This is a genomic window from Streptomyces sp. DvalAA-14, from assembly GCF_900091855.1.
Taxonomy (GTDB): Bacteria; Actinomycetota; Actinomycetes; order Streptomycetales; family Streptomycetaceae; genus Actinacidiphila.
Genome location: NZ_FMCH01000273.1, coordinates 1 through 43,123 on the forward strand (window position 1 = coordinate 1; position 43,123 = coordinate 43,123).

General features: G+C 69.3%; 40 protein-coding genes, 1 tRNA gene and 1 pseudogene. 19 read left to right on the top strand and 23 right to left on the bottom strand.

What is annotated here, in order from left to right:
* The 6 genes and pseudogenes from GA0115240_RS13940 to galU form a co-directional block, all read right to left on the bottom strand.
* A pseudogene (locus GA0115240_RS13940) lies at window positions 1–625 on the bottom strand (hypothetical protein); the annotation flags it as partial.
* Window positions 626–742: 117 nt separating this feature from the next.
* Entirely contained in the window at window positions 743–1,369 is a 627-nt protein-coding gene (locus GA0115240_RS13945) for a GNAT family N-acetyltransferase (protein WP_093736995.1), read from the bottom strand.
* A complete protein-coding gene (locus GA0115240_RS13950; RefSeq protein WP_176725072.1) occupies window positions 1,366–1,968 on the bottom strand; it encodes a MogA/MoaB family molybdenum cofactor biosynthesis protein in 603 nt (200 codons plus the stop codon). Before GA0115240_RS13950 ends, GA0115240_RS13945 begins: the two co-directional genes overlap by 4 nt.
* A gap of 11 nt (window positions 1,969–1,979) precedes the next feature.
* Window positions 1,980–2,462, bottom strand: coding sequence for a cyclic pyranopterin monophosphate synthase MoaC (gene moaC, locus GA0115240_RS13955; protein ID WP_093736997.1), 483 nt, complete (start codon window positions 2,460–2,462; stop codon window positions 1,980–1,982).
* Between the two features lie 88 nt (window positions 2,463–2,550).
* Window positions 2,551–3,870, bottom strand: a complete 1,320-nt coding sequence (gene glp, locus GA0115240_RS13960) for a molybdotransferase-like divisome protein Glp (RefSeq protein WP_256069802.1) — start codon at window positions 3,868–3,870, stop codon at window positions 2,551–2,553.
* On the bottom strand, window positions 3,867–4,775 hold the full coding sequence (galU, locus tag GA0115240_RS13965) for a UTP--glucose-1-phosphate uridylyltransferase GalU (protein ID WP_093737027.1): 909 nt from the start codon (window positions 4,773–4,775) through the stop codon (window positions 3,867–3,869). Before galU ends, glp begins: the two co-directional genes overlap by 4 nt.
* An 81-nt stretch (window positions 4,776–4,856) precedes the next feature.
* Between galU and GA0115240_RS13970 the strand changes: the two genes are divergently transcribed.
* Window positions 4,857–5,450, top strand: a complete 594-nt coding sequence (locus GA0115240_RS13970) for a 5-formyltetrahydrofolate cyclo-ligase (protein ID WP_093736998.1) — start codon at window positions 4,857–4,859, stop codon at window positions 5,448–5,450.
* A 51-nt stretch (window positions 5,451–5,501) separates the two neighbouring features.
* Here the strand turns inward: GA0115240_RS13970 and GA0115240_RS13975 are convergent, their stop codons facing one another.
* A complete protein-coding gene (locus tag GA0115240_RS13975; RefSeq protein WP_176725071.1) occupies window positions 5,502–8,222 on the bottom strand; it encodes a penicillin acylase family protein in 2,721 nt (906 codons plus the stop codon).
* A 179-nt stretch (window positions 8,223–8,401) separates the two neighbouring features.
* On the opposite strand from GA0115240_RS13975, the gene GA0115240_RS13980 reads away from it, so the two are divergent.
* The 4 genes from GA0115240_RS13980 (at window position 8,402) to GA0115240_RS13995 (ending at window position 12,770) form a co-directional block, all read left to right on the top strand.
* A complete protein-coding gene (locus tag GA0115240_RS13980) occupies window positions 8,402–9,895 on the top strand; it encodes a potassium/proton antiporter (RefSeq protein ID WP_093736999.1) in 1,494 nt (497 codons plus the stop codon).
* A gap of 185 nt (window positions 9,896–10,080) precedes the next feature.
* Window positions 10,081–11,388 (top strand): MFS transporter, encoded by a 1,308-nt coding sequence (locus GA0115240_RS13985; protein ID WP_370673336.1) that lies wholly within the window; start codon window positions 10,081–10,083, stop codon window positions 11,386–11,388.
* Window positions 11,389–11,454: 66 nt separating this feature from the next.
* On the top strand, window positions 11,455–11,808 hold the full coding sequence (locus tag GA0115240_RS13990) for an FmdB family zinc ribbon protein (RefSeq protein WP_093737001.1): 354 nt from the start codon (window positions 11,455–11,457) through the stop codon (window positions 11,806–11,808).
* Window positions 11,809–11,912: 104 nt separating this feature from the next.
* Window positions 11,913–12,770 carry an S-methyl-5'-thioadenosine phosphorylase gene (locus GA0115240_RS13995; RefSeq protein ID WP_237554859.1) on the top strand — a complete coding sequence of 286 codons (858 nt, stop codon included), beginning with the start codon at window positions 11,913–11,915 and terminating at the stop codon, window positions 12,768–12,770.
* 620 nt (window positions 12,771–13,390) lie between these two features.
* On the opposite strand, the gene GA0115240_RS36875 is transcribed toward GA0115240_RS13995, so the two are convergent.
* Together GA0115240_RS36875 and GA0115240_RS35580 are read right to left on the bottom strand one after the other, a co-directional pair.
* Window positions 13,391–13,609 (bottom strand): hypothetical protein, encoded by a 219-nt coding sequence (locus GA0115240_RS36875; protein ID WP_161302205.1) that lies wholly within the window; start codon window positions 13,607–13,609, stop codon window positions 13,391–13,393.
* A gap of 323 nt (window positions 13,610–13,932) precedes the next feature.
* Entirely contained in the window at window positions 13,933–14,208 is a 276-nt protein-coding gene (locus tag GA0115240_RS35580; protein ID WP_107407143.1) for a hypothetical protein, read from the bottom strand.
* A 113-nt stretch (window positions 14,209–14,321) separates the two neighbouring features.
* Between GA0115240_RS35580 and GA0115240_RS14010 the strand changes: the two genes are divergently transcribed.
* A complete protein-coding gene (locus GA0115240_RS14010; RefSeq protein WP_093737002.1) occupies window positions 14,322–15,494 on the top strand; it encodes a PLP-dependent cysteine synthase family protein in 1,173 nt (390 codons plus the stop codon).
* Window positions 15,495–15,595: 101 nt separating this feature from the next.
* On the opposite strand, the gene GA0115240_RS14015 is transcribed toward GA0115240_RS14010, so the two are convergent.
* Together GA0115240_RS14015 and GA0115240_RS14020 are read right to left on the bottom strand one after the other, a co-directional pair.
* Window positions 15,596–16,339 carry a VIT1/CCC1 transporter family protein gene (locus tag GA0115240_RS14015; protein ID WP_093737003.1) on the bottom strand — a complete coding sequence of 248 codons (744 nt, stop codon included), beginning with the start codon at window positions 16,337–16,339 and terminating at the stop codon, window positions 15,596–15,598.
* A gap of 141 nt (window positions 16,340–16,480) precedes the next feature.
* The gene (locus tag GA0115240_RS14020; RefSeq protein ID WP_093737004.1) at window positions 16,481–17,476 is read right to left on the bottom strand and encodes a sigma-70 family RNA polymerase sigma factor; all 996 of its coding nucleotides are present in this window, start codon (window positions 17,474–17,476) and stop codon (window positions 16,481–16,483) included.
* Window positions 17,477–17,671: 195 nt separating this feature from the next.
* Between GA0115240_RS14020 and GA0115240_RS14025 the strand changes: the two genes are divergently transcribed.
* From GA0115240_RS14025 to GA0115240_RS14035, 3 genes are all read left to right on the top strand, one after another.
* Window positions 17,672–18,193 (top strand): GNAT family N-acetyltransferase, encoded by a 522-nt coding sequence (locus GA0115240_RS14025; RefSeq protein ID WP_093737030.1) that lies wholly within the window; start codon window positions 17,672–17,674, stop codon window positions 18,191–18,193.
* Window positions 18,194–18,320: 127 nt separating this feature from the next.
* Complete coding sequence (locus GA0115240_RS14030) at window positions 18,321–19,106, top strand: dioxygenase family protein (protein ID WP_093737005.1); 786 nt, start codon at window positions 18,321–18,323, stop codon at window positions 19,104–19,106.
* Window positions 19,107–19,124: 18 nt separating this feature from the next.
* Complete coding sequence (locus GA0115240_RS14035; protein WP_093737006.1) at window positions 19,125–19,769, top strand: hypothetical protein; 645 nt, start codon at window positions 19,125–19,127, stop codon at window positions 19,767–19,769.
* 193 nt (window positions 19,770–19,962) lie between these two features.
* Here GA0115240_RS14035 and GA0115240_RS14040 read toward each other — a convergent pair whose 3' ends face one another.
* Both GA0115240_RS14040 and GA0115240_RS14045 read right to left on the bottom strand, forming a co-directional pair.
* The gene (locus GA0115240_RS14040) at window positions 19,963–21,471 is read right to left on the bottom strand and encodes an MFS transporter (protein WP_093737007.1); all 1,509 of its coding nucleotides are present in this window, start codon (window positions 21,469–21,471) and stop codon (window positions 19,963–19,965) included.
* 320 nt (window positions 21,472–21,791) lie between these two features.
* A complete protein-coding gene (locus tag GA0115240_RS14045) occupies window positions 21,792–22,448 on the bottom strand; it encodes a TetR/AcrR family transcriptional regulator (RefSeq protein WP_093737008.1) in 657 nt (218 codons plus the stop codon).
* Between the two features lie 184 nt (window positions 22,449–22,632).
* Between GA0115240_RS14045 and GA0115240_RS14050 the strand changes: the two genes are divergently transcribed.
* Window positions 22,633–23,118 (top strand): MarR family winged helix-turn-helix transcriptional regulator, encoded by a 486-nt coding sequence (locus GA0115240_RS14050; protein ID WP_093737009.1) that lies wholly within the window; start codon window positions 22,633–22,635, stop codon window positions 23,116–23,118.
* Window positions 23,119–23,171: 53 nt separating this feature from the next.
* Here GA0115240_RS14050 and GA0115240_RS14055 read toward each other — a convergent pair whose 3' ends face one another.
* The 5 genes from GA0115240_RS14055 to GA0115240_RS14075 form a co-directional block, all read right to left on the bottom strand.
* Entirely contained in the window at window positions 23,172–24,002 is an 831-nt protein-coding gene (locus GA0115240_RS14055; RefSeq protein ID WP_093737010.1) for an ABC transporter ATP-binding protein, read from the bottom strand.
* A 141-nt stretch (window positions 24,003–24,143) separates the two neighbouring features.
* Window positions 24,144–25,673 (bottom strand): MFS transporter, encoded by a 1,530-nt coding sequence (locus GA0115240_RS14060; RefSeq protein WP_093737011.1) that lies wholly within the window; start codon window positions 25,671–25,673, stop codon window positions 24,144–24,146.
* A gap of 150 nt (window positions 25,674–25,823) precedes the next feature.
* Complete coding sequence (locus GA0115240_RS14065; RefSeq protein ID WP_141708833.1) at window positions 25,824–26,228, bottom strand: hypothetical protein; 405 nt, start codon at window positions 26,226–26,228, stop codon at window positions 25,824–25,826.
* 278 nt (window positions 26,229–26,506) lie between these two features.
* Window positions 26,507–27,121, bottom strand: a complete 615-nt coding sequence (locus GA0115240_RS14070; protein WP_093737013.1) for an FMN reductase — start codon at window positions 27,119–27,121, stop codon at window positions 26,507–26,509.
* Entirely contained in the window at window positions 27,118–28,224 is a 1,107-nt protein-coding gene (locus tag GA0115240_RS14075; protein ID WP_093737014.1) for an LLM class flavin-dependent oxidoreductase, read from the bottom strand. The genes GA0115240_RS14070 and GA0115240_RS14075 overlap by 4 nt, the downstream gene beginning before the upstream one ends.
* Window positions 28,225–28,608: 384 nt before the next feature.
* On the opposite strand from GA0115240_RS14075, the gene GA0115240_RS14080 reads away from it, so the two are divergent.
* A tRNA-Arg gene (locus GA0115240_RS14080) sits at window positions 28,609–28,681 on the top strand.
* Between the two features lie 254 nt (window positions 28,682–28,935).
* Here the strand turns inward: GA0115240_RS14080 and GA0115240_RS14085 are convergent.
* Entirely contained in the window at window positions 28,936–29,115 is a 180-nt protein-coding gene (locus tag GA0115240_RS14085; RefSeq protein ID WP_093737015.1) for a helix-turn-helix domain-containing protein, read from the bottom strand.
* Between the two features lie 235 nt (window positions 29,116–29,350).
* Between GA0115240_RS14085 and GA0115240_RS14090 the strand changes: the two genes are divergently transcribed.
* From GA0115240_RS14090 to GA0115240_RS14100, 3 genes are all read left to right on the top strand, one after another.
* Complete coding sequence (locus GA0115240_RS14090; RefSeq protein WP_093737016.1) at window positions 29,351–29,884, top strand: helix-turn-helix domain-containing protein; 534 nt, start codon at window positions 29,351–29,353, stop codon at window positions 29,882–29,884.
* Between the two features lie 370 nt (window positions 29,885–30,254).
* Entirely contained in the window at window positions 30,255–31,478 is a 1,224-nt protein-coding gene (locus GA0115240_RS14095) for a permease (protein ID WP_093737017.1), read from the top strand.
* A gap of 40 nt (window positions 31,479–31,518) precedes the next feature.
* Window positions 31,519–32,535 (top strand): RluA family pseudouridine synthase, encoded by a 1,017-nt coding sequence (locus tag GA0115240_RS14100; RefSeq protein ID WP_093737018.1) that lies wholly within the window; start codon window positions 31,519–31,521, stop codon window positions 32,533–32,535.
* Window positions 32,536–32,600: 65 nt separating this feature from the next.
* On the opposite strand, the gene GA0115240_RS14105 is transcribed toward GA0115240_RS14100, so the two are convergent.
* The gene (locus GA0115240_RS14105) at window positions 32,601–33,392 is read right to left on the bottom strand and encodes a VOC family protein (RefSeq protein ID WP_093737019.1); all 792 of its coding nucleotides are present in this window, start codon (window positions 33,390–33,392) and stop codon (window positions 32,601–32,603) included.
* A gap of 200 nt (window positions 33,393–33,592) precedes the next feature.
* On the opposite strand from GA0115240_RS14105, the gene GA0115240_RS36160 reads away from it, so the two are divergent.
* On the top strand, window positions 33,593–33,796 hold the full coding sequence (locus GA0115240_RS36160; protein ID WP_141708834.1) for a hypothetical protein: 204 nt from the start codon (window positions 33,593–33,595) through the stop codon (window positions 33,794–33,796).
* A gap of 113 nt (window positions 33,797–33,909) precedes the next feature.
* On the opposite strand, the gene panD is transcribed toward GA0115240_RS36160, so the two are convergent.
* Together panD and GA0115240_RS14115 are read right to left on the bottom strand one after the other, a co-directional pair.
* Window positions 33,910–34,332 (bottom strand): aspartate 1-decarboxylase, encoded by a 423-nt coding sequence (gene panD / locus GA0115240_RS14110; RefSeq protein WP_093737020.1) that lies wholly within the window; start codon window positions 34,330–34,332, stop codon window positions 33,910–33,912.
* 117 nt (window positions 34,333–34,449) lie between these two features.
* On the bottom strand, window positions 34,450–36,432 hold the full coding sequence (locus GA0115240_RS14115) for an FUSC family protein (protein ID WP_093737021.1): 1,983 nt from the start codon (window positions 36,430–36,432) through the stop codon (window positions 34,450–34,452).
* Window positions 36,433–36,725: 293 nt separating this feature from the next.
* On the opposite strand from GA0115240_RS14115, the gene GA0115240_RS14120 reads away from it, so the two are divergent.
* The 4 genes from GA0115240_RS14120 (at window position 36,726) to GA0115240_RS14135 (ending at window position 41,513) form a co-directional block, all read left to right on the top strand.
* Window positions 36,726–37,160: a MarR family winged helix-turn-helix transcriptional regulator gene (locus GA0115240_RS14120; RefSeq protein WP_093737022.1), complete on the top strand. Its 435-nt coding sequence runs from the start codon at window positions 36,726–36,728 to the stop codon at window positions 37,158–37,160.
* Window positions 37,161–37,313: 153 nt separating this feature from the next.
* Entirely contained in the window at window positions 37,314–37,526 is a 213-nt protein-coding gene (locus GA0115240_RS14125) for a heavy-metal-associated domain-containing protein (protein WP_093737023.1), read from the top strand.
* Window positions 37,527–37,656: 130 nt separating this feature from the next.
* Window positions 37,657–40,086, top strand: coding sequence for a heavy metal translocating P-type ATPase (locus GA0115240_RS14130; RefSeq protein ID WP_093737024.1), 2,430 nt, complete (start codon window positions 37,657–37,659; stop codon window positions 40,084–40,086).
* 239 nt (window positions 40,087–40,325) lie between these two features.
* Window positions 40,326–41,513 (top strand): DNA glycosylase AlkZ-like family protein, encoded by a 1,188-nt coding sequence (locus GA0115240_RS14135; protein WP_093737025.1) that lies wholly within the window; start codon window positions 40,326–40,328, stop codon window positions 41,511–41,513.
* A 33-nt stretch (window positions 41,514–41,546) separates the two neighbouring features.
* On the opposite strand, the gene GA0115240_RS14140 is transcribed toward GA0115240_RS14135, so the two are convergent.
* Window positions 41,547–43,123, bottom strand: a 1,577-nt coding sequence (locus tag GA0115240_RS14140; RefSeq protein WP_107407144.1) for a D-alanyl-D-alanine carboxypeptidase, incomplete at its 5' end; no start/stop codon positions are given.

The following is a 43,123-nucleotide window of genomic DNA, read 5'->3' on the forward strand; positions in this document are numbered from 1 at the left end:
GGTCGGTCGCGGCGGCGGACGCCTCGGAGCGGGCCCGCAGCCGGCGCGCGGCCTCGACGGCGCCCCGCTGGTCGAGCCGCACCTCGTACCGGCGGCGCTCCTGGCGGCGCATCTGCCCGATGTAGAAGGTCAGCAGCACGGCGGGGACGGCCGGCACCCACAGCAGCGCCACCCCGCCGACGGCTGCCACGATCGCGCCGATGGTGAAGACGAAGAACAGCATCGTGGTGGTGCGGCGGCGGCGCGCCAGTACCTTTGCGCGCGGACTGCCGGGCGCGGGAGCGGCAGGCGAGCCGGATGCCGGCGCCGAAGCGCCGACCGGCCGGGCGGCGGGGCGGCGCACCTCGGTCGCGGGCACGGCGAGGCCCCGGACGTCCACCGGGCCCACCAGGCCGGTGTCGTCCTCGAGTTCACTTACGTCGGCCGTGGGATCGACGCCCTCACCTCGCGCCTTCGCGACCCGCCGCTCCATTGCCGCGCGCCCGGACAGGAGCCGGATGGCGGTGCTGAAGCGTTCGGTCGGACGCGCTTCGTTGAGCTCGTCCTGCCTACGGAGCCACATCGGCACCAAGTAGGCAGCCCAGGCCCCGACGATGACTGCGTAGATGAGGCCGCTACTGCTCACGTCCTACACGGTAGGGGTGATCGCGACACGCCATACGCAATTCAGCCCGGTGTGTCGCACGATCCGGCTCATATGCCGAGATTTTCTTAGGATTGGCATCATTTTCGAACAATAGTTTTATTTCTGTGACGTGCCGGGTGCGGGCCTCGCCTGTCGCCAGCGGTGCAGCAAGCCGTCGGGTACTTCCTCGGCGGTCAGGGCGTAGACAAGATGATCACGCCATCCTCCGTCGATATGGAGATAGCGAGGGCGAAGCCCTTCTTCCCGGAAGCCGAGCTTTTCGGCCACGCGCCGACTCGGTGCGTTCTCGGGGCGAATGCACACTTCGATCCGGTGCAGGCCGACCCGGTGGAAGCAGTGGTCGACCGCCAGTGCCACCGAAGTGGGCATCACGCCCCGGCCGGCCACCGCCTCGTCGACCCAGTAACCGATGTGCGCCGAGCACATCGAGCCCCAGGTGATTCCCGCGACGGTGAGTTGACCGGCCAGGCGACCCTGGTACTCGATGACGAACGGCAGCATGCGCCCCGCGTGCGCCTCACTGCGCAGATGGCGAACCATCTGACGATATGTCGGACGTTGCGCGATATGACCGGGCGGGGCGGGGGGCACCGTGGCCTCCCACGGCCGCAGCCAGTCGCGGTTCCGGCGATTCACCTCGCGCCAGGCGCGCTGGTCACGCACCCGGATCGGGCGGAGGGTGACGTCACCTTCCACCAACTCAACCGGCCAGGACCCGTTCAGCTCGGTCTCCCAGGGACGGAACTCTGATGATCATTCTTCCGGTCATGCGATCGGTCGGGTGATGCGCCGGGCGATCGGTCGCCCGCTTGCCCAGCGTCGGGCTCGCCCGCGTGGTCATACGGCCGACTATTCGGATGATCGCCGCCCCGAATCTGATCAACCGCATGTACGACCAGTGACGCGAGCACCGCCAAACCGTCCTTCACCCCGCCGGTCGAACCAGGGAGGTTCACCACGAGCGTGCGGCCGCCGACCCCCGCCACGCCACGTGACAAGGCGGCGGTGGGCACCTTCTCGCGGCCCGCGGCGCGGATCGCTTCCGCGATGCCGGGGACCTCGTAGTCCAGGACCGCGCGGGTGACCTCCGGCGTGCGATCGGTCGGCGAGATCCCCGTCCCACCGGTGGTGACCACCAGGTCGTACCCCTCGGCCACCGCATCCCGCAGCACCTGGCCCAGCGGCTCACCGTCCTCCACCACCCGGGGGCCGTCCACCGCGAAACCCAGTTCCTCCAGCGCGGCGACGATCAACGGGCCGCCGCGATCCTCATACACGCCGGCGGCGGCCCGGTTGGAAGCGGTCACGGCGAGCGCCCGCAGCGCGGCGGCCGTCACGACCGGTGCCAGTCGCCGGACGCGCCGCCGGTCTTCTCCTCGACACGGACATCGGTGATGACCGCACCCTTGTCGACGGCCTTGACCATGTCCACCAGGGCCAGCGCGGCGACACTGACCGCGGTCAGCGCCTCCATCTCCACACCGGTTCGGTCGGTGGTCCGCACCGTCGCGGTGATAGCGACCGCGTCGTCGGTGACCTCCAGGTCCACGGTCACCCCCGAGACGGCCAGGGGATGGCACAGCGGAATCAGGTCCGGGGTGCGCTTGGCACCCATGATTCCGGCGATCCGCGCGGTGGCGAGGGCGTCGCCCTTGGGGACGCCCCCGCCCCGCAGCAGTTCGATGACACGCGGCGCGACCAGGACCCGCCCGGTGGCGCGCGCCGTGCGCGCGGTGACGTCCTTGGCGGACACGTCGACCATGCGGGCCGCGCCTGCCTCGTCGAGGTGGGTGAGGTGCTGCTGGGCGCTGCTCATCATTCTCCCGGTGCGGTCTCTGAGGCAGACACCGTACCGGCACGGGCCCAGGTAGGGACGGCTGGCCCGCAGGCCGGCGAGCGCGCGGCTAGTCCAGCAGAACCACGTCGACTTCCTCGCCCGCCTCGATCGAGGTGACCGCCTCCGGTACGACAATCAGCGCGTCGGCGTAAGCGAGTGCCTTGACCAGGTGCGAACCGGCGCCACCCACAGGAGTGACCGTTCCGGTCAGACGATCGTAGTGCCCGCGCAGAAACTGGCGTCTTCCTTCGGGTGAGCTGTCGATCGCCGTGACGCAGGCGGCCCGTACGACTTCCCGATGAACGTCACTCAAGCCCATCAGCGTCCGGATCACCGGTCGTACGAACAGCTCGAAGGACACATACGCGCTCACCGGATTACCGGGCAGTGCCAGCAACGGGGTACGCGCGGGGCCGATCCGGCCGAAGCCCTGCGGCTTACCGGGCTGCATGGCCAGCTTGCGAAACTCCACGTGTCCGGCGGCACTCCGCGCGTCGTCCCCGAAGGAGTCGCCGAGCGACGACAGCGCCTCCTTGACCACGTCGTAGGCGCCGACGCTGACACCCCCACTGGTCACGACCACATCCGCGCGGATCAATTGGTCCTCAATGGCGGCCCGGAGCGTCTCGACCTCGTCGGTGACCGCCCCGACCCGGTACGCGATGGCTCCCGCCGCCCGCGCGGCGGCGGTGAGGGCGAAGCTGTTGGAGTCGTGGATACGGCCCGGGCCGAGTGCCTCGTCGGGCTGGACGAGTTCGCTGCCGGTGGACAGCACCACCACCCGGGGCCGCGGCCTGACAGTGACCGTGCCGCGGCCGATAGCGGCCAGCAGCCCGATCTGCGGCGGCCCGAGCACCGTACCCGCGGCCAGGGCCAGTTCACCGGCTGTCGCGTCGCTGCCCCGGGCCCGGACGAACAGCCCTGCCTCCGCCGGCCGGTGGACCCGCACTTCACCGGCCGCGCCCGAGGGGTCCACGCTGTGCGGAGCCATGGTGCTCGCCGGTCCGCCGCCGGCGCCGCCGTCCGTCCATTCGACCGGGACGACGGCCTCGGCGCCGGGCGGGATCGGCGCGCCGGTCATGATCCTTGCGGCCTGGCCGGGACCAACGGTCGGCAGGTCGCCGCGGCCGGCCGCGACATCGCCGACCACGCCGAGCACCGCGGGGTGCTCCGCCGTCGCGGCCTTGGTGTCGGCGATCCGCACCGCGTAGCCGTCCATGGAGCTGTTCTCGAACGGCGGCAGCGCGACCGGCACCGTGACGTCGTCGACCAGTACGCACCCCTGGGCGTCGAGCAGCGGCAGCTCGATCGGGTCGAGCGGGGCGAGTTGCCCCAGGATGCTTTCCAGATGTTCGGTGACGGTCCATAGGCGGTCGCCGTGACTCACTCGTGCATCTCCTCGGTGACGTAGCCGCGCAGCCAGGTACGGAATTCCGGGCCGAGGTCCTCGCGCTCGCACGCCAGCCGCACGATCGCCCGCAGGTAGTCCCCGCGGTCGCCCGTGTCGTAGCGGCGGCCGGTGAAGACCACGCCGTGCACCGGACCCCCTTCATCATCCCGCTCCGCCAGTACCCGCAGTGCGTCGGTCAGCTGGATCTCCCCGCCCCGGCCCGGCGCGGTCTTGCGCAGCACCTCGAACACGCCCGGATCCAGTACATACCGGCCGATCACGGCGAACGACGACGGCGCCTGGTCCCTGTCCGGTTTCTCCACCAGACCCGTGACCTGCACCACGTCGTCCTCATCGGTGGGGATTATCGCCGCCGAGCCGTACAGGTGGATCTGTGCCGGGTCCACCGCCATCAGTGCGACCACGCTGCCTCCGTACTGCCCCTGTACTTCCGTCATCCGGGCCAGCAGCGGGTCACGCGGGTCGATCAGGTCGTCACCCAGGAGTACCGCGAACGGCTCGTCCCCCACGTGCGGCTCGGCACACAACACCGCGTGGCCCAGCCCTTTGGGAGCCCCCTGTCGCACGTAGTGCATCGTGGCCAGATCACTCGACTCCCGCACCCGTGCGAGCCGCGACGCGTCACCCTTGCGGGTGAGCGCTTCCTCCAGCTCGTAGTTGCGGTCGAAGTGGTCCTCCAGCGGACGCTTGTTCCGACCCGTGATCATCAGAACATCGGACAAGCCTGCCGCGACCGCCTCCTCCACTACATACTGAATAGCTGGCTTGTCCACCACCGGCAGCATCTCCTTCGGCGTCGCCTTGGTGGCCGGCAGGAACCGGGTCCCCAGACCCGCCGCGGGGATGACAGCCTTGGTGATCCCGGTACGCGTATGTGTCATGCCGTGCACCATAGCGGGCGCTTATGTGCGGAAGGTGAAGAATCGATTGATTGCGGCTGATAGGTGACGTTTGTGCATGATATGAGCGAAGTCCGTGCGCATAAGAAGGAACTGCGGGCGCGTCACCTGAGGGCAAGGCGCGGGTTGACCACCGAGGAACTCCGAGCCGGGCAAGCGGCGCTGGCCGAGAGGGCAGACGACCTGCCGTCCGCCGCCGCGCGGGGAACCGTGGCCGCCTATGTGTCCACGGGCACCGAGCCCGGCACCCGCGATCTGATCGACAGGCTGCGGGAATCCGGCACCCGGGTACTGCTGCCCGTCCTGCTGCCGGACAACGATCTGGACTGGGCCGAATACGGCGGCCGAGCGGACCTCGAGCGGACCTCGCGGGGCCTGCTGGAACCCACCGGCCCCCGTCTCGGCCCGCTCGCCGTGACCCAGGCCCGCACCGTCCTGCTGCCCGGCCTCGCCGTCGACAGCCGAGGCGTCCGGCTGGGGCGCGGTGGTGGCTCGTACGACCGCGTCCTGGCGCGCCTGGAGGCGGCGGAAACGCGGCCGGCGCTCGTCGTGGTGCTCTACGGGCACGAGGTGGTCGAAGCGGTCCCCCGCGAACCGCACGACCACCTCGTGGATGCCGCGATGACCCCCGACGGCGTACGGAGATTCCTCCGATAACCGCCGCTCGGACCCTGGGGCGACAGCCGCAGGCGCTCACAGGCCCCCGGCTTATGGAGTCAGCACCATCTTCGCCTTCGCGGCCTTGTCCACCGCGCTGTCGGAGAAGTACCAGGGCAGGAGTTCTCCGGCCGCCCATTTGGCGGTCTGGTCCGTGTAGTGGGCGTCGTAGGCGTGCCCCGACGCGCCGGTGAGGTTGATCCAGCGGGACTTGTCGAAGTCGTCGAGGTTGACGATCATCCGCATCGACGGGACCCAGTCGACGTCGTACCCGCCCGCGGCGTTCCAGCCGCTGGCGTCGACGGCCGCCTCACCGCCGCTGAGCTGCCACGGGCCCCGGTTGAGCATCCACTTGACGACGCTGGGGCCGTCGGTGCCGAGCGTCTGGTTCTTCAGCTCCAGCTTGTGCAGCCGTCCCCAGCTCCAGGTGTCTATGTCCTTGCCGAGCTTGGCGGTCAGCTCGTAGCGGGCGTCCTTCATGGCCTGCGCGAGGAGCTGGTCGCGGGTGCTGTGGTGGGACTTGTCCGGGTCGGAGCTGAAGAAGGCCGTCGTGGACATCGTCCACCAGGGGCTGTTGGGGTTCTTCAGTATGTCGTCGACGACCTCGAACCACCGGTCGCCGCCGTCCGGCTGCGCTTCGGCGAGATCGCGCTCGCCGCACTCCTCGACGGTCGGGTTCTTGCCGTCCAGGTTGTCGACGGGGCCGGTCTGGCCGACGGGCAGCACGCGCAGGCACTGACCCTTGGGGCGCAACTCCTTGGGCAGCTTGTTGCCGAAGGCGAGTTTCAGCACATTGCGCCACACGGCGTTGAAGTACGCCGCCGCTGCCGAGTCGGAATCCTGTTTGTAGTCCCATCCGTCGAGCAGCTGTTGCGCCTGTCGTACGTAGCCGCCCTTGTCGCCCTTGATGTCGATCTTCTGCAGGTACGGCACCAGGAGTCTGGCGATCTCGCTGTCGTCGTCGTTCTGCATGGACTGCATGTCGTCCATGGAGATCTTGCCGTTGTCCTTGGTCTTGTCCGCGATCAGGGAGTTTATCCGCTGACTGCGGGTGCCGTAACCCCAGTCCTCCGTCAGAAGATAGGGATATTTGTCCTGATCGATCACGGCCTGGTTGGCGGTGACGATGTAGCCGATCTTCGGATCGTATTCGTACGGCATCGACTTGAACGGGATGGGGTTCTTGGCCCACTCGTACTGGGAGTTCCAGCCGGGCACCGGGTAGGTGCCGTCGTCGCCCTTGGGACGGATCGGGATCTGGCCCGACGCCTGGTAGCCGATGTGCCCCTTGGTGTCCGCGTAGATCAGATTCTGCGACGGCGCGGCGAAGTTCTTCGCGGCGGCCTGGAACTCCTTGAAGTTGGTCGCCCGGTCCAGTTCGAAGACCGCGTCCATCGTCTTCGAAGGAGTGAGCGCCGTCCACTTCAGGGCGACCGCGTAACCGCTGTTGACGCCACCCGGTGGGTCGGTGACGGGTGCGGTCTTCCCGACGTCGCTGATCTCGTCGCTGCGGTCGGAGATGATCGGACCGTCGTCCTGGGTCTCTCGAACGGTAATCGTACGAGCCTTCCCGCCGGCGACCTTGATGGTCTCCTTGCGGGTGATGAACGGCACCTGCCTGCCGTTGTGGAGATAGGTGTTGGCGGTGACCTTCTCCAGGAAGAGGTCGGTGGTGTCCGCACCGAGGTTGGTCATACCCCAGGCGATGCTCTGGTTGTGGCCGATGACGACGCCCGGCATTCCGGAGAAGGTGTAGCCGACGACGTCGAACGGGCAGGCCTTGCTCACGGTCCGGCAGTGCAGACCCATCTGGTACCAGAGCGAGGGCAACTGGGGCGCCAGGTGCGGATCGTTGGCGAGCAGCGGCTTCCCGGTGGTCGTGTACTTGCCGCCGATCACCCATGAATTGGAGCCGATGCCGCTGCCCGAGGGCCCGAGCAGAGCCGGCATCTGGTCGACGATCTGACTGATGCCGGAGAGCTGCGCGTCCACCGTGGTGTTCAGGTCCTGTGGCTGGCTCGAGTCCGCGGGCTCGTATTGTCCGGTGGTCTTGTCAACGGTCCCGGCCTGGACAATCGGAAGATTGCGATCATACGGATACGCCGGGTACAGCTGCTTGATCTGCGCCTGGCTGAGGCGACTGGTCATCAGGGCGCGGTCGATCTCGTCCTGCATGTTGCCGCGCAGGTCCCAGGCCATCGCCTTGAGCCAGGCGACCGAGTCGATGGGCGACCACGGCTGCGGCTTGTAGTTGTTGCTGAACGACAGCGCCGCGTACTCCAGTGAGATCGCCGCGCCGCTGTGGTCCTTCAGGTACTCGTTCACGCCGTCGGTGTATGCCTGCAGGTATGCCTTGGTGGTGGCGTCGAGCTCGGTGTCCCATTCCTTCTGCGCGACGCCCTGCCAGTCGAGGGTGCGCAGGAAGGCGTCGGTCTCCACCTGGCTCTTGCCGAACATCTCCGACAGCCGGCCGGAGGTGAGATGGCGGCGGACGTCCATCTCGTAGAAGCGGTCCTGCGCCTGCACGTACCCCTGGGCGCGGAAGAGGTCCGCGGAGGTGTCGGCGTAGATCTGCGGGATGCCGTTGGCGTCGCGTTTGACGTCGACTGGCCCCGACAGGCCCTTGAGCTGCAACGAACCCGTCGTCTGCGGGAAGGAGGCGCGTACGGTGCTGACGCCCCAGTACGACCCGTATCCGATACCCGCCACCAGCATCAACACGATCGCGATCACGACCAGGCGTACGCGGCGAGATTTCTTCCGTGCGGGCATCGCTGTCCTTCGAGGGGGCAGGGCGGACCGGGTGATCAATGCTCGTTGTGCAAGGGCAACCATAGGCGCACAGCCTGGGGACCCCGGACGCGGCATCTGGGTGATGGGGCCGCGAGCCGGGAATAGTCAAGGGCAGGTAAAATGTTAGCTAAGGCAATGAAGTTGAAAGGATCAGGCCCCTGACTGTTCACCACCTCAACGAGATCCTCCTGATCGGCGCCGCGGTCCTCCTGGTCGCGGTCGTGGCCGTGCGACTCGCCTCGCGCAGCGGCCTGCCGACCCTGCTCATCTACCTCGGCATCGGTGTCGCGATCGGCCAGGACGGCCTGTTCGGCTTCACCTTCGACGACGTTCAGCTCACCCAAGTGCTCGGATACGCCGCCCTCGTGGTGATCCTCGCCGAGGGCGGACTCGGCACGAAGTGGCACGAGATCAAACCGGTGCTGCCGGCCGCTTCGGTGCTGTCCACCTTCGGCCTACTGCTGAGCGTCTTCATCACCGCCGGCGCCGGACACTACCTCGTGGGGCTGGACTGGCGGCAGGCGCTGATCATCGGAGCGGTGGTGTCGTCCACGGACGCGGCCGCGGTCTTCTCCGTACTGCGGAACGTTTCGCTGCCCAAGCGGGTGACAGGCGTGCTGGAGGCCGAATCGGGGTTCAACGACGCTCCGGTGGTGATCCTGGTGGCGGCCTTCTCGACCGCGGGACCGGTCGAGCACTGGTACAGGCTGCTCGGCGAGATCGCCCTGGAGCTCACGATCGGGGCCGGCATCGGCATCGCGGTCGGCTGGATAGGTGCCTACGGGCTCAAACGACTGGCCTTGCCCGCCTCGGGTCTCTATCCGATCGCCGTGATGGCGATCGCGGTGACCGCCTACGCGGCAGGGGCCATGGTGCACGGCTCCGGCTTCCTCGCCGTCTATATCGCCTCGCTCGTCCTCGGGAACGCCAAACTCCCGCACCGTCCCGCCACTCGGGGCTTCGCCGAGGGCCTCGGCTGGATCGCACAAATCGGATTGTTCGTACTATTGGGTCTTCTGGTCACGCCGCATGAACTGGGTGACGACATCCTTCCCGCCATTGTCATCGGACTTTTCCTCACCCTGGTCGCCCGCCCGGCGTCCGTGGTCGCCAGCCTGTTGCCGTTCCGCATCCCCTGGCGGGAGCAGGCGCTGCTGTCCTGGGCGGGGCTGCGTGGTGCGGTACCGATCGTGCTGGCGACAATCCCGGTGGTCGCCGGGGTCGCGGACAGTAAGCGCATCTTCAATATCGTCTTCGTACTGGTGATCATCTACACCTTGGTGCAGGGACCGACGCTGCCATGGGTGGCGAGGTCACTCAAACTCGCCGACGGCGACGAGACGGACGCCGCCGACCTCGGCATCGAATCCGCGCCGCTGGAGCGCCTCCAGGGGCATCTGCTTTCGGTCGCCATCCCGCAGGGCTCACGGATGCACGGTGTGGAGGTCACCGAATTGCGGCTGCCCGCAGGGGCGGGCGTCACGCTGGTGGTACGCAGCGGCGCCAGCTTCGTACCGCTGCCGTCGACAGTCCTGCGACAAGGCGACGAACTGCTCGTCGTAACCACCGACCCCGTGCGGGACGCCGCCGAGGAACGACTGCGGGCGGTTGGACGTGGCGGCAAGCTCGCGGGGTGGCTCGGAGGCGCGTGACGCGGGGCCGGAGCCCGTAGTGACGTGGGAGAGCCACGTCACTACGTATGATGATCAGGTCATTGTCGACTGCAACATCTGTCTGACGCAGGGCCGGCGCGGTGAACCGCGCTGAGCGGACGGCCCTCGGTGCGACCGCGCCCCTCGACGCGCACGCACTACCAGACGGCGGAAAGCTTCATCCTGTGGCAGCCACGTTGCCCACTCCACCCTCCCGTGCGCCGAGGCATCCCGCGCGCGCGAAATCCGGCTACCGGGAGCTGCTGGGTACGCAGGGCGCCTGGACGTTCCTGCTTCCTGGCTTCGCCGCTCGCCAACCCTTCGCGATGCTCACCATCAGTCTGGTGCTGCTCGTCGAGCACACCACCGGCTCCTACGGCGCGGCCGGCGCCGTCGCGGCCGTCACCGGGGCGTCCATGGCCCTGTGCGCGCCTCGCGGCGGCCGGCTCGCCGACCGCTTCGGGCAGCGGGCCGTCCTGCTCCCCGGTGTGCTGCTGCACGCCGGTTCCGTCATCGGACTTGTCGTACTGGCCCTCGCGCACGCCCCGACCTGGACGCTGTTCGCTGCCGCCGTACCCGCAGGCGCGACTGTCCCGCAGGTCGGCCCCATGGTGCGTTCGCGCTGGGCCGTCGCGCTCCGCGGATCCTCGTCGGCCTTGCTGACGACCGCCGCGGCCTTCGAGTCGGTGACCGACGAGTTCACTTTCGTGATCGGTCCGGTGCTGGCGACCGCGCTGTGCACCGGGGTCCATCCGGCCGCCGGACTCATCACCGAAGCCGCGCTGACCCTGGTCGGCGGAATGCTCTTCGCGACCCGTCGCAGCTCTGTCCCCGTCCCCCACCGGGCGGTGTCCGCCGCTGATGCCCGGGCCGCCTCCGCGCTGTCCGTGCCCGGAGTCCGCGCCCTCGCTGTCGCTTTCCTCGGCATCGGCGCGGTCTTCGGCGGGATGCAGGTGTCACTGACTGCGTTCACCGACGAGATCGGCCAGCCCGGAATGAACGGTGTGCTTTACGGAACATTCGCCGCCGGCAACATGCTCGCCGGCATCGTCTACGGTGCGGTCTCCTGGCGCCGAAGCCCGCGCACGCGGCTGCTCGCGGCCTATTCAGCCCTCACGCTGGCCTGCGTGCCGCTGTGGACGGTGCGCGCCGCGGCGCCGCTGGGTCTGCTGGGCCTGGCGGTAGGACTGTGCATCGCGCCGGCCCTCATCACCGGCTACACGCTGGTGAACACCCTCGCCCCGGCATCGACCCGGACCGAGGCGTTCACCTGGCTGACCGGAGCGGTCGCGTTCGGTCAGGCGGTGGCGGTGACCGCGGCCGGTCTGCTGGCGGATCGATGGGGATCGGATGCGGGTTTCACCGTGCCGCTGGCCGGTACCGCGACGGCGCTCGCGGTCCTCGCCTGGATGCACGGGCGGCTGGTTGCCCACCCGCGCCAAACGGTCGCACAGGGTGTGATCAGTCACCGTCCGCCGGTCGTGGTGGACTGACGGCGGGAAATACTGCACTATTGAGCGTCGTTAGCACTCAATGAGTGAGAGTGCCAGGAGGAACAAGTGCCGACGTACCAGTACCAGTGCACCGAGTGCGGCGAGGCCCTTGAGGCGGTGCAGAAGTTCAGCGACGACGCGCTGACGGTGTGCCCCAACTGCGCGGGACGCCTGCGCAAGGTCTTCTCGGCGGTGGGCGTGGTCTTCAAGGGGTCCGGCTTCTACCGGACCGACAGCCGCGGCTCATCGACGAGCACCGCGCCCGCAGCAAAGAGCAGCGCCGGTTCGGACAACAAGTCCTCCGACAGCGGCAGCTCGTCATCGAGCAGTTCGTCGTCTGGTTCGTCGTCGAGCGGATCATCGACCGGTGGCTCGTCGTCCGCCGCCACCCCGTCGTCGAGCAGCACCTCGGCGGCCTGACCACAGCTTCGGCACTCGTCCAGGCGGCCGAAGTTCCCACCGACCCCCACCGTTTCCGCGGCGGGGGTTCGTGGTCTTTCCCGGCCCCGAATAGGGTGATCGCCATGATGCGGAGCGATGGTGGGACGCAAGCGCGGGCGGAGATCGGCGTCATCGGCGGATCGGGGTTCTACTCCTTTCTCGACGACGTGACGGAAGTCATGGTCGACACCCCCTATGGTCCGCCCAGTGACTCGCTGTTCCTGGGTGAGGTCACCGGGCGGCGGGTCGCCTTCCTGCCCCGGCACGGCCGCAAGCACCATCTGCCGCCACACAAGATCAACTACCGCGCCAATCTCTGGGCCCTCGCTTCCGTCGGCGCCCGCCAGGTGCTCGGACCTTGTGCTGTCGGTGGCCTGCGCGCGGAATACGGCCCCGGGACGCTGCTCGTACCGGATCAGCTCGTGGACCGTACGAAGTCGCGCGCCCAGTCGTACTTCGACGGCGAGACCCGCGCCGACGGCCAGACGCCCAACGTGGTCCATGCGACATTCGCCGACCCGTACTGCCCCGTCGGACGGCGGACGGCCGTGGCCTCGGCAGACGCCGACGGCTGGGAGGCAGTGGACGGCGGGACGCTCGTCGTGGTCGAAGGACCGCGCTTCTCCACCCGGGCCGAGTCGCTGTGGCACGCGGCACAAGGATGGTCGGTGGTCGGTATGACCGGTCATCCCGAGGCGGTCCTCGCCCGTGAGCTGGCTCTCTGCTACACATCGCTGAATCTGGTGACCGACCTGGATGCCGGTGCGGACACCGGCGAGGGCGTGTCGCACGAAGAGGTACTCGAGGTCTTCGCCGCCAACATCAGCAGGATGCGCGACGTGCTGTTCGAGATCATCCGCACACTGCCGGACAACAGCGAGCGGGACTGCCTGTGCACGAACCCGCTCGGTGGCCAGGAGCCGGGCATCGTCCTGCCGTAGTGGCACAAAAGGCTCGTGCCCAGCCAGTGCCGACAGCCGCCGCGCATTCCCTTGCGAGCAACCGCACAACCCCCCACTCATTCGTACGGGTGGCCGGGTTTTCCACAACCGCTCGGTTATCCACAGGGCTTCGGGGCGATGTCGGGCACATGCGCGATGGTGGGTGGGTCGACCGGTTCGCGGCCGGCCCCATCCACGTCAGGCGGGTGCTTCACCATGCTTTCTCTTCCCGGGCAGTTCTCGTCCTCCCCGAGGCCGCTCCTCCCGTCCGAGGACGTCTCCCGTGACGCCGATTCCGGCCCGCCCGGTGTACCGGAGCCCTTCACCCCGCCCAGATGCGCGGTACCTTCCTTTCCGCCCATCCATGCGGGCGGCCGTGGCGGCAGGCGATTGCTGCGCCGGGCCGTCCGACGCAGGCGCAAGGCGCTGGCTGTCGGCCTGCTGGTCGCCGCGGCGGCGCTGGCCGCTTCCGCTGCCCACGGCGCGGCTCCTCGCCATCCCCGGGCCGTTTCCCGCGGTTCTGCGACAACCGTGGCGCGCTCCGTGCCGCCCGAAACTCTCGTACGGGCTCCCGTCCGGATCGCTGACGCGGCCGTCGCCGGCCTCCTGCACCCGGGTGATCACGTGGACGTCCTGGCCGGCACCCGGGTAGTCGCGTCGGGCGTCAGGGTGGTCGCCCTACCCGAATCGTCCTTGCCGCGGCCGGCCACCAGCGCCGTACCGGACGGAGCAGGTCCAGGGGGCGCACTGATCGTCCTTGCCGTGCCGCGTCGTACGGCCGCCTCGCTCTCGGGCGCCGCCATGTCCACACCCCTGGCGGTGACATTGTGCTGAATCATGCCCTCAAAGAGCCCGACCGGACACCGGGGCCACTTACCGCAGCGGACGAGGTGACGCGCCATCTCGACGCCCAGGCATCAGGCGATCGCCATGAAGCGGATCACCGTCACGAGCGAAGCCGGCCTGGTGCGGGGCTTGCGAGAGCGCGTCATCCTGGAGAGGGCAAGCACTGCAGTCACCGCCACAAGGAACTGCGTATCCGACGTTGCGGCCAACCGGCTCGCCGGATTCGGTACGAAGGACCACGCTGGTCCGTCGACCTGTCGCTGAGCGACCGAGCGGACGCCGCGGTCCCTCGGGCCCGGCGGGAAGCAGAGCGGCTTCAGAGGTGGTGGGGCGGCTTCTCGTTGAGGAACCGCGTGAAGTCGTCCTCTGCGGTGCCGGAGAACGAACCACCCCAGCCTCCGTCGGAGTCGTCAGAAGACGGGCGGTCGAACGGATCGTCGAAGACGAGCTGGCCGGATGCACCGCTCGTTCCTCCGGAAGGCTCTACGGCCGATGCGTCGGAGGTGGCGCCCTCGGTGCCGGACTCCCCGGGCGGCGTGCCATCTGCCCGCCCGGGACCGGACGCGCTCTCGGAGTCGGGGGCGATGCTCATTCCCTCAGCTTACGGCGATCCGCGCGTACCCGGAGAGCCGTCCCCGTCCAAGCGGGTCGACGGAGAGTCCCCAAGTGCCCGTTTGAGGCGGTCGGCCGGATATACCTGGCCGCATGAGGACACCCGAGCCGACACCGCCCCTCGCAGCGGCGCCAGAAACCGCTCAGGAACTGGACATCGACCGAAGCGACCCCGCGTACCGTCGCTGGTTGAGCGAGGCTGTGGGGAAGGTCCATGCCGACGCGAACAGGTCGGCCGATACCCATTTGCTGTCAGTTCCGCTCCCGGCGGACTGGGGCGTCGACCTCTATCTGAAGGACGAGTCGACGCATCCGACCGGCTCGTTGAAGCATCGCCTGGCCCGGTCGCTCTTCCTGTACGCGCTGTGCAACGGGTGGATCCGCCCCGGGTCCCCGGTGATCGAGGCATCCAGCGGGTCTACGGCCGTTTCGGAGGCCTACTTCGCCCGGCTGATCGGTGTCCCCTTTGTGGCCGTGATGGCACGTGGAACAGTGCGGGCGAAGGTGGAGCTGATCGAGTTCCAGGGCGGCCGGTGCCATCTGGTGGACAATCCGCAGCAGGTCTACGAGACGGCGACCCGGCTGGCCAGGGAGACGGGCGGCCACTACATGGACCAGTTCACGTACGCGGAGCGGGCGACGGACTGGCGGGGCAACAACAACATCGCGGAGTCGATCTTCCGGCAGATGTCGGCGGAGCCCCATCCCGTCCCGTCGTGGATCGTCACGACGGCGGGAACCGGGGGGACTTCGGCGACGCTGGCCCGCTACGTCCGGTACGCGCAGGCGACCACCGGGATCTGCGTCGCCGATCCGGAGAATTCGGCGTTCTTCCCGGGGTGGCGGGACAACGATCCAGCAGCGACCACGGACACCGGATCACGGATCGAGGGCATCGGCCGCCAGCGGGTGGAGCCGAGCTTCGTACCGGGCGCCGTCGACCGGATGATGCGGGTCCCGGACGCGGCCTCGATCGCGTGCGTCCGCGTGCTGGAACGTCTGCTGGGGCGCCGGGCGGGCGCGTCCACCGGGACCGGGCTGTGGGCGGCCTTCCGGATCATCTCCGAGATGAGGAGCCGCGGTGAGCGCGGCAGCGTGGTCGGCCTACTGTGCGATCCCGGTGAGCGATACGTGGAGAAGTACTACTCGGACGACTGGCTTGCCGCACAGGGCATCGACATCAGGCCGTATTTGGAACGGGTGGAGTGCTTCCTGACCGGGGGCACGCTGGGTGAGCCGTCCGCCGGTCGAGTTCAGCACCGCTGAGACGACGGCGATCGACGCGGCCGGGGCCTGCGCCGGAGCCGCTCCGTCCCAAAGCGACCTCTGCCCGTGGTTCCGGCTGCCGCGTGGCTGATTGCTGCGGCTCAGACGCCGCTGGCGCCGAGGAGAGCGCCGACGGCATAGGTGACGGCCATGGCGATGGCCCCGCCCGCCGCGTTGCGGGCGATGGCCGGGCGCGCGGGCGCGCCGCCCAGGCGGGCACTGCCCCAGCCACAGGCGACCAGCGCGGCGACAACCGAGACCACGGTGATGGGCAGCCGCCACTCGTGGGGCGGGAGGACGATGGCCAGCAGGGGCAGCAGCGCCCCAAGAGTGAAGGAGATGAAACTGGCCAAGGTCGCATGCCAGGGGTTCGCCAGTTCCTCGGGATCGATGCCGAGTTCGACGCGGGCATGGGCGGCCAGTGCGTCGCGGGCGGTGAGCTGTTCGGCGACTTCCCGGGCGAGATCTTCGCTGATGCCCTGGTTCTGGAGAAGCCGGGTCAGTTCGTCGAGTTCGGCCTGCGGGGTGGCGGCGAGCTCTTCCCGTTCCAGGGCAAGGGCTGCCTGCTCCGAGTCGCGCTGGGTGCTGACCGAGACGTACTCCCCGGCTGCCATGGACAGGGAGCCGGCCAGCAGTCCGGCGAGACCCGCGGTGAGCAGTGCGGATCGCGAGTCGGTCGCGCCGGCGACCCCGACGACGAGGCCAGCGGTCGACACCACCCCGTCATTGGCGCCGAGAACGCCGGCCCGCAGCCAGTTCAGTCGGGTCCCCAGCGCTTCACGGTGCGGCTCTTCGGGATGCGATGGGGTCGTGTCGGCTCCGCCGCCTGCGGTTTCGTCGCTCATGGGCATAGGAGGCAGGGTCTCATCCCGCGGCGGATACACGTGCAGCACACAAGCCGGACCCCGGCGCGGGGGGGATGGCGCCGAGGTCCGGGTCTATGGGGCGGCTTCCCTGGCGGGAGGCCGCCGGTTCTGGGCTGCCGGTCAGGCCGCTTCGTAGTCCAGGCCGGTCGCTCGCGCCATGCGCTTGAGATCGGCCAGGGCGTGCTTCTCGATCTGACGGATGCGCTCGCGGGTGAGGCCGTGTTCCTTGCCGACCTCGGTAAGCGTGCGCTCACGCCCGTCCACGATGCCATAGCGGGCGCGGATGATCGAGGCGGTGCGGTCATCGAGCCGGTCGATGAGGCCGTCGAGTTCCTCGCGGCGCAGCATGACCAGAACGGAGTCCTCGGGGGACGGCGCGGCGCCGTCCTCCACCAGGTCGCCGAACTCGGTCTCGCCCTCGGCGTCGACCGACATGTTCAGCGACACGGGGTCGCGGGCCCAGTCCAGGACGTCGATCACGCGCTCCGGAGTGGAGTCGAGTTCGGCGGCCACCTCCGCGGGCTCGGCGTCGCGGCCGTGCTCACGGTTGAATTCGCGCTGTACGCGCCGGATACGTCCGAGCTCCTCAACGAGGTGGACGGGCAGCCGGATGGTGCGGGACTGGTCCGCGATGGACCGGGTGATGGCCTGACGGATCCACCAGGTCGCGTAGGTGGAGAACTTGAAGCCCTTTGCGTAGTCGAACTTCTCGACGGCGCGGACCAAGCCCGCGTTCCCCTCCTGGATCAGGTCGAGCAACGGAAGGCCGCTGCGCGGGTAGCGACGGGCGACTGCCACCACCAGGCGGAGGTTGGAGCGGATGAAGATGTCCTTGGCCCGCTCTCCTGCGTCGACAAGTGCCTGGAGTTCCTCGCGCTGGGCGTCGCCTCCCGCTGTGGCGGGCAGGTCGGTGTCGGTTGCGAGTATGCGTTCGGCGTAGACGCCCGCTTCGATGTCCCGGGACAGCTCGACCTCCCTGGCGGCGTCGAGCAGCGGAGTGCGCGCGATCTCGTCCAGGTACATGCCGACGAGGTCGCGATCGGCGACTTCCCCGCCTGCGGCGCGAACGCTGCTGGTCCCGCCGGAGTTACGACGGGCGACGGCACGGGTTGCCATGCGAGCTCCCTTACGAAAGTGCGGTCGGTCTCGGTGGGATGGGGCCGCTGCTCGGGCTTGCACCCTCGCGGCTCACGCCTTCCGGTTGCCCCGTCCGATCTGAATAACGACTGGAATCCGGACACAATTCCCATGTCGTCACCTATTTTTTATGATCATGCAGTACCCTGTCCCGCCACATAGAGAGGCCATGTGATGTCGGGTCGTATGAATGTGCAGGTCAGCCCCGGCAAAGAGGCAGATCTGGGCGCACTCACCGATATCTACAACCACTACATCCGTGAGACGGCCGTCACCTTTGACGTAACCCCCGTGACCCCCGACGAGCGCCGACCGTGGCTGCTCTCCCACCCGGAAGACGGACCCCACCGTCTTTTGGTTGCCCGCGCCCCCGGTTCGGGCGGCCAGGTCCTCGGATACGCGACCAGCAGCCCCTTCCGGCCAAGGGCGTCGTACGCAACCTCGGTCGAGACGAGCATCTACCTCGCACGGGGCGCCGGCGGCCGCGGGATCGGCACATTGCTCTACACGAGGCTTTTCGAGGCGCTCAGGGGCGTGGACGTACATCGTGCCTACGCGGGTGTCACTCTCCCTAACGCTGCATCCGTGCGTATTCATTGCCGCTTCGGATTCCGGCAGGTCGGCGTGTACGAAGAGGTCGGCCGGAAGTTCGGGATCTATCACGATGTGGCGTGGTTCGAGAAGCCTCTGGACTAGGGAAGACGTGGACGAGGCCGATGGCCTGCCGCCATGCGCGCGACAGTCCACTGAGACCAGTTGTTTGAAGGTTCAAACAAGTTGGGTTACGGTCCTACCGTACGTTTGAAACTTCAAGGAGGGCGCGATGTCCACCGCAGCTCCGGAGCGCATGCCCGCGCTCTACCTCTCGCACGGCGCCCCGCCGCTCGCCGACGACCCGGTGTGGCCGGGCGAGCTCGCTGCTTGGGCTGCGGGCCTGTCGCGGCCGAAAGCGATCCTGGTGATCTCGGCGCACTGGGAGGAGGCTCCGCTGGCGATCGGAGCGACAGCGACGGTCCCCCTCATGTATGACTTCTGGGGTTTCCCGGAGCACTACTACCAGGTGACCTACGCCGCCCCCGGTGCCCCCGCCCTCGCCGAGGACCTCCGCAAGCTTCTGCGCGGCGCGGGCCACCGGGTGCAGGACATCCCGGACCGCGGGCTGGACCACGGTGCGTACGTCCCTCTTGTGGAGATGTTCCCCGCCGCGGACATCCCGGTACTCCAGGTGTCGATGCCCAGCCTGGACCCCGGGAAGCTGCTGGAGATCGGACGGCGCTTGGCGCCGTTGCGCGACGAGGGCGTTCTCATCGTCGGCAGCGGTTTCTTCACCCACAACCTGGCCGCTCTGCGGCACGTGGGCGAGCGTCCGCCGAGCTGGTCGGCGGAGTTCGACGACTGGGGGAACCGCGCGCTGGGCGCCGGGGACCTCGATGCCCTGCTGGACTTCCGGCACAAGGCGCCGGCGGGCCGACTGGCACACCCGCGCACGGAGCATTTCGCGCCGCTGTTCGTTACGCTCGGCGCCGCCGAGTCCGAACTCGGCAGCCAGCGCAGCATCATCGACGGCTTCTGGATGGGCCTGGCGAAGCGCTCCATCCAGTTCGGCTGAACAGGAAGACTTCTCTTCATGCCCAAGTTCGCGCACAAGCGACGCATCACGACCGGTGTGGCCGTCCTGGCCGGAGCGGCGGCGCTGGCCGCCTGCAGCTCAGGGTCCGGTACCGGTTCCGGCCGTGAGGACTCCGGCGCGGCGGCCACTTCGCCCGCGGCCGACAGCAAGCCCTCAGCACCTCCGTCGTCGCTCTCCTGGCCGGCTCCCGCAGACGCCTCCGCCCAGGTGAAGGCCGCGGGCCTGCCGATGCTGGGCCAGGAGGGGCAGGTGCTGCACATCCACAGTCACCTGGACGTGTTCGTTGACGGCAAGGCCGTCACCGTCCCGGCCGAGATCGGCATCGACCTCGTCAAGCAGCAGATCAGTCCGCTGCACACACATGACACGTCGGGCGTGGTGCACATCGAGTCGCCGGTGAAGACCGACTTCACCCTCGGCGAGTTCATGACCGAGTGGAACGTACCGATCAGCAAGGACGCCCTCGGCCCGCTGAAGAGCGGCGGCGGCAAAGAGCTGCGCCTTTACGTCAACGGCAAGGAGCAGACCGGTGACCCGGCGGCGCTGAAGCTCGTGGCGCACGATGAGATCGCCGTCGTCTACGGGTCGCCGAGCGATCCGGTGAAGGTGCCGAGTTCGTACGACTGGCCCGAGGGGCTGTAGATCAGGCCGTCGTACAGTCCGCTTCTCCGTATAGGGCTGGAAAGCTGATACGCGGGGATCGCGCGTCGTCGCCGCTTCCATCAGAAACGACAAACGGCAGGCCGCCACCCCTCCGGGTGATGTCTGGAGGGGTGGCGGCCTGCCGTTCAGTGTCACCGCCGGCCGTACTGTCGTATCGGCCGAACAGCGGTGATCAGTGAGCGATGACCGGAATGGCGAAGTCCTCGATCGACTCGTCGCCGTCGGCGCGCTCCGCGTGATTCTGGACCTCGGCGTTGACCAGGAAGAACGCCAGCAGGGCGGCGACTGCCAGGATGCCCGTGGCCCAGTAGATGGCCACCGAGTAGCCGTGAACGTTCGCCTCGTTGATCAGGAGCTGGCTCTTCGTGCCGCCCGCTCCGGTGGCGCGGTCCTTGATCCAGGAGGCCGTTGCGCTGGCCGCGAGGGTGTTCAGCAGGGCGGTACCGATGGAGCCGCCGACCTGCTGCGAGGTGTTGACCATCGCGGACGCGACGCCCGAGTCCTCGGGCCGCACGCCGTGCGTGGCCAGACTCATGGCGGGCATGAAGGCCGTGCCCATGCCGAGACCCATGAGGATCAGGCCCGGCAGCAGAACTTCGGCGTAGTTGGAGTCGACCTTGATCTGGGCCAGGATGCCCATACCGATCGCGGCGACCAGGAATCCCGGCGCCATCAGCAGGCGCGGGCGAACCCGCAGCATCAGGCGGGTACCGATCTGGGTGGAGCCGACGATCATGCCACCCACCATCGGCAGGAAGGCGACGCCCGACTTCAGGGCGGAGTAGCCCATGACCGTCTGCAGGTAGTAGGTCAGAAACAGGAAGAGGCCGAACATGCCGATGATGGCCAGGCCCAGCGAGGAGTAGACGCCTCCGCGGTTGCGGTCCGTGACGACGCGCAGCGGCAGGAGCGGTGCCTTGACCCTGCTCTCGACGAACGCGAATGCCGCCAGCAGCAGCACGGAAGCAACGAGCAGGCTGATCGTCGAGGCGGATGCCCAGCCGGCGGACTCGGCGCGGCTGAAGCCGTAGACGAGGGCGACGAGGCCGACGCTGGCCAGGACCACACCGGGAATGTCGAGGCGGTTGTGGTTGCGCCCCTGTGCCGGTTCATTGACGAACTTGACCGCGCCGATGACGGCGATGATCGCGAAGGCGATGTTGACGAAGAGCGCCCAGCGCCAGTTCAGGTACTCGGTGAGGACGCCGCCGAGGATCAGGCCGACGGCCGCGCCGGCGCCGGCGATGGCGCCGTACACGCCGAATGCCTTGGCGCGTTCCTTGGCGTCGGTGAACATCACCGCGAGCAGCGACAGGGCGGCGGGCGCGAGCAGCGCGCCGAACAGGCCCTGGAGGGCGCGGGCACCGAGCAGCATGGCGGTGTTGACGGCCGCGCCACCGAGAGCGGAGGCGGCGGCGAAGCCGAGCAGGCCGACGATAAAGGTGTTCTTGCGTCCCCACAGGTCGGAGACGCGTCCACCGAAGAGCAGAAGGCCACCGAAGGCCAGGGTGTAGGCAGTGACGACCCACTGGCGGTTGCCGTCGGAGATGCCGAGGTCGGCCTGGGCGGACGGCAGCGCGATGTTCACCACGGTGGCGTCGAGTACGACCATCAGCTGGGCGAGCGCTATGAAGGTGAGCGCTGTCCAGCGCTTCGGATCGGGCTGGAGCGTTTCAGGCATGGCTGGTCTCACTAAAGAAGATGCGGAGTGACAGGACGTGGGGACGTGTGTCAGCGGTCCCGGCCGTGATGCCGGTCCTGGGTCGGTTCGTGGACCCGGTGCCGGGCGTCCGGGGGACGAGCGGTCTTGTCTGACGACGGTCGTTTCTCAGTGTTTCGCGGTCGGTCGTTCTCGCTTCGGGCTACGGATGGGACCCGGCGGATTCCGGGTGCCTGGTGGTGTCTGGTGGCTTCACCGGCCTGGTGGGCTTCGCGAGCCTCACGAGCCTGACACCTGCGACGAACCGCCAACGTTATAACCCGACTCGTACGACTTGCGAACTATTTATGGCAGCCTTGCAGCTCCTCCAGGGTCGCCGCGGTCCCCACGAGCTTCGAATGCGCTGGCGCGCGCAGCCCGTCGAGGAAGAGTTGAAGGTAGCGGGTGGCGAAACGGTCGAAGCCGACGCAACCTGTGCCCGGGAGAGGGCGGGTGAGTTGTGTCAGTACGACCATCAGATCGCCGACGGCGATGTCGGCGCGCAATTGGCCTGCGGACTGGGCCCGTTCCACGATCGCGTTGACCGACCCGCTCAGGCGCGCGACCTCGACGGTAACCTGCGGATCCAGGTGGTCGAAGGCCTCGGAGAGCATGGGGCACAACGCCCCGATGCGCTCCTCCGCCGCCTCGAAGACGAATCTGCGCAACGCCGAGAAGGCATCGGGCTCTTCGGCGAGAGCATCCTCCGCCCGTTGCGCGGTGCGGGCCATCACCGAGAGCATGACCTGTCGGATCAGGTCCATCCGATCAGCGAAGTGCCGATAGAGAGTGGCGTTGCCGACGCCGGCCCGGCGCGCCACTTCGTCCAGCGCCACATCGGGGCCGAACTCGACGATCGCCTCGCGGGCGGCGCTGACGATCCGCTCGCGGTTCCGGGTGGCGTCCGCGCGCAGCCGTGCCGTGCGGGGCCTGACGACGGTGTCGGCTTCCGGTGTCACGTCAGGCTCCCTTCGCCTTCGGGGTCGGTGCGATCTGTACTGAGAGGCGAAACGGAAAGCAACTCCCCACTTGCCCACTTGAGATCAAACGGGGAAGCAGTCCCCGGATATTTCATCCGACCGGTGTGAACCACGTCACATTGTGGGATGATATTTTATTGAACCTTCAAGGAGTGCACGTACCATGAACACCATGCGATGGCTGACCGAAGAAGAGCAGGCGACCTGGCGAGCATTCCTGCACGCCACGACTCTGCTGGACGACCACCTCGACCGTCAGCTGCAGCGCGACGCGGGCATACCGCACATGTATTACGCCCTGCTCAGCACACTGTCGGAGACGCCCGGCCGGCAGATGCGGATGACCGAACTCGCCGAACAGACCAAGATCACCCGTTCACGTCTCTCCCATGCCGTCGCCCGCCTCGAGGGCAACGGCTGGCTGCGCCGGGAGAGCTGCCCCTCCGACCGCCGCGGGCAAGTGTGTGTGCTGACGGACGCGGGATACGAGGAGCTGGTGCGGACGGCTCCCGGGCACGTCAGCGCGGTACGGACGGCGATCTTCGACCGGCTCACCCCCGAGCAGACCGCACGCCTCGGTGAGATCTCCCGGATCATCGCGGAGGGCCTGCATCAGCCGGAGGATGCCGACCTGCCCTGGTTGCGCTGAGTCCTCGGCACCGACCGCGGCCCGGGGCCGCCGCGCCGGAGAGGCGCGGGTCGTCACCCGCGGCCGGACCTGGCCAGCCAGCGCCCCTCGTGCCGACTGACCTCGATCGGCCGACCGAAGCATTCCGTCATACGATCGCCGGTCAGCACATCGGCGACCGGCCCGGAAGTGAGCACCCGGCCCTCTTTGAGGAGCAGCACATGCCCGATCGCGGGTGACAGCTCCTCCAGGTGGTGCGTGACAGTAATGGTCGCCAGCCCCGTACGAGTGACTGCGAGGCGATGCATGGCGTCGATCAGATCTTCACGTGAAGGCAGGTCCAGGGCGTTGAACGGTTCGTCGAGCAGCAGGAGCGACGGGTCGGCCATCAGTGCCCGCGCCACCAGGACGCGGGCGCGCTGCCCCCCGGAGCACACGCCGTAGGGTCGCTCGGCCAGCTCCTTGATCTCCAGTTCCGCCAGCAGGGCGTGCGCCCGCTCCCGCACCTCGGAGTCGTAGCTGCGCCAGAGCGGCTGCACCGTGCCGGTATGACCGGTCAGTACGACTGTGTGTGCGGTGGCGTCCTGCGGGACCTTTTGGGCGGAGGACACCAGACCGATGTGCGCACGCAACTCGCGCATGTCGACACGACCGAGCCGGTGGCTCAGCACCTCGACCGTTCCCGTGGTGGGGTGCGTCAGCGCACCGATGAGCCGAAGTACGGTCGTCTTACCGGCGCCGTTCGCACCCAGCAGCGCCCAGTGCTCACCGGCGCGAACGGTCCAGGTGACGTCGTCGAGGATGATCTGGCCGGTGGTGTAGCGGCGCACGCTCACCGCGTCGAGCGCCGCGACCGCCAGCGGCGCGCCTTCCCCGGCACCTGGCGGCGTCCCGTTGGCTGTCATACGAAAACGTTAGCTGTACCCGCCACCTTCTCGTGCGGCCTTCCGCGATGTGGATGCCGGCCGGATTCCCGGACTCTTCTCGCGCCGAGGGCCGCTGCCGAGGGCGACAGCTCCGGTGCCCGGGATCCGGCACCGATGGAGTTACGCCGCAGATCGGGTGGCCGGGTCGCCGGCCAGGCTCTTGGGCACGCCACGCCGGTACAGGAGCAGGGTGACGACGAAGCCGACGCCGAAGAAACCGGCCGACCACCAGTACGCGACCATGAAGCTGTGCAGCTGCGCCCGTGCGGCCAGCGAGGGGGACGGCCGTTTGCCCGTCTCGAAGTTCGTGGCGGCGCTGGTCGCCAGCGTATTGAGCAGCGAGGTGCCGATGGAGCCTCCGACCTGCTGCGAGGTGTTCACCATCGCCGAGGCCACGCCCGCGTCCCGCTCCGTGACACCGGCCGTTGCGAGGTTCAGGCCGGTGGCGAAGATCATGCCGAGACCCAGTCCCAGGATGAGTGTCGGTGGCAGCACGTGGGGCGCGTAGCTGCTGCTGCGATCGAGCGTGGTCAGCCACGCCATGGCCCCGGCGGACAGCAGCATCCCGGTCGGCACCACCGGCTTGGCACCCACGCGCGGCACCAGCACATTGGTGGTGATTACCGAGGTGGCCATGATGACCGCGACCATCGGCAGGAAGGCAAGGCCGGTCTTCACCGGTGAGTAGAACAGGGTGCGCTGCAGATAGAAGGTCAAGAAGAGGAACACACCGAAGATGCCGGCACCCGAGATGAACAACGCAAGATACGACGCGCCTCGGTCCCGGTCGGTGACCACCCGCAGCGGCAGCAGCGGGTTCGGCGCACGCCGCTGCCACCATACGAAGACGATGAGCAGTACGCCGCCGGCCACCAGGAAGCCCCAGGTGCTGGGCGCGCTCCAGCCGTGCCGTTGAGCGTTGGAGAACCCGTAGACGATGCAGAACAGGCCGCCGGACACAACCACCGTCCCCGGGATGTCCAGATCGGGCCGGTTGGGCGTCGCCTCCGAACTCAGCAGCCGCAGGCCGCCGAAAAAGGCGATGAACGCGAAGAGCAGATTGACGTACAGGCACCAGCGCCAGTCGAGGTACTCGGTGAGCAGGCCGCCGAGAAGCAATCCGACCGCGCCGCCGCCGCCCGCGATGGCGCCGTAGATGCCAAAAGCCTTCGCCCGCTCCTTGGGGACGGTGAACGTCGTCGTCAGAAGTGACAGCGCGGCCGGCGCGAGCAGCGCCCCGAACAATCCCTGCACCGCACGGGCCACCACGAGCACCTCGAAGCTCGGCGCGCCACCACCGACCGCGGACGCCACCGCGAAGCCGATCAGGCCGATCAGAAAAGCCCTCTTGCGGCCGATGAGGTCGGCGAGCCGGCCACCGAACAGCAGCAGGGACCCGAATGCCAGTGCGTAGGCGGTCACGATCCACTGCCGGTTGCCATCGGAGAATCCGAGAGCCCGCTGAGCGGACGGCAGGGCGATGTTCACAATGGTCGCGTCCAGTACGACCATCAGCTGGGCGAGGGAGACCACGCTGAGCACCCACCAGCGGTGGGCCGGAGCGTCCACGTCGGGGGTGTGGTGGGACTTGTGCTGCCCGCCACCGCCCTGCCCCGGAGGCGTAGAGCCGTCATCGGTGCCACGGGCCATGATGGGGTCTCCTTAACCGCGACAGCTCGTCCCGATTTAACACGCTATGTGCCGCACTACGGGGATGCCATGCGGGCCAGGGGTGACATGACGCGGGGCCGGCCCCGGACTCGTGGTCCCGGACCGGCCCCGTTCGGTGCGCGGCTCGCATCAGATCCGCGGCAGCGCGGGCGCGCGGGCGGGTGGCCCGATTCGCGCCCCGGGAAAGGCGCCGAGGAGTTGGCCGCCCCTGATCCCCGAGCCGGGCGCGGTCACACCTCCTCCGCGCGAGAGCGTTGGGGCGGTGGCTTGTCCGAAGATCAGGCGATCGACGGCGAGTGTCGTCGACATCGGCGCGGGCGCGGGCATGAGTACGGGCTTGGGCGCCGGCATCCGGTGACCGTTCGTTCCGGCCGCGGCGCCGCGGGCGTCGTCGGCGTGCTGCCGCGAGCGCGACTTCCCCTGTGCGAAGGCGGTCAGCACAGCGGTGAGCACCTCGGCGACCACGCGCACGGCTCGCGTCCACCACGCGAATGCTGCCGTACCCGCCCGGTCGAGCAACTGAGGAGTGTTCACGCGGTGCGCCCTTCTCGAAACCGGCCGCCGCGGCGTCCCCGTTTCACCGGATGTGCGGCACCAACACAGTCATCAGTAACCGCGCGTTCGAGAGGACTAACGCATCGTCACTCCAATGGCGCGGTCTGACGAGCAGATCAGCGCCAACGGGTGTAGGGCCCCAGGTGCCACGACAGAACGCATCTCGCGTCAGTGGGGTGATTACGGCGTAATCACCCCAGTCCGCGTCGCCGCTCAGCGCCCACTCGGCACCGATTACTCAGCGCCTGCCTAAGACGTCATTCCTCAGCGGCCAGAGCCGCGAGTTGCTCCGCGAAGGGGACGACCGTCTCGTCGGCCTCCGAGCGGCGCGCGAGGGGGCGTGCCTCGATCAGGGCAGCCAGCTCCAGCGCCGCCCGGTCGACACGGCTGTCGAGCGCGCCGTCCCCACCCGTACCCCAGTCCTCGGAGGCCGCGTACACCGCTGTCGGTATGACAATCGCCCGCAGATAGGCGAAGAGGGGGCGCATCGCGTGCTCGAGCACCAGCGAGTGACGGGCGCTGCCACCCGTTGCCCCGATCAGCACAGGAGTGCCGGCCAGCGCGTCCTTGTCGATGGTGTCGAAGAACGACTTGAACAGGCCGCTGTACGAGCCGGTGAAGACCGGCGTGACGACGATCAGACCGTCGGCACCGGTCACGGACTCGACGGCGTCGCGCAACCGCGGACCCGGGAAACCGGTGACCATGTTCTGGGCGATCTCGTTCGCCAGCTCGCGCAGCTCGATCACCTGGACATCGAGGTCTCCCTCCCCTGTCTGCCGCCGGGTGGCCTCGGCCAGCCGGTCGGCGAGCAGCCTCGTCGAAGACGGGAGGCTGAGCCCGGCCGTGACCACCACGAGGTTCTTTGTCATGCCTGTGCCTCCTGCGGCTCAGTAACTTCGGCGTCACGGCTCGCGACGAGCGCCTGGTGCGTAGGGCCGTCCGGCACGTCCGCCGGGCGCTTCTTGGCGAATTCCTCGCGCAGCACCGGCACGATCTCCTCACCCAGGATGTCCAGTTGCTCCAGAACGGTCTTCAGGGGCAGACCGGCGTGGTCCATCAGGAACAGCTGACGCTGGTAGTCGCCGAAGGTGTCCCGGAAGGCCAGCGTCTTGTCGATGACCTCCTGCGGGGAGCCGACGGTCAGCGGCGTCTGGTCGGTGAAGTCCTCCAGCGACGGACCGTGCCCGTAAACCGGTGCGTTGTCGAAGTAGGGCCGGAACTCGCGCACCGCGTCCTGGGAATTCTTCCGGACGAAGACCTGCCCGCCGAGACCGACGATCGCCTGTTGGGGCGTGCCGTGGCCGTAGTGGGCGTAGCGCTCGCGGTAGAGGTTGATGAGGCGCTTGAAGTGGTCCTTCGGCCAGAAGATGTTGTTGGCGAAGAAGCCGTCGCCGTAGTACGCGGCCTGCTCGGCTATCTCCGGGCTGCGGATGGAGCCGTGCCAGACGAACGGGGGCACGCCGTCGAGAGGGCGCGGCGTGGACGTGAAGGACTGCAGCGGTGTGCGGAACTTGCCCGCCCAGTCCACCACGTCCTCACGCCACAGCTTGTGCAGCAGCGCGTAGTTCTCGACGGCCAGCGGTATGCCTTGGCGGATGTCCTTGCCGAACCACGGATAGACGGGGCCGGTGTTGCCGCGCCCCAACATCAGGTCGACGCGCCCGTCGGCCAGGTGTTGCAGCATCGCGAAGTCCTCGGCGATCTTCACCGGGTCGTTCGTGGTGATGAGGGTGGTCGACGTGGAGAGGATCAGACGCTCGGTGCGTGCGGCGATATAACCGAGCATGGTCGTGGGAGACGACGGCACGAAGGGCGGATTGTGGTGCTCACCCGTCGCGAAGACGTCGAGTCCGACCTCCTCGGCCTTGAGCGCAATGGTGACCATCGCCTTGATCCGCTCGTGCTCGCTGGGGGTCCGCCCGGTGGTCGGGTCCGCGGTGACGTCGCCGACCGTGAAGATACCGAACTGCATTTCTCCCACCGTCCCATTTGGTTGATTGTTCAACCACTCGAACATCCCGGTCCGGGCCGCTATTCCCGCCGCCCACAGCCCCCGGCCGCGCCCCCACCCCATGGGCCCCCGACCCAGCGGGCTCCCCGTCCCAGGGCGCTCCCCCGGCCCTGGCGACTTACTCGGCGGGCCGCCGCCCGAGCGGTCGTGCACGCCAGCGGCAGATCCCGGCCGGGCCCGAAGCATCCCCTACCCACCCCTGTCCATTGTCCCGCCGCCGATGGGGGACCTGCGACCGCGGCCGAGGAACTCCCACCCCCTTAACGTGCTGCGTCTCGATGACTGCGGTCAGCGGTCGTCGTCCGCAGGTGATCCGGTACTCTGTCGGTGGTTCAGACACTCCCCGCCCCAGTAGCTCAGGGGATAGAGCACGGCTCTCCTAAAGCCGGTGTCGCAGGTTCGAATCCTGCCTGGGGCACAGACATCGCCGCCGGGCCTCGGCGAGCGAGTGGGGCGACGACCCCGTTGGCAGCGCCGCCGACCCGGCCGTTCGCCGCCCCCCGACGCAGGACTCGTGATGACCGTGGGCCCGTTGCGCGCCGAAGGCCGGCGAGGGGGCCGACCGCCGTTCGGACCTCGACGCGCTCAGGGGGACCATCCGAACTGACCAACGAATGCGGGACGACTGCGGTTGTTCCCTCGTTCGAGTGAACGCGTGTTCGACAGTCGCCCTCACCGGTCGTGCGTGATGGCAGCGGTCGGCACGTCGAGGGCGTGGGCGTAACGGCGGATGGTCTCATCGCTCGCTCCGACGAGCCCGCGCTCCAATCGGGACAGATGGCCCCGGTCGAGACCGGTCCTTGCCTGCATGTCCCGCAGGCTCATCTTCCGAGCCGTGCGGAGTGCCCTCATGGCCGCGCCGTTCGGTCTCACATCCTGAAATTAGCCGCATACGGCCCGACTCGCAAGCAGGTTTCCGAGCCTCAGACGCTCCCTTAAGAGCAGTGAGGCTCATACGCGTAAGGGCATGCCGTTCCTCCGATGCGCCGTCATGCAACCCAGCGGCGGCTTCCGCTCCCCTCCCCCGCAGGTCAAAAGCTCGAAAGTCGCCTCCTTGGTTGCATGGACTACGGCATGATGGGGCCCCATGGACGGAGACTGGTTGCGACTGGGCAGAGCCGTACGGGCAGCACGCGGCAGCAAGGGGCTCAGCCAGGTGAAACTCAGCGAGTTGGCCGGCGTCGGGCGGACGGTGATCCAGACGATCGAACGCGGCGGCGGCTTCGATCGCGTCACCTCGACTCTGCGAAGCCTCGAAGTCGCCCTCGACTGGAAGCGGGGCTCGATCGAGAGCATTCTCGACGGCGGCGACCCGCTGCCACTGAGCGAACCAGGGAAACAGGACTCCGCCGGGCAATTCTCGCAAGGCGCCTACGCGAGCCTGCCGTTCCGGGTGACTCATACGCTCCTCGAGGGCACCACCCTCGATACCAGGATCGTGCCTCTGACACCGAACGCCGACATGGTCGTGGTCGTGATGGGGAAGCCGAGGTCGACGCCCGAGCAGCTGAAAACGGCACTGCTGGCCTGGGAGGAGGAGCAGGGTCACCTGGCGCGGCTGGACAGGCTCTCCGAGGAGCCGCAGGCCGTATCGGAGCAGCGGCGCGAGCTGGGCTCGTAAGCGGCTCGATCAGGCTCGGCTCCCGCCGCGGCGGAGTTATCCACAACCCATCGCTTTCCGCTCACATCGGGCACTTTTTTGTGGTTGCATGATCGCACCGGCGAGGGGGCCACCGCCCGGGTGTTCAGGGGGCCGAGTGATTCGGGTTCTACGCACGTCCAGCCTGCCCGACGGCGTTTTGCTGTGGATCAGGCCCTACAAGCAGGGTTATGTGGTGTACGTGGCACCGGCGCTTCTTTCCACGACCGCGAGCTCCCGGCTCCGGACACCGCTGTGGAAGGACGGGCCTGACGTCCTGGTGTGGAGGTAGCGGCAGCGCGCCGAGAAGTCGCGGCGGCTGCGGGCCGCGACAGAGGAACGGGGGCGCCGCATGCACGCCGTCTGGCACGCACTGTCCATCACCTGGTCGATGACCTGGGAGATCACCTGGGCACTGATTCTGGGGTTCGCGCTCTCCGCGGTGGTGCAGGCGTTGGTCCGCAAGTCGACCGTGGTGCGGCTGCTGGGGGACGATCGCCCGCGGACTTTGGGGATGGCGGCGCTGCTGGGGGCGGCGTCGTCCTCCTGCTCGTATGCGGCGGTGGCGCTGGCCCGCTCACTGATCGTCAAGGGGGCGGATTTCACAGCGGCGATGGCCTTCGAGATCGCGTCGACGAATCTGGTGGTCGAACTCGGCGCAATCCTCGCCTTGCTGATGGGGTGGCAGTTCACCGCTGCGGAGTTCATCGGCGGGCCCGTCATGATCCTGGTACTGGCCGTGCTCTTCCGGCTACTGCTGCGGGAGCGGTTGCTGCGGGCGGCCCGGGAGCAGGCGGAGCGCGGGGTGGCCGGGTCGATGGAGGGACATGCCGCGATGGACATGTCCGTGGGGGGTGAGGGATCGTTCCGGCGGCGACTGCTGTCCCGGGAGGGGTTCACCTCAGTGGCGCATGTGTTCGTCATGGAGTGGGCGGCCGTGCTGCGCGACCTCGTGCTGGGTTTGCTGATCGCGGGGGCTATCGCGGCGTGGGTGCCGGACTCGTTCTGGCGGACGTTCTTCTTCGAAGGCCACCCGCTGGCGGCGAAACTGTGGGGGCCGATCATCGGACCGCTGGTGGCGGTGGTGTCCTTCGTCTGCTCGATCGGCAATGTGCCGCTCGCCGTGGTGCTGTGGAAGGGCGGCATCAGCTTCGGCGGAGTGGTCGCGTTCATCTTCGCGGACCTGCTGATCCTGCCGATTCTGAACATCTACCGCCGGTGTTACGGACTACGTATGACCGGCTTTCTTGCGATCACCTTCTATGCGGCGACCGTGGTGGCCGGCTACGTGGTGGAAGTGATCTTCGGTGGTGGCGGCCTCGTCCCGGACCAGGCGGACGCGACCGTGCCCGCGGACGGCGTCATGTGGAACTACACGACATGGCTCAACATCGTCTTCCTGCTGCTGGCGGCCGCGCTCATCGTCCGCTTCTGGCGCAGCGGCGGCCTGGCGATGCTGCGCATGATGGGTGGCGCGCCGACGCGGCCCGACAGCGCCCACGACAGCGATGACAGTGATGACAGCCATGACGACCACCACGACCACGGCAACCACGGCGGTCAGGCGCCCACATAACCTGGCAGCGGCGGGCGGGCGAGCAGGAGGTGAGGGCACGATGGCGCGCAGACCTGGTCGGAAGGCGCCGCCCTCACCGCTGGAGCAGCGCGACGGGGTGGACCCGGTGTGTCTCCGGCTGCCGGGTGGTTCCGGCCACGACGGAAAGACCGCCGGGCCCGAGGGCGCCGGGCCGACGACCATACGCGGATACCTGCTGGAGCGTTACGCCGCGGCCATCGGCCCCGAGCGGGTCGAGGCGATGCTGGCCGCCGGGCGCTTCGTGGGCGAGGGGGGCCGCCCGGTGGACACGATGACGCCGTACGAGGCGGGGAGTCATGTCTGGTTCCACCGCGACTTCGCACCGGAGTCGCCAGTGCCCTTCGCGATCGAGGTCGTCCACCGCGACGACCGGATCGTGGTCGCCGACAAGCCGCATTTCCTCGCCACCACCCCGCGCGGGCGGCACATCACGCAGACCGCGGTGGCCAGGCTGCGACGGGACCTGGGCCTGCCGCGTCTTTCCCCGGCGCATCGGCTGGACCGGTTGACCGCGGGGCTAGTGTTGTTCGTCGTGCGGCCCGAGGACCGCGGCGCTTACCAGACGCTGTTCCGGGACCGCAGGGTGCGCAAGGAGTACGAAGCCGTCGCCGCCTACGACCCGGCAGTCGAGCTGCCACGGACTGTCCGCAGCCGGATCGTGAAGGAGCACGGAGTGCTGGCCGCGCAGGAGGTGCCCGGGCCGGTGAACGCCGAGAGCCGGATCGAGCTGCTGGCCCATCGCGGGGGCCTCGGGCACTATCTGCTGCTGCCCTCGACGGGCCGCACCCACCAGCTGCGGGTCCATATGAACGCCCTCGGCCTGCCCCTGCTGAACGATCCGCTGTATCCCGAGACCGCACCGGAACTCGCCGAGGACGATCCCGGCCGCTTCGATGGTCCGCTGCAACTACTGGCTCGAACGGTGGAGTTCTCCGATCCGTGGACGGGACGACCGTTGCGCTTCGAGAGCAGGCGGGAGCTGGCCTCCTGGCGGGACGCCGAGAAGCATGCGGATGAGCGGGATGACGCGGGATGACGCGGCCGCTGGGCGGGAGCCCGACGCGGTGACCGCGGCCTGCGGGGGTACGACGCGGGCGGACTTCAGGACATGCTCTCCTCGGGGGTGAGCAGGGCGAAAAAGGCACCCTCGGGGTCCTTGAGCAGCGCCATCCGCCCGACGCCCTCCATGTCGGTGGCGGGCATGAGGACGGTGCCGCCGCTCGCGGCCGCCTTGGCGGCGACGGCGTCGCAGTCCGCGACCGCGAAGTACGGCTGCCAGTAGCTGAAGCCGTCCGGAAGCATCTCCGTGCCGAGCTGCATGATGCCGCCGTGCGATCCCTCCTGGCCCCCGCCGGAGCGCGAGACGACGACGTAGTTCCCGGCGCCGCCGGGGAGGGGTGTGTCCTCGTAGTCCCAGTCGAACACGCTGTCGTAGAAGCGCTTGGCCTGCTGGGCGTTGGTGGTGTAAAGCTCGGTCCAGCACAGCCCTCCGCCGCCGACGCGGTCCAGGCCCTTGTTGGTGCCGGGCTGCCACACGGCGAAGTCCGCCCCGTCCGGATCGGTGTAACCGGCCAGGCGGCCGTGGTCGGCCACGTCCATCGGCGCGAAGCGGACGGAGCCGCCGGCCTGCTCGACGGCTTCGGTGGTGGCGTCGGCGTCGGCCGTTTCGAAATAGACGATCCACGCGGGCTTGGCGTTGTCTCCCTGCAGCGGCCCCATGGCGGCGACGGTCTGGCCGGCCAGCTCGAACATGCCGTAGCCGCCCGCCTCGGGGCCCGCGGAACGGAAGTCCCAGTCGAACAGGGCCTTGTAGTACGCGGCGGCGGACGCGATGTCGCGGGTGCCCAGATCGATCCAGCTGGGCGCGCCGGGCACGTAGTCGTTGGTGAGCATCGTGCTGACCTCCGTGGACTGAGGGATATGCCGGATTCGAACGCTGTGTCCTCCCTCACATCAGCATGGCAGCAGGCAGTGACAAGCGCCGTCCGCAGGCAGGTCACGGGTGACGACCGGCTGCACCGCGTGAGCCGGCGCACACAGGGATGGGCCAAACGGATTCGGGATTGTCAGTGGTGCCGTCTAGGGTTGTTCACATGTACGGGGGAAGACTCGATCAGGCGAATACGGCTCTGCGCGCTTATGTGCAGGAGCACGGTGACCGTCCTTGGACGGCCGAAGAGCTCGCGGAGCTGGCGCGGCTGCGCGCCCGCTGGACGTCCGCGGCGCGCGAGTCCCGGATGCAGATACGCCCGGTGGCCGGCCCGGTCAGCGGTTCCGCGGTGATGACCGCGGCCTGATCCCCGGCGGGGCGTATGTCCCGCGGGTCACGCTTCCCGGCCGGCCCTCTTCCGGTGGTCCTCGGGTCAGTCCTCCGGTGCCGCTGCCGGCACCTCGGGTGCGCTTTTCCGCTTCAGGCGTGCGCGGCTGCGTGCGGCGGGCGAACGGTGTCCGTACCGGGGGCGGGCTCGGCGGTGTCCTCGCCCAATGCGGTGATCCGGTTGGCGGCGTCCACATGGACGACGGCCGGGCGCAGGGTGCGGGCCTCCGCGTCCTCCACCTGGGCATAGCTGATCAGGATGACCAGATCGCCGGGATGCACGAGGTGCGCTGCCGCGCCGTTGATACCGATCACGCCCGAGCCGCGCTCACCCTCGATGACGTACGTCTCCAGGCGGGCGCCGTTGCTGATGTCGACAATGTGGACCAGTTCGCCCGGCAGCAGGTCGGCGGCGTCCATCAGGTCGCGGTCGACGGTCACGGAGCCCACATAGTGCAGATCCGCCTGGGTCACCGTGGCCCGGTGGATCTTGGACTTGAACATGGTGCGCAGCATGCCGCCGCCTCCTGGTGATGAGCGGGTCGCGTCCTTGAGGGGGTACGCGCCGACGCATCCAGGGTAGAGCCGGCGTCGGCGGCTGCGGTCGGGGGGTGCGGGGGAGTGCGGAAGATCTCAGCGGTCGGCTGTCCGGCCGCCCACCGGCGTCAGCCGGCGGGCAGGGAGTCCGGTACGGGGGCGGCGGGGGTCTGTGGCGCGGCGGGCGCGGGCAGCCGGTCGTAGAGCTCGGCGAGGGAGGTGTTGAGCCGGAGGAGGGGGGCGGGGCCGCGTGCGCGGCAGGCGGGGCGGGAGAGCGCCGGGTCGGTGGCCGAGACGGCGGCGGACCTGACCGATGTTGAGCGCGGTCAGACCGAGTTGGGGGCCGGCTGTGGCAAGCGCCGCGCCTTCGGTGGCGGCCAGCGCGCGGGCGGCGTGGGCGCAAGCGATCAGGGCGTCGGCCCAGTCGGCGGGGTGCGAGGTACCGGCGGGGCGTCGGCGGGGCACGGCGCCGGGGCTGGGGACGCGGCGGCTGAGGACGCGGCTGCCGAGGAGGCGGCCGTTGAGGAGGCGCCCTTTGAGGAGGCGGTGTGCCCGGGCGGGGGCGGAGGCGTCGTTCAGGTCGCCGGCGGCGCGATCGATGCGGCGGGCAAGGCGTCGTACGGCGGCGGGTTCGGGGTCGGCTTCGCGGACGGCGCCCAAAAGGTCCTGGAGTGCTTGGAGAGCGCGGGCGGCGCGGCCGCGCATGACCGCTTCGGTCCGGAGCGGCAGCACGAAGAAGGCGGCGGCTATGGCGCAGGCCGAGCCGAGCAGGATGCCTTCCGGACGCTGGACGAGCAGGGCGGTGCCCCGTTCGCCGTTCAGGTTGTAGAGGACAGCGAGCAGGCTGGTGACGCAGAACGCCCAGATCGCGTAGTTGAGGTCGCGCAGCCAGACGCCGATCAGCAAATAGCAGAAGATGACGGTCACCGCGGCGACCGGGGCGCCGGCTACCAGGTGGGCGATGAGGGTTCCGGTGAGCGCACCGGTGAAGGCACCGGCGACTCGCAGGCCGCTGCGGTGCACGACGTCGCCGCGGCCGCGTGCGGCGCTGCACACCACGAACGCGGTGATCACCGTCCACATCCAGTGCTGGGGGAAAAGCAGGTGGCCGATGGCGAAGGCGGCAGCCATGGCCATGGTGAGCTGGGCGGCCAGCCGGGTCTGGGGCTGCAGGTCGCGCAGGCCGCCGGTTCGGCGGCGAGGGGCGGCTGCCTCGGGGTCCGGGCGTTCGCGCGCCCGTATGCGGCGGACCACGACGGCCTGCTCGCGGACCGCGGACAGCGCGGTGTCCAAGGCCGCCTCCGCGCGGTGGGTTTCGGCGTCCGACATGCCCGGGGGCCGGTCGGCTCCGACTTCGGCGTGGAGTACGGCGGTCGCCAGGGCGTCGAGCGGGGCGCGGTCGGCGCCGTCGCGGAGGACGGCGGCATCGAGTCGGTCCTCGATGGTGAGGGCGGTGCGATGCACGGTGGCGGCGGTCCGGGTGTGCCCGCGATCACCTGCGGGCGCGGCGCGCAGACGGGCTACGGCGAGTGGCAGATCGAGCGCGGCCGCCGCGGCCTCCCGGGTGGGCCGGGTGGGCAGCAGCGACTGGACGGCGATCACGCAGGCGACCGCGATCAGACCGGCGACGCCGCCCCACAGCGGACCGGTTGTCCTGGCGGCGCCCGGCGGGATGGGGACGACCAGAACGGAGATCAGCGGAGTCAGGGCGAGCCGGCCGAAGCGGCGCACCTTGCCGCCGAACCGCATCAGGTACCGGGAAGCACCGACCGCCGCGACGAAGGCCCCGGCGCCCAGCCAGGTGTGGTGGATCATGAAGCGGCCGGTGAAGGCCGCGAGAATGCCGATCGCGGGCACGTAGAACAGCGCGGAGAGTCGATGCGGGAGGCTGGTCGCGTGCAGCGTGCGCGAGACCAGGACGGCGACGACGGTGGCGATGACCACCATGCCGCCGGGCAGATCAGCGGATCGGCAGACCGCCCAGGCGGTGAGCAGCGCGGCAAGGGCGGCGATGATCGTACGTATGGCGATGTGCAGCAGCACCCGGCCGGGATCGAGCAGCCGCAGTCGGATCAGCATTCTTGTCCGCCCCCTGTCACCCGTCCGCGTGCTGTCGCGTATCGCATGTCGCGTGCGGCCGTATGCCGTCGCGTGCGGCGCCGCGCGGCCACGCGCCTCCACCTGCTGCCGAACCGCTGCGGCGCCGCACGCCATCGCGCGCAGAAGATCACCCGTACGACGACGCGAAAGTCCGATATTACGAAGCCTTGCGTACGACTATCGCATCTTTCGAGGCGAAGATGCCGTCCAATCAGTCACTTCACAGCCATCATACGATGAAGATCGTACGCTTTGCTTAGAAAATGGCAGCCATGTTTCCTCCTCCGCCTCTTGACTCCGCCGCCGTTGTCCGCCGCGCGGTGAACCGGCTCAGCCGCCGCATGCGCGCCGAGCGGCTGCCCGACAGCCTGCCGAACGGCAAGCTCGGCGTCCTCGCCCACCTCTACCGGTCCGGAGCGGGCAGTCCCAGTGCGATCGCGGCCGCCCTGCACGTGCAACCGCAGTCGCTGACCCGCTCGCTGGCGGCATTGGAAGAGGACGGCCTGGTCACCCGTACCCGGGACGCGGTCGACGGGCGACAGCAGCGGATCGATCTGACGCCGGACGGCTTCGAGGCGATGGCGCGCGATGTGAACCACCGTGACGCCTGGCTGCGTGCGCGGATGGAATCGGAGCTGAACGAGACCGAGCGGGAGGTGCTGCGGTTGGCCGCCCGGCTGCTCGACCGGTTGGCGGAGGACGACTGACTCCTGCGCGGGCAGGTCAGACGGTCGTATCAGCAGCTCTCCATACCCCCAGGGGGTAGTATCGCTCTTACCCCTAGGGGGTATACCGTGGAGGACGTGTAGGAGGGGAAGACAGTGAAGAGTCACCTTCGCGCGCATCACGAGGAGCACAGCATGAGCGAGACCGTCTACTCGGTGACCGGGATGAGCTGCGGCCACTGCGAGTCGGCCGTCACCAAGGAGGTCACCGGCATTCCCGGGGTCACCTCCGTGACGGCTGTGGCGAAGACCGGGCTGCTGACCATCGCCTCCGAGCAGCCGCTCGATGTGGAGTCGGTGCGGGCGGCGGTGGACGAAGCGGGTTACGAGCTCGTCGGCCCCGCCTGAGACCCGGCCCAGCCGACCCCGGCCAACCACCAGCAGACCGCCGCCCCGCGACCCGCAAGGCTGCGCACCGAGACGGACCGCACCCCCGCACACCCGCCCGACGGACCGACCGACCGACCAGGGAGTGGAAATGGCCACCACCACCGCGCACCCGGACGGCGGGCCCGCCGAGCAGCGGATCGAGCTGGAGATCGGCGGCATGACCTGCGCGTCCTGCGCCGCCCGTATCGAGAAGAAGCTCAACCGGATGGACGGGGTGAGCCTGGCCACCGTCAACTACGCGACTGAGAAGGCGAAGGTGGCCTTCGGGGAGGGAGTCGTGGTCGGCGACCTCATTGCGACGGTCCGGGCCACCGGATACACGGCCGCACTCCCCGCCGCCCACTCCGTCCACCCCGTCCAGCCTGTCCAGCCCCCTCCCCCGTCCCCGCCAAGCCGTGAGAGCCCGGAACCGCAGGACCGGCTCCCGCTGCACGGCGACGTGAGGACCGCGCCCGACCAGGCGGCGGAAGACCCCGGACTCGCCACGCTGCGCCAGCGGCTGACCACCGCTGTCGTCCTCGCCGTCCCGGTGATCGCCCTGTCGATGATCCCGGCGCTGCAGTTCACCAACTGGCAGTGGCTCGCGCTCACCCTGGCCTCACCCGTCGTGGTCTACGCCGGCTGGCCGTTCCACCGTGCGGCCTGGGCTAACGCCCGGCACGGCGCCGCCACCATGGACACGCTGGTCTCGGTCGGCACGCTCGCGGCCTTCGGCTGGTCGCTGTGGGCACTGTTCTTCGGTACGGCGGGGATGCCCGGCATGAGGCACCCGTTCGCGTTCACCATCGGTCGCGGCGACGCCGGGGGCGACATCTACCTGGAGGCGGCCGCCGGAGTCACCGCCTTCATCCTCGCCGGCCGCTACTTCGAGGCGCGTGCCAAGCGCCGGGCGGGGGCGGCCTTGCGCGCCCTGCTGGAACTCGGCGCCAGGGATGTCGTGGTGCTGCGCCGAGACCCAGCCGGTGAAGACGGTCAAGACGCCGATGACCGTCACAGCGGTCCGGATAGGGAAGTGCGCGTCCCCGTGGCCGATCTGTCGGTCGGCGACCGCTTCGTGGTGCGGCCGGGGGAGAAGATCGCCACCGACGGGGTCGTACGCGAAGGCGGTTCGGCGGTGGACGCCTCGATGCTGACCGGGGAATCGGTGCCGGTGGAGGTCGGACCCGGGTCGCGGGTCGCGGGTGCGACGGTGAACGCCGGCGGCCGGATCGTGGTCGAGGCGCTGCGGGTCGGCGCCGACACCCAACTGGCCCGGATGGCGCGGCTGGTGGAGGACGCGCAGAACGGCAAGGCGGCGGCCCAGCGGCTCGCCGACCGGATATCGGCGGTGTTCGTACCGTCGGTGATCGTGTTGGCGCTGGGCACCCTCGCGGTGTGGCTGGCGCTCGGCGAGGGCGCGAGCGCGGCTTTCACCGCCGCTGTCGCCGTGCTGATCATCGCCTGCCCGTGCGCGCTGGGTCTGGCGACGCCGACCGCGCTGCTGGTGGGGACCGGACGAGGCGCCCAACTCGGCATTCTGATCAAGGGCCCCGAGGTGCTGGAGTCCACTCGGGCCGTCGACACGGTGGTCCTGGACAAGACCGGCACGGTCACCACGGGGGTGATGACGCTCAGCGGGATCCACCTCGCCCGCGCGGCCGACGCGGACGCCAAGGACGTACTGCGGCTGGCCGGCGCGCTGGAGCATGCCTCCGAGCACCCGGTGGCGCGGGCGATCACCGCCGCCGCGGCGGAGCGGGGCATCGAACTGCCCCCGGTCGCTGCTGACTTCGGCGCCGTGCCGGGGCTGGGCGTGCACGGCACTGTCGACGGGCACGCGGTGACGGTCGGGCGGGAGCAACTGCTCGGGGCTTCGGGCGCGTTGCTCCCTCCCGAGCTGGTCGAGGCCAAGGCCGCGGCCGAGCAGCGCGGTGGTACGGCGATCGCCGTCGCCTGGGACGGGCGGGTCCGCGCGGTCCTGGTGGTCGCCGACGCGGTGAAGCCGACGAGCGCGGAGGCGGTGCGCCGACTGCGTGCGCTGGGCTTGCGGCCGGTGCTGCTCACCGGCGACAACGCGGCGGTCGCCGCTGCCGTCGCCGCGGAGATCGGCATCGGACCGGCCGACGTCCACGCCGAGGTGCTGCCCGAGGACAAGGTGGCTGTGGTGCGCGGCCTCCAGGAGCAGGGCCGCACGGTCGCGATGGTCGGTGACGGGGTGAATGACGCGGCGGCGCTGGCGCAGGCCGATCTGGGGCTCGCGATGGGTACCGGCACCGACGCGGCGATCGAGGCCGGTGATCTCACGCTCGTCCGGGGTGACCTCCTGGTGGTCGCCGACGCGATCCGCCTGTCGCGGCGGACCCTTGCCACGATCAGAAGCAATCTCTTCTGGGCCTTCGCCTACAACCTGGCCGCGATTCCGCTGGCCGCGGCGGGCTTGCTCAACCCGATGATCGCCGGCGCGGCGATGGCCTTCTCCTCGGTCTTCGTGGTCGGCAACAGTCTGCGGCTGCGCGGTTTCAAGCCGCTGGCCGACTAAGGGCTGTCCCGTAATCCCCGGCGGGCGCGCGACGACAGCTACGGCACCTCGCTGCGTTGTCGGGCCCGTCCGAATACGACCCGGTATGAGGACGACCCACCGCCTTGCGATGCACCGCATCTGACGCCGCACGCTGATCCACCGCGGATTACGGGACAGCCCTTAGGGCCTCGCCGGTCCCGGGGGCGGCTTCTCCCCTCCGGCTGCCCCGCCGCGACCGGCATGGCACCGTTGGGCCCATGCGTGCTCAGGCGGTGCTGATCGGGGTCGAGGAGCGGCGGGCGCGGGTCCGGGCGCGGCAGTTGGCGAAGGTGGCGGACGTCGGCGGCGTGGTGGACGGGTTGGTCGCTCTGCACGCGACCGATCCGGCCACCGTGTTCCTGTCGGTCGCCGCGCGGCTGCGCCGGCCGCACGGCGTCTTCACGGCGGTGGAGGAGGCGCTCTACGGCTCGGGGCCGGCTTCCCCGCCCCGGTTGGTGCGGATGCTGGCGATGCGGCGGACGATGTTCGTGGTGGGCCGGGAGCGCGCGCCGGAGGTGTTCGCGGCGGCGGGACGGGACATCGCGGTGCGGGAGCGCGGGAAGCTGCTGGCGTATCTCGCGGAGGGCGGTGGCTGGGACGCCGGGTGGCTGGCCGAGGTCGAGGCCGAGGTCGAGGCCGCGCTGGACCGGCACGGGGACAGCAGCGGCGCCCAACTCTCCAGACTCGTGCCGAGGTTGCGCGAGCAGGTGGTGGTCGCGCGCGGGAAGCCGTACGAGGCGACGCAGAATGTGGCGAGCCGTGTCATCCGCACCATGGCCGCCGAGTACCGGATCGAGCGGCGTCGGCCGGCCGGTTCCTGGACGAGCAGCCAGTTCCGCTGGGCGAGGGCGCAGCCGCTGCCGGACCGGCCCGTGGGGCAGGCGCGGGCGGCGGTCGTACGGGCCTGGCTGCGCGCGTACGGACCCGCTACGGAGGCCGACGCCAAGTGGTGGACGGGTTGGACGCTCGCCGAGGTCCGCAAGGCCCTGAAGGCGGTGGACGCCGAACCCGTGCGGCTGGACGAGGCCGCGGGGCAGCCGGGTTGGGTGCTGCCGGGCGACACCGGCCCGACGCAGCCACCGCCGCTCACCGCTCTGTTGCTGCCCGGGCTCGATCCCACGCCGATGGGCTGGCAGGACCGGGACTGGTTCCTGCCGCGCACGCACCGGGACGCGCTCTTCGACGGGACCGGGAATGTGGGCCCGACCGTGTGGTGGGGCGGCGAGGTGATCGGCGGCTGGGCGCAGCGGCCCGACGGGGCCGTGGTGTGGCGGCAGTTGACGGATCGGGGTGCGACGGCGGCGCGGGCGGCCGACACGGCGGCGGCCGAACTGACCGAGCTGCTCGGGGGCGTACGGATCACACCGCGCTTCCGTACGCCCCTGGAGCGGGAACTGTCCGCCTGACAACCTGACAACGCGCCTTTCGGCGATCGGCGTTCAGCCGAGCCGGACGAGTTTCTTGCCGAACGACGGTTCGTGCAGGCCGCTCTGCAGCACCACCGGCACGCTCGTGAGGGCCTTGCCGGTGCCGAAGCTGAGCTTGCCGACCGCGGTGCCGGCCTCCGCGTTGTGCGGCACACCGCTGGAGTTGGGGCTCAGCGTGAGGCGCACCTTCATGCCGGGCCAGCCGATCGCGGTCAGGTTCTGCGCGGCCACCACCGGGGTGGTGCCGCCCATGTGGTCGCTGACCTCGCCGACGACCTCGCCCTTCTTCACTATCGTCGTCGAGGTCAGGCCGCCTTGAACGGACTCGATCAGCTTCTGGCTGTTCGCCAGCGCGACGGTGAGGCTGTCGAAGACGGTGTCGCCGCCGCGCTGCTGGAGCACGACGCCGAGGATCAACTGCTCCTTGCCGTCGACCTTCTTGTTGGCCGCCCACATCAGGGCGCCGCCGGCCGGGGTGCTGGAACCGGTCTTGACGCCGATGACGCCGACATGGACCAGGTCGTTGTTGTTGTTGTAGATCGTGCCGACGCCGGGGATGTCGACGTTGGGCTGTGCGACGACGGACCGGAAGACGTCGTTGTTCATCACCTGGCGGGCCAGCTTGAGCTGGTCCTCGGCGGTGCTGACGGTGGTCTCCTCGAAGCCGCTGGCACCGGTGTAGGTGGTGTGGGTCATGCCGAGGCCGGCGGCGGCCTTCGTCATCTTGGCGACGAACGCCTGCTGCGTTCCGGCGTCCCAACGGGCCAGCAGCCGGGCGATGTTGTTGCCGGACGGGATCAGCAGCAGCTGCAGCATCTGCCGTTCGCTGAACTTCTGCCCCATCTTGACCGCGGCGGTGGACTCGTCGGTGGACGACGACTCGTCGGCGGCCTGCTGGTCGACGGCGATCTGCGGGCCGTTCTGCTTACCGCTGATCGGATGGTCGCGCAGTATCAGGTACGCGGTCATCACCTTCGTGACGCTCGCGATCGGTACGGGCGTCTGGGCACCGTGCACCCCCAGCGAGCCGAGGCCTTCGACCTCGGCGACCGACTGGCCCTGCTTCGGCCACGGCATGGACTGCGGGAGCGGGGCGCCGTCGAAGGTGAACGACGGGGACGCGGTCAGCTCCACGTCCGGAGCCGGCAGCGGGCGCACCGCCTGCACCACGACGAAGACCACCGCGAGCAGAACGACCAGCGGCGTCCAGATCTTGAAGCGGCGCAGGGTGCTGCGCCAGGCGGTCTGGCGCGGGGGCGGGGTGTTGGTCAGTTCGGCGAGCAGTTTCAGGGGGGCCTGCTCGGGGGGCGGCGGCACGGCCATCCCCCGCGTGCCCTCGGGCCCGATCGGCTCCCCCTCGACGGGTTCGGTGACCGTGGCGCTCCCGTCCGCGGCGGCGCCGTCGGCGCGCTTCGTCCGAGCGGGCTTCTTGGCGGCGGGCGGCAGCGGCACGGGGGCCGGCCGCATCGGCGCGTACGGGCTCGTACGGGCCGCGACGGGCCTGCCGGGGGCGCCGAACACCACCGGGCCGTCGCCCTCGCCGTCGGGGCGCGGCGGGAGGTCGGAGACGAGCGGCTTCACCAGGCGCC

Coding starts and splice junctions, on each gene's coding strand:
- GA0115240_RS36875 (WP_161302205.1), bottom strand. CDS start 13,609: ATGATTCAGCACAATGTCACCGCCAGGGGTGTGGACATGGCGGCGCCC.
- GA0115240_RS14035 (WP_093737006.1), top strand. CDS start 19,125: ATGCCCAAGTTCGCGCACAAGCGACGCATCACGACCGGTGTGGCCGTC.
- GA0115240_RS14060 (WP_093737011.1), bottom strand. CDS start 25,673: ATGGCCCGTGGCACCGATGACGGCTCTACGCCTCCGGGGCAGGGCGGT.
- GA0115240_RS14130 (WP_093737024.1), top strand. CDS start 37,657: ATGGCCACCACCACCGCGCACCCGGACGGCGGGCCCGCCGAGCAGCGG.
- GA0115240_RS14100 (WP_093737018.1), top strand. CDS start 31,519: ATGGCGCGCAGACCTGGTCGGAAGGCGCCGCCCTCACCGCTGGAGCAG.
- GA0115240_RS14015 (WP_093737003.1), bottom strand. CDS start 16,339: ATGAGCGACGAAACCGCAGGCGGCGGAGCCGACACGACCCCATCGCAT.
- GA0115240_RS14055 (WP_093737010.1), bottom strand. CDS start 24,002: ATGACAGCCAACGGGACGCCGCCAGGTGCCGGGGAAGGCGCGCCGCTG.
- GA0115240_RS35580 (WP_107407143.1), bottom strand. CDS start 14,208: ATGAGCATCGCCCCCGACTCCGAGAGCGCGTCCGGTCCCGGGCGGGCA.
- GA0115240_RS14020 (WP_093737004.1), bottom strand. CDS start 17,476: ATGGCAACCCGTGCCGTCGCCCGTCGTAACTCCGGCGGGACCAGCAGC.
- GA0115240_RS14025 (WP_093737030.1), top strand. CDS start 17,672: ATGTCGGGTCGTATGAATGTGCAGGTCAGCCCCGGCAAAGAGGCAGAT.
- galU (WP_093737027.1), bottom strand. CDS start 4,775: ATGACACATACGCGTACCGGGATCACCAAGGCTGTCATCCCCGCGGCG.
- GA0115240_RS14010 (WP_093737002.1), top strand. CDS start 14,322: ATGAGGACACCCGAGCCGACACCGCCCCTCGCAGCGGCGCCAGAAACC.
- GA0115240_RS13970 (WP_093736998.1), top strand. CDS start 4,857: ATGAGCGAAGTCCGTGCGCATAAGAAGGAACTGCGGGCGCGTCACCTG.
- GA0115240_RS13975 (WP_176725071.1), bottom strand. CDS start 8,222: ATGCCCGCACGGAAGAAATCTCGCCGCGTACGCCTGGTCGTGATCGCG.
- GA0115240_RS14030 (WP_093737005.1), top strand. CDS start 18,321: ATGTCCACCGCAGCTCCGGAGCGCATGCCCGCGCTCTACCTCTCGCAC.
- moaC (WP_093736997.1), bottom strand. CDS start 2,462: ATGAGCAGCGCCCAGCAGCACCTCACCCACCTCGACGAGGCAGGCGCG.
- panD (WP_093737020.1), bottom strand. CDS start 34,332: ATGCTGCGCACCATGTTCAAGTCCAAGATCCACCGGGCCACGGTGACC.
- GA0115240_RS14095 (WP_093737017.1), top strand. CDS start 30,255: ATGCACGCCGTCTGGCACGCACTGTCCATCACCTGGTCGATGACCTGG.
- GA0115240_RS14125 (WP_093737023.1), top strand. CDS start 37,314: ATGAGCGAGACCGTCTACTCGGTGACCGGGATGAGCTGCGGCCACTGC.
- GA0115240_RS14135 (WP_093737025.1), top strand. CDS start 40,326: ATGCGTGCTCAGGCGGTGCTGATCGGGGTCGAGGAGCGGCGGGCGCGG.
- GA0115240_RS36160 (WP_141708834.1), top strand. CDS start 33,593: ATGTACGGGGGAAGACTCGATCAGGCGAATACGGCTCTGCGCGCTTAT.
- GA0115240_RS14050 (WP_093737009.1), top strand. CDS start 22,633: ATGAACACCATGCGATGGCTGACCGAAGAAGAGCAGGCGACCTGGCGA.
- GA0115240_RS14085 (WP_093737015.1), bottom strand. CDS start 29,115: ATGAGGGCACTCCGCACGGCTCGGAAGATGAGCCTGCGGGACATGCAG.
- GA0115240_RS14105 (WP_093737019.1), bottom strand. CDS start 33,392: ATGCTCACCAACGACTACGTGCCCGGCGCGCCCAGCTGGATCGATCTG.
- GA0115240_RS14120 (WP_093737022.1), top strand. CDS start 36,726: ATGTTTCCTCCTCCGCCTCTTGACTCCGCCGCCGTTGTCCGCCGCGCG.
- GA0115240_RS14075 (WP_093737014.1), bottom strand. CDS start 28,224: ATGCAGTTCGGTATCTTCACGGTCGGCGACGTCACCGCGGACCCGACC.
- GA0115240_RS14040 (WP_093737007.1), bottom strand. CDS start 21,471: ATGCCTGAAACGCTCCAGCCCGATCCGAAGCGCTGGACAGCGCTCACC.
- GA0115240_RS14090 (WP_093737016.1), top strand. CDS start 29,351: ATGGACGGAGACTGGTTGCGACTGGGCAGAGCCGTACGGGCAGCACGC.
- GA0115240_RS14070 (WP_093737013.1), bottom strand. CDS start 27,121: ATGACAAAGAACCTCGTGGTGGTCACGGCCGGGCTCAGCCTCCCGTCT.
- GA0115240_RS14115 (WP_093737021.1), bottom strand. CDS start 36,432: ATGCTGATCCGACTGCGGCTGCTCGATCCCGGCCGGGTGCTGCTGCAC.
- GA0115240_RS13995 (WP_237554859.1), top strand. CDS start 11,913: ATGATGCGGAGCGATGGTGGGACGCAAGCGCGGGCGGAGATCGGCGTC.